Source organism: Borreliella americana (assembly GCF_032595795.2).
GTDB classification, from domain to species: Bacteria; Spirochaetota; Spirochaetia; order Borreliales; family Borreliaceae; genus Borreliella; species Borreliella americana.
In genome coordinates, this window is record NZ_CP132449.1 from 288,358 (window position 1) to 346,028 (window position 57,671).

Below are 57,671 nucleotides of genomic sequence, written 5' to 3' on the forward strand. Positions count from 1 at the left end.
AAAATAATAATGTTTTCAATAGAAATTCTAATTAAATAAAGAATGTGTCCTGCAGTCATATATATAACCTTACATAAAACTTTTAATAAGTCCACTAGTAATTAAAGTCCAGCCATCTACCATTACAAAAAGAATAAGCTTAAACGGCAAAGATATCATTACGGGGGGCAACATTATCATACCCATAGCCATTAAAACAGAGGCAACAATAATATCTAAAACTATAAAAGGCAAAAATATTAAAATTCCCATCTTGAAAGCCACTTTAAGTTCATGTAAAATAAAAGCTGCAATTAACACATGCGTTGGTACTTCACTAAAATTTTTTGGTCGATCATAATTACTCATACTCATAAATAACCTAATCTCTTCATGACGCCCATCAGACATCTGCTTATACATAAAAATTCTAAGAGGAGCAATTCCTTTATTGTAAAATTCATCAAAATTTATTTTTGAATCTTTAAGGGGTAAATAAGCTTGTTTATATATAGAATTAAAAGTTGGCCACATAGTAAAAATGGTTAAAAATAAAGCCAATCCCATTACTATCTGAGTAGGAGGAGATTGTTGAAGAGATAAAGCACGCCTAATAAAATCTAAAACTATGGATATTCGCAAAAACGAAGTCATTAACACTAAAAACGCTGGAGAAAGAGTAATAATGGTTAATAGAATCAAAAGCTGCAAAGAAAAAGCTATCTCTGAACCGCCAATATTGTCAAAATTTAAAAATGGAAAATTAAGACCATTAGTGGTCTGAAAAGACTTTGTTTGAGCAAAAGATAAACTTGTTACACTAAAAAATAAAAAAAAAATAAAACACTTTCTCAAAATAAACCCTCTAAAATTTTTTTAATCTATCTTGTTTATCCTTAAGCGAAGTCTCAATTTTCTTCTCAAGTTTAACATAATCATTTCCAGCAAAAGGAATCTCTTCTTTTTTGAGCAATATTTTCTTAAAGATTGATTGAAAAGAATCTTTTTTAGCAGAATCATTAATTTTGCTAAGCCTGAGTTTTAAATCTTCCAGTTCTTCTTCAGATTTAATCTCTTTGAGTAAAGTAGAAGAATTGCTAGAAACCAAAAATATGTAAACATTGTCTAATATGTTTATGATTCTTATTGAGCTTTTAAAATCTATCTCGTAAAAAACAAGCTCCTTAATTACATTAGAATTTTGTTCATATTTGCTTTTTTTTGAATAAAAAATCAACTTCTTTAATAAGAAAAAGATAAAAAAAGCAATAAGTAAAAATAAAACTATTTTGGCCAAATCTGAAATATTAAAAAGAGAAACTGGCTGAGCACTATCATTGTTAGCAGGATTTGCCTTATCCTCTTCAAAGATTGGCAAGCTAGATTCATTCTCTAAATCGACAGATATTGAATTTACCTGCTCTTGTGAATCAGCATATGTAAAAAAATTAGAAAACGCTAAAAAAACCAAAAATAAAAATTTATTATTCATTTTTAGTTTTAATTATCTCAGTAATTCTAACTCCAAAATTTTCATCAATTACAACTACTTCTCCCCTGGCAACTATTTTACCATTTACTAAAATATCTACAGGCTCACCAGCAAGTTTATCAAGAGTAATAATCGTTCCCTCAGACATGCCAAGTATGTCTTTTATTTTGCGCTCTGTTCTTCCAAGCTCTACAGTGAGCTGCATAGAAACATCCATTAAAAGCCCAAAATTACTAGGATCAACTCCTTCTGGTAAAGTGTCAATTAAATCAGGAAGCTTAACCCCTTTTATTTCTGGCTTTTCTCCATTATCACTTTTTTCATCTACGCTCATAATTTAACCTCTTAATAATTTAAGTTTTAATAAATAAAATAACTATCACTCAACCTCTTCTGTAAGCTCTTTTAATAAATCAAAACCCTTTATGTCTCCAATTTTTTCTGTAATTTGTACTGAAACTTTATTCCCCATTAAACCCATTCTACATTTAAACTTTTCTTTAGTACCAACTTTCAAAGTTAAATCCTTATTTATTAGAGAAGATTCAAGATTTAAAACATCACCTTTGTCAAGCGATAAAATTTCTCTTACCTTAAGTTTAACTTCTCCTATTTCTGCTACCAAAGGCATCGCTGTATTTTCCAACTTTTCACGCAAAGCATCAAGATTCTCACTGGTAGTTCCAACTCCAATCAAAGAATGCCAATATCTTGTTGATAATTTTGAAACAATAGGTTCTATAGTAATATAAGGCAAACAAAAATTCATAAGCCCTTCTACTTTTCCTATTTTAACCTCAAGAGTAACTAAAATAATCATTTCTGTAGGAGGCACTATTTGAGCAAACTGTGGATTAACCTCAATATGCCCAAATCTTGGTCTTAAATCAACCACTTGAGACCAAGCCTCTCTCATATTAGCAAGTATACGAATAATAACACTTTCCATGACAGACTGCTCAATTTCTGTTAAATCTCTACTTTTATCTTTAATCGTATCTCCATCACCACCAAAAAGCCTGTCTACTATGGCAAATGCTATTGTCGGGTCAACTTCAAAAATAGCAGATCCTTTAAGAGGATCCATATTTATTATTGCCAAAGTTGTAGGGTTGGGTATTGACCTAATAAACTCTTCATAGGTTAATTGGTCAACTGAGGCTACATGAACATGAACCATTTTTCTTAAAAGAGCAGAAAGTGAAGTTGTAGTATACCTAGCGAATGCCTCATGAAAACTCGAAACTGTTCTAACTTGCTCTTTTGAAAATTTATCTGGTCTTTTAAAGTCATAAACCTTAACTTTTTGCTTTTTACCTGTGGGGCCAGATATAACATTAGAAAGGGATTCGTCTAAGGATAAACTTTCAGACGAATTAATAGACTCTAAAAGACTATCTATATCATCTTGAGATAAAGCTCCTGGATTGTTTGCCATTCAAAATTCCTTTAAATTTAAAATTCTTTTAAATTTATTACATATCAAAAATATCAATTTGAGTTAATGCTATTTCTTTTATTTCTCCATTTCTAAGAATACTATTAATTCTTGCCTTAATTTCTGCTTTTATTTGACTTTCATTCTTTATTTCTTGACCAGTTCTTTGGCTAAAATATTCTCTAATAATGTCTTTTAAGCGTACTTTTTGTCTTCCAAGTTCATTAAGAATATTAACATTATTTTCTGCATATCCTAAAGCAAGCTTTACAACAAAAGTTTTTGGAGGAACATCTAAAGTGTTACCTCTAATCTCATCTATACTTTCATACCATATAAGCATAGGCGGCTTTCCTAAGTATTCATTAGAAAAAACTGGAAAATCGCTAGGAGCTCCACTTTGGCTTACCACCATTTTAGACACAAAATAAGAAACAATTATCATTATTGCAACTGTAAATATTCCTATTGCAAGTATCTGTAAAATTTTTATTATAATATCAGGCAATAAACCGCCTTTTCTATTAACATTGGAATCCCCCATATCTAAATTGTCATCGTCTTTATTAGGCATAATAAAATCCCTCCTATTAATTTTCTTCTTTTAAAATTAAAAAGAATTACTTACTGCTTAATTTCCTTAGGGAAACTTAAAGATGCATCCGTAGTAATTAATATATCAATTCTTCTATTATAAGCTCTGCCCTCAGGGGTATCATCTGTTGCAATAGGCCTACTTCCACCAAAACCAGATACTTCAAAATTATTTTCAATGCTTTTAACATCAGATTGATCTAAATAGTTCAAAATATGTTCTAGCATATTAACAGATCTGGCGACTGAAAGCTCCCAATTACTTTTCCAAGGTCCATTTACATCAGTATCAATATTATCAGTATGCCCTTCTATTTTAAAATTATAGCCTCTAGAATTTAAAACACCAATAAAAGATGCTATTTTTTGAATAGAATCCCTATTCTCTTCAAGTTTAACATCTGCACTAGCAGAATCAAAAAATGCATCTGCTGCAAGAGATATCACAATACCTCTTTCTTCTTGTCTAACTAAAATATTTTTAGACTGAATCTTCTCAATAAATTCAATCATAGATTTATTTTTAGCGGTCTGAGATGCTTGTTTATTGCGCACAGAAGAGGGCAAAGACATAAAACTATTACTCAAATAAGATAATTTACTAAAATCTAAAGTTTTACCACCCTTAAAAAATCCCGCACCTGTGAAAGAAGCAGACATTATTCTTATCACATTTTCTTGAAAAATAATATCATTTAATGAAAACATTGTAACAAAAAACACAAGCAGCAAAGTAACCATGTCTCCATAAGTTACCATATAATCTGGAGATCCTTCATCACATTTTGAAGGTTTCTTAATTCGCAAAGCCATTATTCACCACCAATGCTACTATTAAGCTGACTTCGATCTTTGGGGGTTAAAAACGTCATTAATTTTTGCTCTAAAATTCTAGGATTATCTCCAGACTGAATTGATAAAACGCCCTCAATTATCATTGTCTTTACTGCAGCCTCCTCAGTATCAATTTTTTCCAACTTAAGTTGAACAGGAATAAACATTAAATTTGCCATTATAGTTCCATAAAGAGTTGTAATAAGGGCAACAGCCATAGAAGAACCAAGCGCAGATTTATCCTCTAGATTGCCAAGAAGAGCTACAAGCCCAATAAGAGTACCTGTCATACCAAAAGCTGGAGCAAGCTTTGCCCAAGTTTTAAAAAGATCTGAACCAACCTTATGTCTTTCTTGCATTTGATCAAGCTCTAAATAAAGCATAGTTCTAATTACCTCAGGATCTGCACCATCAACAACAAGCCTCATTCCTGACTTAAAAAATGGGTCATTAATTTGTTCAAGCTCATCATCAAGAGATAAAAGGCCTTCTTTTCTAGCCTTTTCTGAAAGCTCTACTAATATTTTTATAATAGAAACCTTAGCATATGAATTTCTTCTAAAGAAAAATCCTAAATACGTTGGAATTTTTTTTACAGCAACAACTTCTGAAGAAGCCATCAGAGCAGAAAAAGATCCAACAACAGTAATAAAAACAGAGCTTAAATCCCAAAAAACACCAAGTCCAGTGGGAGTAAATGCCATAGAAATTAAAATAGCTCCAAATCCAACTCCCCACCCAATTATACTAGCTAAATTCATAATTCAACGCCCCCATTTCCTTATCCTAAAATTTTTTCAAAAGAAGCAACTTCTTTCCTATATAACTTAATCCTATTGACCACCTCTTCAACTTTTTCTTTCACAACTAACTTCTTACCACTCATAAGAAGAATTGTAGTATCAGGATTAGCCTCAATACTTTCAATATGATAAGGATTTAAATAATATCCATCACCATTAAGCTTAGTTACAAAAATCATATGCTAAAAAACAATCTTAGATTAATTTTTCAATCTTACAAGTTCTTGCAATAATTGATCAGAAGTGGTAATAGTTTTGGCGTTCGCTTGAAATCCTCTTTGAGTCACTATCATATCTGTAAACTGCTCTGCAAGATCAACATTGGCCATTTCTAGAACACCAGATCTAATATCACCAAGTCCAGCAAGTCCAGTTTCGCCTATTCTAACTTGACCTGAATTGCTTGTTTCTACAAAATTAGTATCACCTGATTTTGCAAGTCCTCCGGGATTCATAAAAGAAGCAAGAGCAATCTTGCCAAGATCTCGTCTTATGCCATTTGAATAAATGCCAACTATAACACCATTTTGATCAATTTCATAATTTTCCATATATCCCATGCCATATCCATCTTGAATAATAGCCTTTGTGCTACTAGAATCAGCAAACTGAGTAATTGAATCAGTGTAACTTCCAACTGTTCCTAATTTCAAATTTACAGTTTGCTGCTCACCAGCTTCACCTACATTTGCGCCCAAAACATTAAATGTTATAGGAATTTGAAGAACATCTCCTTTTTGACCTGGTTGACCATTTAAAGACGCCAATGCTCCTTCATTGTCAAATCCAAGTGTAAAATTTGAATTTTGCTCACCATTTATTAATACTGTTGCATTCCATAAATTGGGTGTATTTAGATCTTTTACAACCCTAAGCTCAAGAACACTAACATTTCCAAAACTGTCATACAATGACTTATTGACAACCCAAGTTCCACGTGCAATATCTGCAGGACTTGCACCCTCTTGAATTAAAGGCAATCTTTTATCAAGATTACAAGCAAAAGTAACATTTTTGGTAGATTTTGCCCCCTCTTTATCTCCAATAGGAATAATCAGATCCTCAATATCAGAAGCTGTGTTGATAACCTTTTCACCTTCTAAATCTCTTGCCATCCAACCTTGAATTCGCATTCCATTTGCAGGATTTACAAGATGTCTATCAGAATCTACATCAAAAGCACCGGCTCTTGTATAAAATAAATTTTTACCTTCTTTTAAAATAAAAAATCCATTGCCACTAACCCCAAGATCAGATGCTTTTTGAGTGCTTTGAAAAGCTCCTTGAGTGTGAATAGTGTCAATTGAGGCAACATTCATGCCTAATCCAACTTGCTTGGGATTAGTCCCACCACGAGCATCAGTAGGACGAGAAGCTCCAGAAATAGACTGCGATATCATATCCTGAAAATTTACTCTTCCCTTTTTAAAGCCAATTGTATTTACATTAGCGATATTGTTACCAACAACATCCATTCTTGTTTGATGATTCTGAAGCCCAGAAACACCAGAATATAAAGACCTCATCATATAATTACTCCTCCAAACCTACCGATAAGATGTTCTTATATACATAATAATTACCATTAACCATAACTTGAGGTATTGCGCCTGTCTTAATGTTTGTAACACGACCTTCAACAATCTCCCCATCACCATGTTGAAATTTAATTACTTTGCCTAATAAATCCAAATCTTTTCTTATTCCTAAAGAAGATGAAAGTTTTTCAAATGACTTACTCATATTAGTCATTTGTTCAAGAGCAGAAAATTGCGCCATTTGAGCAATAAATTCTTTATCCTTCATTGGATTTGTAGGATCTTGATACCTAAGTTGAGTAATAAGTAACTTTAAAAAATCATCCTTGCCAAGATTAACCTTATTAGATATATTCTCAACATTAAAATCTGTTTTTTTTTTAACTTTACTACTAATATTTATAATATTTAAATTAGAAACATTTTCAATGCCATTCATTTTATTCATTTAACTACACCCTCTAAATAATTAAATTAACATTTTTATCTACATCGTAAGAAAATTCAACTTCTTCTTCAATTTGAAAAAATTTATTATAACCAAAATGAAAATTTTGATCCTTAGGGTCGTCTTTAAAATCTCCAGTAAAAGAATTTAAATTCTCACCTGCAAGAAAAAGATTTAAGCTAGCATTAAAACCACTCTCACCAAGCATTTTATTTAATGAATGCATATTTTGGTCAAAAAGCATTTTAACATTTTGATTATCCACTACGATCTTTCCCAATAAATTATTATTCGAATCAAGATTTAAATTAATTCGTATACTACCAAGCTCTTTGGGCTTTAAAACCAACTTAATCTCTCCTGTATTATTCGATTTTAACACAACTTTAGCTTTATCCACAATATTTTTATTAATCTTAAGATTCCACTCGGGCTTTAAACTGCTGACAAAATCAAAACCTTCAACCTCTTTAGAGTTTTTGATATTGTAATTAGCAAATTCTTCAACAAAGCCTTTTAAAGAATCGTTTGATATTTCTTTAACTTTATACTTATCAACAAAATTTTGACCATCAATTGCATTTAAGCTAAATTTTGAAAAAACAAAATCGTTGTGATCGCCATTATTCTTTTTGAAATTTTTCACATCAATGCTAATAACATTTTTTTCTTCCTTTTTATCATTCAAGCTTATCTGATTATAATAATCATCAATAAAAGCAGTTAAAAAATCAAAACCCAAAAAAGAACTCAAATTATCAAAAGTTAAACAAAGTCTTTCGATTTTTTCAAAAAATTTTTCTTTACCTAGAAAATCAAAATTGGATGATAAGCTTTCTTTAATGCTATTTAAACCTAAACCTTCAAAATCTAAAAAAACACTCATTCTAGCAATCAAAGATTTCAAATCAGAAACAAAAGCCTCATTATCAAGTTTTTTAAAAAAAAGGGATTTATTTAAAGGTGATTTTTTAAAATTTTTAGCAATAAGCCCATTGTCTTTAAAAAAATTTAAAAAATCAAATATCATAAATCTTGCTTTGGCTAATTTTTTAGATTCAGAAGACATAACATTTAAAAAAGGGCTTGCATTTTCTCTAGATTCCATTTTAGAAACATTTAAATTTAGCCCTTTAATTGTATTCAAAAGATTTAATTTGTTACCATAAGCTTTACTTAAATTTAATAAATTATTCATATACACACTACTCCAATGAACTAACAGACATTTTTCTAATCAATATAGCAGCTTTTTTAGAATCCATAAGAGATAACCAATAAGGAACAATCGATAAACGACCTTCTTTTTTTGAAAGCTCTTCAATTTTCCGCATATAAGATATTGCAAGCTCAGGATTTAAATCTTCAAGCCGCTTAACAGCATCTTCTGGTGGCATATTCATTAAATATACAGCTGTTTGCAAAATATTTGCTTCCTCATCATTATATTTATTTATAATGTCATCTATTATTTTTTGTTTTAAATCTAAATCTTTCTGCTTTTGCTTAAGCTCAAATTCAAGTTTATTTAAGCTATCTTCTTTTAACTTTAAATCTTCTTTAAGCTTTTCAATCTGTTGATTCTTAATATCAATAGCTTCTCTTTCCTTTACAAGTCTAGCTTCATCAAGAATTATATTAGAATTATGATCAAAGACCAGAGAAGTTTCTCCTAAAAGCTTAGTTCTTACAAATTCAGGGAAATATCTTTTAGTATTATACATTCCAATAAAATCAATAAAGAATAATACAAAGAAAAATAAAATAACAATTAAAAATAACAAAAAAAATGCCCTAAAAAAGAACGATAAAAAATTATACACTTTCATTCCTTATATTTTGACAAACTTTATAATTTACATGCTCATCTAGCAATAAGCTTTCTTTTTTTTCTCTATTTTTAATTATAGAATCATTTAAAGTTTTTATTAATATTTTAATCTTTTTTTCTTGTCTATATTTATCCACATAAATATCATAATACTCGTTATACTGCTTTCTAAGCTCTTCAAGAATTTTAAAATTTTGAGCTTTTTTATAATTTAAACAGTCTATATAACCTCTTATGTAAAGATCATCAAAGCCATTCAAGTTTTTTAAAAGATTAGAAATTCCATTTGAAAACTGATTTATTTTTGAAATTTTCTTATTTATATTCATTAAGTCTCTCTCGCTTAGCTTTCGAAAATAGGTTCTAATCGTTAATACTCTATTAAGCTTTTGTTTTCTAAAGTTTAAATCATTCAAGATAATATTTCCTTTATTTCATCTTCTAAATTTTCAAAATCAAATGTTTCATTTATTCCTTGAGAAATAAAATCAATAATCTTAGGATACTTGGAAATTGCAAAATCAACATCCTTATTAGATCCTTTAAGATAAATTCCTGTTCTAATAAGATCTTCATAATCTTTATAAATAGACAATAAATTTCTAGCTTTCATTATTAATTTTTGTTTTTCTAGGCTCATTATTCTATGAATAGACCTTGAAGTTGAACTTAAAACATTTATTGAAGGATAAATTCCCCTGTCAAACAAATCTCTGTCTAAAATAATATGACCATCCAAAACAGCCTTAATATTATCGGCTACAGGCTCTGTAAAATCATCTCCCTCAACAAGAACAGTATAAAACCCAGTAACACTTCCCCCATTACCATTAAAACCTGATCTCTCAAGTAAAATTGGAATTTCAACAAAAACAGAAGGCGGATAACCTTTAGCTACCGGAGGCTCTCCTAAAGAAAGAGACATTTCTCTTTTAGCATTTGCAAACCTAGTAATAGAATCAAAAAGCAAAACCACATCTTTACCTTGCTCTCTAAAGTATTCTGCTATCATGGTAGCAACATAAGCACCCTTATACCTTGAAATGGGCGATTCATCAGAAGTTGAAACAACTAAAACACTTTTTTTTAAACGCTCTTCACCAAGTTCATGTTCAATAAACTCATTAAGCTCTCGACCCCTTTCTCCAATAAAAGCAATAACGTTTACATCTGCACTTGAATTTTTTGCAATCATACCAAGCAAAGTAGATTTACCAACGCCAGAGCCAGAAAAAATACCAACTCTTTGCCCTTTTGCAACTGGCAAAAACCCATCAAGAACTTTAACTCCTGTTAATATTTGATCTTCAAAAATACTTCTACTAATTGGATTAATTTTTTCAAAAATTAACTCTTTATAACTATTGTTCAAAAATGGCCCTTTATTATCAATGGGTCTACCAAGAGAATCAATAACTCTACCCAAAAGCTCATCACTAAGATTTATCTCTAACCCTTTGTTTAAAGAATAAACTTTATTTCCAACTTCAATACCACTAAATCCTTCATAAGCCATGAGGCTAACATAAGGACCATTAAATCCTAAAACCTCTGCACATACCTTTTTACCATTTCTTTGGGCAATTAAACACAAATCTCCAATGGCGCACTGAGGCCCTAAACTTTCAACCAAAAGACCTTTTATTTTCTGTACCCTGCCAACAAAAGAAACAGTTTCAACATCATCTACTTGTCTTAAATAATTTTCAAAAAAATTGCTCACTAAAATTCCTTTAGATACTTAACTTAATAGAGAAAAATTTTTAAACTTTTCCTCTATTTTATCAAGTTGAGAAGAAATGCGCGCATCAATCTCTCCAAAATTAGTTTCAATTATACAACCACCTTTGCCTATGTTGGGATCCTCTATGATCTCTAAATTTTCTATAATATCAAATCTAGAAATAAAATCACTTTTTTTATGCCTAATAATATCTAAATCATCAAGATTTACGCGAATGGTAATATGTGTTTTATCTTTTACTCTTTTTAAAGCCTCATTAACATTTTCCAAGACAATATCTTTTTGAGAATCTGTAATTCTCTTAATAACCTTAATTGCAATTTGCATAACAAGACTTACTATTTGGTCGCTCGAAGATTCAAGAATGCTTTTCCTTTCGGCAATCAAAGATGCTATTATGGCATGTAATTTTCTCATAACTTTGTCAAAATCTTCAAAACCACTTTCATAACCTTTGCTATATCCCTCTTCCCTGCCTTTAGCTATTGCCATATCAAGATCTGTTTTTAATTTTTCTTCATACTCTCTTACTAATCTTTCAATCTCAGCATTAGATTCAGTCTCAATAGATTCTTTCTTATAAATAGCTTCTCTTTGCAAAATATCTGCTTCTTGTTTGGCCGCCTCTAATACTTCATTGGCCCTTACCTTAGCCTCTTCAATAAGCCGCTTAGATTCAATTTGAACTTCCTCTTTGGCAAGCTCTTGCCTTTTAGCAAGCTCTTCTTCAAGTCGTAATTTTTCATCTCTTAAAAGTTGCAACTCTTCTTTAAGATTGGAGATTTGACTATCTATGTCGTAAACTCTGCTTTCCTTCTCCTTGATCTCTAAAGATTGAAAAACAGGCTTTGCTATTTCAACAAACTCAAACTTTACTAAATTATCAACTTCTGATGATTTATATAAAACCTTAGGCAAACAAAACTCCTTTATCAGACAAGCACATCTTCTTCACCACCTCTTGAAATAACTATTTCTCCCTGTTCTTCTAATTTTCTAATAAGAGAAACAATTTTTTGCTGCGATTCTTCAACATCTTTTCGCCTAGTAGGTCCCAAAAATTCCATATCCTCCTTAAGCATTGAAGCCGCTCTTTTTGACATGTTTTTGAAAATTTTTTCTTGGACAGGAATATCTACAGATTTTAAAGCTTTTGCTAACTCTTGACCATCTATTTCTCTTAAAACTCTTTGTATAGATCTATCATCAAGCAAAACTATATCCTCAAATACAAACATTTTTTTCTTAATCTCTTCTGCAAGCTCCGGATCTTCTTCTTCAAGAGATTCAATAATAAACTTCTCTGTCTTTCTATCAGCCATATTAATTATCTCAACAACATTGTCAACTCCTCCTGCTGATGTATAATCTTCTGAAGAAAGAGAAGCTAGTTTTTTCTCAAGAACTCTCTCAACCTCTCTTACAACCTCAGGAGAAGTTCTATCCATTAATGCAATTCTTCTTGCAACATTGGTTTGTACCTCTGTAGGTAAACTAGAGAGAATAAAAGAAGCCTTTTGAGGATCAAGATATGAAAGAATTAAAGCAATTGTTTGGGGATGTTCTTGCTGAATAAAGTTTAAAATATTTGCAGGATCTGCTCTTCTTACAAATTCAAAGGGTCTAGACTGTAAAGCAGAACCCAAATTATTAATAATATCAACTGCTTTTTGAGTCCCAAGAGATTTTTCAAGAAGCTCTCTTGCATAATCAATTCCGCCCTTTTGAATAAATTCTTGAGCCATCATCAATTCTTTAAACTCTAAAAGAACATTGTCTTTAAGCTCAGAAGTAATTGTCTCAAGCTTTGCTATCTCAAATGTCAAAGACTCTATCTCTTCTTGAGAAAGATACTTAAACACTTTAGAAGAGATTTCAGAACCTATTGAAACCAACAAAATGGCAGCCTTTTGCTTGCCTGTTAAAGCAGAAACATCCAAAATCTCCTTTTCTTTTTTTTCTTCCATATCAATTACTACCTTTTACGCATTTTTCAAAAGCCATGTTCTTATAAGCTTAGCAACATCTTCTGGCTTTTCTCTGGCTAAAAGCTCAGCATTGCTTTGAAGCTCATCGCCTTCTCTAATCCCACCAACAACATCATCAACGCCAATATCATCACCACCATCCATCAAAGCTTGTTGACGTCTTAAATGCGCTTGTTTTGCCAATTCCTCTTCTCTAAGACGTCTTCGTCTTTCAAGTTCCCTAGAAATAGCAAAAAATATCGTAAATACCAAAATTAATAATGAAAATACTATACTTGCAATAAATAAAAAATATTTAAACCTTTCACTTGCAAAATAATTTTCATCTATTTCTCTAAATTCATTCATACGATCAAAAGATATATTTCTAACTGTTATTGAATCACCTCTTTCTGGCTTATACTCAAAAGAACTTTGCAAAACATCTTCAATACTTTTGATTTCTTCTAATGCCATAGGCTTATATTCTCTTTTTCTCATTCCATTTTCTATTACGAAATTTCCCTTCTCATCGTACACAAAATTCCAAATACCATCCACGAAAATACCAAGAGAAACACCTACAATCCTAGCAGGCTCTTTTTCACTTGTAGATTTTTTTTCATTTAAAGCAACATTTTTGATCTCTTGAGACTCATTATATTTGCCAGTAATATCACTTAAATCCTGATATTCGGGCGGAGTATTTCCTTCCTGCCCAGGGGGTCCCCAAGGACTATATCCTTGCCCCTGATATTCTTTTTTTTGAGTCTGAGAAGATATAATAGTTGAATCACTTACTTTCCTGGTATTATAAGAAGCTTTTGGATCTTGGGATTGAAGCTCAATAGGAGCATACTCTTTGAACTCTGTGGTTTCTTTTGAAGTATCAAGTTTTACATTTACTCTTGCTATCATAAATCTATCAACAGACAAAACCTTACTTAATGCAGAATTGATTTCACCCCTAAGCATAGCTTCATACTTAAGCTTTAACTTACGTTCTTTTTCTGCTAAGTCTATTCTATCTATTCCATCTAAATTAGAAAAATCATTTAAGATAGTTCCGCTATTATCAACAATAGCAATATTATCAGATTCAAGACCTTCAATGGCATACTGAATAAGTTTAATAAGTCCTTCAACTTTTTTTCTGTTGGTAATAATATCAGAACCGGGTCTTGGAGTAATTCTAACAGATGCCTTAACAGGCTCTTGAGACTCTTTAAAAAGAGCTTTCTCGGGCATAACAAGATTTACACTAACAGCATCAACATCATCTAAAGCCAAAATATGTTGTTCAACCGCTCTTGTAATAGATCTTCTTAGATTAATGCTTCTTTCAAAATCAGTAATGGTCCATCTATCAATATCAAACAAAGCCCATGGATCCATATGAACGGGTACAAGCTCTTCTCTGACAAGAATTGCTCTCATTTTTTTTGCAAGCTTTTCGTCATCTAAATAAATTTTTCCATCGGAACTCAAAAAATACTTAACATTTTCTCTATCAAGTCTTTGCGATATCCTATCTAGGAGATATTGATCTTTAATTTCAACTCCAAAAAGAGCAATACTTTGACTTTTAGTAGAAAACCCTATTAAAAAAACAAGCGCAAGAATCACAAAAAAAATAATCAATCCCAGGGCTATTTTCTGAACCGTACTAGCTTTTTTGAAGATTCCTTTAGCTGAAACAAAAAAATTAGTAAAAAAATTGCTCAAAATCTTATGGCTCCTTAACGAACATTGATTATATCTTGATAAGCCTTAACACCTCTTTCAACAACGGCCTTTAAAATGCTTAAATTCATATTTGCCTTAGACATCGCTATTACAACATCATGAACATCAATGCTACTAGGCCTAAGAATAGCTTGTTCTGTAACTTTAGAAACATCTAATTGGCTTTTGTTGACATCAGTAATCGAATTTATTAAAACATCCTTAAAAGTTTTAATATCATTGTCTTTGGCATTACTTTTAGAACTAAAAATATTTACATCAAAATGCAAAGGATTTTTTTTAACCAAATTAATATTATTTTCTGTAAAAAAAGCATCTATTCTCACCAATGATCTCTCCTTTAGCCTTGAAGTATAGCTAACGCGCTTCTAAACATAGACTTACTACTATTGATGACAGTAGAATTTGCCTCGTAAGCACGAGAAGCTGAAATCATATCTACCATTTCTTCAACTAAATTAACATTGGGAAGCTCCACATAACCTTTTTTATCCCCAGAACTTATTGAATCGGGATGAGTTGGATCATATTTTAACTTTAATGGAGATTTATCTTTTTCAATGCTAGCAACCCTAACACCTTGACCAATGCCATTATCAAGATAATCTGGAATAAAAGGCCCTTTCCAATAAGGATTATTAATCCTTGGTGCAAAAATAATCCTTTGCCTTCTGTAGGGTCCACCATCAGGAGTTCTAGAAGTAGAAACATTTGCAATATTATTAGAAATAACATCAATCCTTAACCTTTGCGCTGTTAATCCCGTTGAAGCTACATTAATGCTTGAAAACAATCCCATTTTATATTCCTTAAGATATTAATTTATTTTAATACAATATTTATACTTTTAAAATAATGCGCCTGAACATTAGTCATAAGATGATACATCATTTGGTTTTGTACAAGTGCCTTAACCTCAGAATCAATATCAACATTATTGCCATTATTATTCATAGTTGAAAAATGATCAAGAACTCTGTGAGGCTTGATATCTGAATACTTTAGATTTTTAAACCCAGACAAGTGCTTATCACTAGACTTAATTAAGTTTAGATCATTTTTATCTTTATTTAAAAAAGCCTTTTCAAGCTCTGCTTCAAAAGAAATTTTACTTCTTTTGAAATTTGGAGTATCTACATTTGCTATATTGTCAGAAATAACACTTTGTCTTAAGCTTAGAACATCTAAATATCTATGTGAAAAATCTACAGATCTTTCAAAATCATTCAAATTAAAACCCCCCTCTGTTTAAAATTGCTTTTAACTAAATTATATAATAATTTAAATCTTTTTGTTCGTTAATTTGTATTTTTTTATTAACATAGTCCAAGTTTATTTCAAATTTTTTCAACTTACTACCAGGCACTTCAAAAAAAAGATCTGCAAGCACTCTTTCCATAACGCCATGAAGCCTTCTGGCGCCAAGATTTTCACTCTCAAGATTCATATTAAAAGTAAGCTCTGCAATTCTATCTATGGCCTCTTCGCTAAACTTTAAATCTAAATTATAAACCTTAAACATCGCAACATATTGTTTTATTAAAGAATTTTTTGTTTGTTTTAAAATTTTTTTCAAATCGTCTATGCTTAGACTTTTAAGTTCAACCTTAATAGGAAATCTTCCTTGAAGCTCGGGTATTAAATCAGAAGGTTTGGCCAAATTAAATGCTCCTGCTGCAATAAATAAAATATGAGAAGTATCAACTATTCCATATTTCGTATTAACCTTAGAGCCTTCAATAATTGGCAAAATATCTCTTTGAACTCCTTCTCTGGATACATCATTGCCACTCCTATTCTTAGCAGCTATCTTATCGATCTCATCAATAAAAATAATTCCCATATTTTCAACTTTAGATTTTGCAATATCTGAAATGTTTTCGTGATCTACCAATTTTTCAAGCTCTTCTGCTAATATTATTTCCTTTGCCTTTTTAATCTTCAATTCTCTTTTCTTTTTTCTATCAAATATATTGCCCAGCAACCCGCCAATTCCCATATCAATTTCTTCAAAATTACCACCCGTAAATATTTCTATTGTAGAAAATGGCATTTTACTAGAAATTTGTATTTCAATAGTAGTATTATCAAGCTCACCTGCTCTAAGCTTTTTCCTAAGTTTATCTTTTACCTTTTCTTCTGCCTTTATTTCATTTGGATCCATATTTTCAGAATTACCAGATCCTTTAAAAAGACTATCAACTATTCTCTCCTCTGTTCTTACTAAAGCATCATCTCTTACGGTGCTATACATCTCTTCTTTTACCATATTAACTGCAATGCCCATTAAATCTCTAACCATAGATTCAACATCACGACCAACATAACCAACCTCAGTATATTTTGTAGCCTCAACTTTAATAAAAGGAGCTTTAATTAATTTAGAAAGTCTTCTCGCAATCTCGGTCTTCCCAATGCCAGTTGATCCAATCATAATAATGTTTTTGGGCATTACTTCATCTTTTATTTCTTTTGGAAGCCTAGATCTTATATATCTATTAACAAGAGCAATTGATACTAATTTTTTAGCTTCGTCTTGACCTATTATATATTTATCAAGTTCTGCAACTACATCTTTGGGAACTATATAGTGCTCTTCTAATTTATTCATTTTTAATCTCCTCAAGCACAATGTTAGAATTAGTATATATACACACTCTTGCTGCTATTTTTAAAGATCTAAGTGCAACCTCAAAAGCACTTAATTTTTTGTTCTCCATATAAGCAAGAGCTGCTGAATATGCATAATTGCCACCACTACCAATTGAAATAACATCCTCTTCAGGCTCAACAACATCACCAGTACCAGAAATCAAAAGAATATTGTTAGAATCAGCAACAAGCATCATAGCCTCAAGCTTATGAAGTATTTTGTCAGAACGCCAATCTTTTGCAAGGTCAACAGCCGCCCTTTTAATGTCAATCAAGCCATCACCTTTTGCTTTGATTTTTTCTTCAAATTTTTCAAAAAGAGTAATTGCATCAGATGTTGAACCTGCAAATCCTGCCAAAATTTTCCCATTAAGCAATTTTCGTATTTTAATAGCATTACTCTTTAAAACAGTATGTCCAAAAGTTACTTGTCCATCTGCTGCCACCACAGTCTTACCATTTTTTTTTATTGCAATAACTGTGGTTCCTTTAAAACCCATATTACCCCCTATTTATATACTTCTTTTAAAAGTTCTCCAATAAGAACATCAGATACATTTTTGCAATCACAACACTCTTTAGAATCATCTTCAATATTATTGGAATCTACATATTTAATATTTAATAAAGCATAAAGATCCTTAACGGTTTTTATCTCTTGAGCACCAAAATCATGCAATTTTACAGCACCATCGCCACAAAAATCTAAATCATAAACATAAACATCAAGTCCTAAGTCAAGACCAAGTTCAGCTGTAATTAAAGCTCCTGATTTTAAAGGCGCATAAGTTATAAAAATAGCATCTGAAAGACCTGAAATCAATCTATTTCTTTTAGCAAAAAAATAATTTTGAATTTTATCAAATGGCAAAGTCTCGGTAATTATTCCTCCGCCTTGTTCTAAAAGCTTGAAAACATATTTTCTATTTTGCTTAGGATAAATATTATCAATATCTGTTGGAATAACAGCAAATGTTCTCTTATTCTCATTTATTGCTGCTATATGAGCTTCAATATCTGCTCCAATTGCAAATCCAGAAACAATCTCTACACCATTTTTCGCAAGATGTGAAGAAAATTCTCTTGTTCTATCAGCAAGAGTCTTGCTAATTTTTCTAGAACCAACAACAGCCCAGGACAATGAAGAACAATCTGGCAAATTGCCTTTGTAGTAAATAGCAAAAGGAGGGTCATAAATTCTTTTAAGCTTATTGGGATAAAACTTAGATCCCAGAATAGCAACTTTGGCCTTTGTCCTTTGAATAACTTTTTCTTGCAATTCTACTAATTTTAGATCAGGCAACCTAAACAATCTTCTAAATGATTTTAGAAGATAAGACTCAATGTCCTTCTGAGTCAATTTAATAACATCATTAAAATCAAAATTATTAAAAAGTTTTAATTTTTCTTTACCTTTTAAAAATTTTAAATTATCAATATAAAGCAATTTCATCATAAATAATTACTTCAAATTACTCATGATCCTAGAAACACCCTCTTTTTGCTCTTCAGTTGAAGCCTTTTTACTAGCTTTATCATAAAACAATATAGCATTACCAAGATCACCTAGCGAATAATAATTTGCACCTCTTAACATTAAAAACTCAAAATAGTCCTCACCCATATCATCAAGTTTATTTAAATAATTTTTAGCTTCAAGTTGTTTGTCAAGATCATATACATACATATTAGAAATGGCAAAAAGAGAATCTTTAAAATCATCTCTAATTGAAAGTGATTTTAAAAAAGAATTTTCAGCAAGAATTATGTATTTTTCAACTTCATCTTTTACTCTTAAATTTTTAGCTAAATTATAAGAAGCAACACCTATATAAAAATGAGATAAATAATTATCGGGATTGATTTCTAAATTTTTAACAAAATATTCAATAGCAGGTCCGTACTGACCAAGCTTAAAAAATTCAAGACCAATCAAATTAAAAAATCTAGCTTTCTTATCAATAGAATTCACTATCTTTAAAATATTTTTATCTTCTTTTTCAATAAATTCTTTATAAACCTCAATCTTAGATTTAGATCCACCACCCGCAATTTCCAATTCTCTTAATCTAAGCCCAAGATTTGATTTCTCTTTAGATCCGCTACCACAAGATAAAAATAAATTAAAAAGAATTATTAACGACAAAATTTTCATCTAATCATCGCTACTTTTTTTGTTTAAATTTCTAAGAAATGTTGGAACATCAATGTCATCATCAAAATAATTAACATTTTTTGACTTTGCCGCAAAAGAAGAGTCTTGTTGCTCATAAGATCCAGAAGGAACATTTTGATTGCCTGACATTAAAGTATCAAACTCTTTAGAGCTTAAAGTATTATTTTCTGGTGCACTAGATATTTCTTTTTGCTTTTTAGATGCAAAACCTGTAGCAACAACTGTAACGTAAATCTCATCTTCAAGATTTGAATTAATAGCATGACCATATATTACAGTAGCCTCATCATCAACACTAACTGTGATTATCCCCATAATCTCTTCAAGTTCAAGCAATGAAAAATCATCTCCACCAGTAACATTAACAAGAAGCCCTTTAGACCCCTCAATACGAACTTCCTCAAGTAGTGGATTACTAATAGCAGAAGTTGCAGCATCAACAGCTCTGTTTTCGCCCTTGCCATATCCTATTCCCATTAAAGCATCACCTTGACCTTGCATAATGCTTTTAACATCAGCAAAATCAATATTAACCTCTCCGTGCTCAATAATAAGCCCTGCAATTCCTTGAACACCCATTCTAAGAACATCATCTGCGCGCTTAAAAGCATCTTTAATGGTGGTCCTTTTGTCAACAACAGTTAAAAGCTTTTGATTTGGAATAATAATCAATGTATCTACAGACTTTCTTAAGTTATTTATTCCTTGCTCAGCAAGTCTCAACTTCTTAGGACCTTCAAACTTAAAAGGCTTTGTTACAACTCCAACTGTTAAAATACCAAGCTCTTTTGCAACTTGCGCAATAACTGGAGCTGCTCCGGTTCCTGTTCCACCTCCCATGCCAGCAGTAATAAAAACCATATCGGCACCAGAAAGATGGTTGCGTATAACATCTATGTCTTCCTCTGCTGCAGCTTGTCCAATCTCAGGCTTTCCCCCAGCACCAAGACCTGCTGTAACTTTTGCTCCAAGGGCAATTTTTATAGGAGCAATAGAAGTTTGAAGAGCCTGCAGATCAGTATTGGCCACAATAAATTCAACATCTCTTACTCCATATTCAATCATACGATTAACAGCATTACTACCTCCCCCACCTGCACCAATCACCTTAAGAATTGTAGGATTTGTAGTAGAATCAAATCTTCTTGTATGGCTATCAATCATATTATAATCTTTCATTAACGCTTCCTCCATGATTGGTCAAAACCATTCTTTCAAAAACCAACCTTTCAACTTTGAAGATATTTTATTTTTTCTTTTAACTTTACTGCTTACCTTCTTTAATTTATTGAATTTTTGCTGCTCGTGCTTATAAAGAACAAGACCAAGAGCTGAAGAAAACTTAGGATCTATATGCTCCTCCCCAATTCCATTAATACTCATTGGCAAACCTATTCTTGCAGGATAATTAAATACTTCTTCTATTAAATTAGAAATACCTGGGAATAAAGCTCCTCCACCTGTTAAAACTATTCCACCATTAATTTTATTATAAAGTCCGCGCTTAAGTATTTCCGCTCTCATCATTTCAAAAATTTCTCTCAGTCTTGAATTAATTATTACAGACAACTCTTTTCTGCTTTTCTCTTGAGGAGGTCGAGTTCCAAGATTTGGAATAATTACGGTTTCCATTTGACTCTCAAGAATAGACGGATGAGCAATGCCCGCTGTTATTTTAATATTTTCAGCAACATCCTCAGGAACCTTCCAAACTTGCGCAATATCAAGAGTCACTCTATTAACACCAATAGGAATTACACCTGTATAATAAGGAGAACCATCAATATAAAGAATAATATCTGTTGTCCCTTTACCCATATCAATAAACAAAACCCCCATCTCACGCTCTTCTTTAGAAAGAGTTGCATAAGATGAAGCCAGACTCCCAAGAACAACCTCATCAACAGCAAAGCCAGCTCTATTTACGCATCTGACTAAATTCTGACTAGAAGAACTAGATCCTGTAATAATATGAACCTCTCCTTCAAGACGAATACCCATCATGTCTATTGGATTTTTTATATGAGGTATTCCATCTACAATAAATTCTTGGGGAATAACATGAAGAATTTCTCTATCCATTGGAATAACAATTGCCTTTGCTGCTTCGATTACCCTTTCAACATCTTCTTCGTTAATCTCTCTTGTTCTTGAATTTATTGCAACAACACCTCGCGAATTAGTCCCTTCAACACTACTTCCAGACATAGAAACTGAAAGTGACGTAATATCACATCCTGAGATAAGCTCTGCAGCCTCAATAGAATTAGATATTGAATCAAGAGCCGCCTCAATGTTTATTAAAACTCCCTTCCTAACTCCTCTTGATACACTAGTACCTATTCCAACTATTTCTAATTGATCATTTAAATTTACCTCGGCAACAACAGTGCAAATTTTCGAAGTTCCAACATCTAAACCTACTATCAAATTCCTAGACACTAACTTTCTCCTAACAAAATGATATCACCACTTCTTAAATCTATAACGCCTGGTTTTCCTTTAAGTAAATTAACTGCAAGAAACACTTTATGCATCACATCCATTAAATTCATATCAACTGTTATCAATATTTTATTATATATACTTTTAATATACAAAATTACATTATAATCATAAAAATTCAATTTTAAAAAATTGACCTCTGATATTAAATTATACAAATATTTTTGATTTATTTTAAGATAATCAAGGCCTCTTACAATATTAAGCATTCTATCCTCTAGAAAATCTCCTACATTATTATCATTTAAAACTAATCCACTAATTATGGGCAAATCATAAATTAAATGTTTGCTTTTTTCCAAAATTACACCATCTGATGCAATACAATAATAAGTAATATTACCATTTACATTTTCTAAAGCAATAGCAATGGGTATTCTTTTCTCTATTTTAATATTAATTTTATTAGGAAACTTAAGATCAACTTTAACACTCTTCACCCTTAAATCTTTTTTAAGATTCTCCTCATATATTCTAACATCAGCATTATGATAATATGTATTAGGCTTAATTCCTGAAATCTTGATTATATCCTCTTTAGAAAGAGAAATATCATTATTGATACTAATATACCTAATCAAAAAATAAGGAGACGCAAAAATAATAACCATTATTTCAAAAAAAATTAAAGACGTCAAGAAATATATATACTTAATTAAAAATTTTCTCTCAAAAATCATAACCTAATTCAATTTACACTACTAAAAAAATCCATCAATTGTTGCTTAAATTTTTTGAAACATTTGAAATAAGGCCAGACAGTGCCATGGTAACAATAATAGAAGATCCCCCAGATGAAAAAAACGGTAAATTTATCCCTGTGGGAGGCAAAAGACCAATTGCAATTAAAATATTCATTATACTTTGAAGAAAAATTGCAAGACTTGAAATAAATGCAATAAAAAATTTAAACCTACTATTAGAATGAATAGCTATAAAATAACCAAAGTAAAAAAACAAACAAAACAAACTTATGGCAAACAAAACACCTAAAAATCCCAATTCTTCTCCAAGAACTGAAAAAATAAAATCCGAATTAGCCTCTGGCAGTTTTCCAAGCTTTACCTCTCCCATTCCCAGTCCTTTACCTAAAATTCCTCCACTTTTTAAAGCATTAAGAGATGCTATTATCTGGTAACCTTTACCAGAAGGATCGTCGTAAGGATTGAGAAAGGCAAAAATTCTAGAAACTCTATAAGGCTCAAGCATCAAGAATATAGCAGAAACTGGCAAAAAAGTAATCACAATAGCAAAAACATAGCTAAATGCCATATTAGAAACAAACAAAACAATAAAAAAAAGAATAGCAAAATAAATAGCTGTTGAATAATCGTTTTGCAAAATTATTAACACCCAAAAAATTGCAAAAATCAACATTGGCTTTACCCAGTATGAAATACTATTGTTTTTTCTTGGGTCAAATTTGCTCAAATAAGCTGAAAGATAAATAGTAAAAGATATTTTAAAAATCTCAGAAGGCTGAATACTAACACCCTGAAAGAATATCCATCTCTTTGCTCCAGAAATACTTGGAGATAAAAAAGTTGCCATAATTAAAAAAAGAGTTATAATCAATACAGGAAATATTGATTTTTTTAAAAAATTCAAAGAAATTCTCTCAAAAACAAGAAAAACTATAAAACTTAAAAAAAGATAATTAAGTCTTGTGAAAAACAAAAAATTTGGATTACCTGTCAATTCTAAGCTTAAGAAAAAGGAAGAAGTATAAAAAACTACAAGGCCATAGGCTACTAATAGCAGCAAAACAAGCAAATAACATGTCCTAAGTGAATTTGTCTCTATAACCATAATAAATTATCTGATTTTTATCGTGCTTAAAGCAATTATAGCAAATATTAACCCTATTATCCAAAATCTAATAACAACTTGCATTTCAGACCACCCAAGTTCTTCAAAATGATGGTGAAGTGGTGCCATTTTAAATACTCTTTTTTTGGTCTTTTTGTAAACCAAAACTTGAATAATTACAGACATAGTTTCAATAATAAAAACACCTGCAAGAATAGAAAAAAGTATTTCGCTTTTTAAAATCAAAGATGCCATTCCAAGAATGGCTCCCAAAGCCAGACTGCCCGTATCTCCCATCATAATTTTTGCAGGATAGGCATTAAACCATAAAAATCCAAAACTACCCCCAAGCAGGGCCCCAAGAAATATTACAAGCTCTTCAGAACCTTTAATATTTGGAATATGCAAATAAGCTGCAAAATCAGTCCTGCTTGTAAGATAAGCAATTATTATTAAAGCCCCTGTTATAACTATGCTCAATCCAATTGCAAGTCCATCAAGCCCATCTGTCAAATTAAAAGAATTAGAAGCAGAAATTAAAATAAACATGCCAAAAGGAATGTAAAATAACCCCAAATCTATTTGAAAAGATTTAATAAAAGGAAAATATATTATACTAACATGCTTACTACCAAAATAATATAAAATACCAACAGAAAAAAAAGAAAATATTATTTGTCCATAAATCTTAAATCGAGCTTTAAGTCCATCTGAGGTTTTCTTTTTAATTTTCAAAAAATCATCTATAAAGCCCAAAAAAGCAAATCCAAACATAACAAAAACCATGATCAAAAAATAAACATTTAAAATATTACTCCAAAATACTAAAGAGATAAAAACACAAAAAAAAATAAGAATGCCTCCCATGGTAGGAATTCCTGTTTTTTCACTCAAATGTCTTTTAGGCCCATCTTCTCTTAAAATCTGATCGGCTCTTAATTTTTTTAGCCTTAAAATAATATAAGGGCCCATAATCAAAGAAAGCAAAAATGCAAAAATTGTAGCATAAGCCATTCTAAAAGTAATGTATTTGAGTAAACGCAAACCCAAAAGGTAAAACATAAAAACCTCATTATCATCTAAATATAATTTAAAATTCTCTCAAGCCTGTTAAACCTTGAGCCTTTAATGACAATAAAAACTGAAGGCTCCAAGCTTTTTAAAAAAAAATCAATAAATTTATCAAATTCGATAAAGTAATATAAATACTTTTCAACTAAATTCTCAGAATCCCTAACATCTAAAAATTCTTCGCCAATTAAAAAAATTTTATCAAAATTCATTGAAACAGCTTCTTGAATTAAATCTTTGTGAGTTTTGTATGAAAATTCTCCAAGCTCTTTAAAAGACCCAAGAACTATAAATTTTTTGTTTTGGATATCAAGATCTAAAATCATATTTTTTAAAGCCATAAAAGAACCCATATTGCCATTATAAGAATCATTTAAAATTAAATATCCATTTTTTGTTAAAATTTCTGCCCTACCCTTTTGAAAGGCAGTTTCAATAAGGCCTTCTCTTATTTCTTTTTCTCTCATTCCTAAAAATAAGGCTAAATTAATACACCCTATTGCATTAAAAATGTTGTGTCGACCCAGCAATAAAATAGAATATTCAAACCCTTTGTAAATAAAATCAAAAGAAAATTTTCCTTCCAAAAAAGAAAATGATTTAATACTAAGATTTTCAAAATCAAAATAAACGATTTTAACATTTGGATTTGCGATTTTTGCTCTTTTTTCAAGATAAACACAATAATCGTTCATTTCATTTGCAACAAAGATTTCAATATTTTTGCCAATTATTTTGCTCTTTTCAAAAGCAATAGCTTGTAACTCCTTGAAAGCTTGCATATGTGCATAGCTTATATTCGTAATAATAACAATCTCTGGTTTTAAAATTTGAGATAAAAGATCCATTTCTCCAACATAACTAACTCCAACTTCAAAAACAGCATACTCTTCATTGCCCTCTACCCTTAAAATACTAAGAGGAAGCCCAATGTCAGAATTTAAATTGCCCCAAGTTTTGTAAGTTTTATATTTCTTTGAAAGTATACTATAAAGCATCTCTTTGGTTGTAGTTTTACCATTGCTACCTGTAATAGCAATTTTTTTAAAGCTTGTTTTTTCAATTAAACACGCTGCTAAAGTTTGAAGAAGTTTTATTACATTGCTTGTAAGCAAAAAAACTAGCCCTTCATTGTCATTTAAATATTTAATACACTCAGATTCATGATCTCTTGAGCATACAAAACATTTAACACCCAAATCAATTAAATACTTAACAAAAGAAAATCCATCTACTTTATTCCCCTTATATGCAAAATAAAGACTACCATTAATATTATCATCCTTTATTTCGCGACTATCTAACGAATAAAAAGATACTGCTCTTTCAATATTTTTTATATTCCCTACAAATTTCACATCTTTAGAAGAGATTAAAATATCCTTAATCTTTATACGCACTAAAACCTCATTCTAAAATCTTTTAATCAACGAAAATATTTATATCTTGATTGGCTTTTTTTTCCAAATTTAATTCTCCAAAACAAAAACTCTCTATTCTATCAATATTTTCAAGTTCATATATTACCGTCAGCAATCTTAAATTATCATCAATAATATTTTCCTGTTCATTGTCTAAGTAATTAAATTCCCTAAGCTTTACAACATATCTGAAATTTAGGTAAATATTAAAACACAATATAACTGTTAGTATCAAAATTAAAATACAATAAACTTTAAATTCAATCTTACTTATGCTATTCATAATTTTTTTACAACTCTAAGTTTTGCACTCCTTGAAGGTTTGTTTTTTTTAATTTCATCAAAACTTGGTAAAATAGGCTTTTTTGAGATTCTAGCATACAAATCACTACGCAAGCTTCTAAAAAAATCCTTTACAATACGATCCTCTATTGAATGAAACGTAATAATAGCTAAAATTCCACCTTTGGATAAATTTTCCACCCAAAAAGGCAAGCTCCTTTTAAGCCTAGCAAGCTCATCATTTACATAAATTCTTAATGCTTGAAAAGTTTTTGTAGCTGGATTTATTTTAACTTTTGAAAAAGGATAAACTTTGCTTATTATAGACTGCAACTCTTTTGTAGTTTGTATTTTTTTAATTTTTCTATATTCTACAATGGCTTTAGAGATTCTTCTAGAATAATGTTCATTGCTTAAATTATAAATTAAAGCTTCAAGGTCATATTTACTAAAAGTGTTTACAATCTCAGATGCACTAATTTTACAAGAAGAAGAACAAAGTCTCATATCTAAAGGTTCATCTTCAAGAAAAGAAAATCCTTTTTTGCTGCCCTTGTAATGAAACATAGAAATACCAAGATCAACTAAAATAAAATTGGCTTTGACATTTAAAGGATAATTGACGAAAAAATTATCAAACCAATCATTAAAATATGTAATCCTCTCTCTTTCTTCAAAAATGAAAAGAAATTGCTTTGCTCTTTCTAAAATTTGAAGATCTCTTTCAATTCCAATCAAACTTAAAAAGTCATATTTCTCAAGAATCGCTTTTGCATGAACACCTTCTCCAAGAGTAGAATCAATGTATATTGAATCACTTTTTACGGGCAAATCTTCTATAAGCTTACAAATTTCATCAAGAAGTACCGGAAAATGAAAAGCGCTATTATTCATTTAATTTAAACCTATAAATTATTTTTTTTTCATTTCCATAAACATCGCCATACTTTATTTTAAGTTCATTCTTGCCCTTAACAAAATTAAGATCATTTATCTTAAGACATCCTCCATCTCTTTTAATATTCAAAATATCTAATCCATAATTTTTCTCTTGAGCTAAAGTGTGTGTATTATTAATCAAAAAAATATTTTGAAAATCTGAGCGAAGAATGCTTCTATTATTCAAAATAGCTTCAAAATAATAAATTCCTTTAAGAGAATTTTTAAAAGATTCTACTTTTTGAGTATGAAAATATAACAAAAGACTATATTGACCAGAATCGACATTTAAATTCATGTTTTTTGACAATTCTAATCTTTCATCATCACCCTTTCCTTTTAAAAAAACCCTGCCCAATGTATAAACCGTCTCAGCAACTAAATTGTTCCTATTTTTGATAACAAACAAAGGATTTATAATCTTTTTAGCACTAGGATCATTAACTACTAAATCAATAATACTATTTTCATCTTTTAAAAAAATCTTTCCAAGCTTATAAAAAAACTTCCCAAAAACCTCTAAATTTAAATTTAGATCATTATCAAAAATGATTAAAATACTACCATCCCTATTTAAACTATTTTTTGAATATAAAATTTTATAATTACTGGAAAAAACAGATACGGTCTTTTTCAAAGGCCTTAACCTTACTCCAATATTCAATTTATTATTATCCAATACACCAAAATCTTTAACTAAAGCAAACTTTTCATCATTTTTAAATTCCAAAAATGGATATAAATCCAAAATATTAAAGAAAAATATAAAAACAATTAAAATCACTGAGCCAATCCCAAGTATTTTAAATCATTATTACCATTAAAATACAAAAGTCCCTTTTCAAATTCAACAAAAGAGCTTATTTCGTCTTTAATAAAAATATTATCAAATAATTTAAAAGAGTTTTTAGAATAAGTTTTTATATTAATGATTTTTTCACTCTTAGAATAAAAATATACTCTATAAATATTTTGGAAATAATCATATGACGCGCTTAAAATAGAATTTTTATTTTCAACTTTAAATATTTTACCACTTTTAATATTTATAACCACAAGTGAATTTTTTCCTTCAATAAACAAATTATGATAATCATCTATTTTTATAAAAGTCTCAAAACTATTATTAATAGTTAAATTGTTTAATTCTAAAATTTTTTTATAATTATTCTCTAAATCAATTATTTCTAAAAAATACTCAGAATTACCCTTTAGTGATACCAAATATTTATTATCAGAACTTAATTTAACAAAACATGTTAGAAATTTTCTCTCTAAAAAATTTTCCATATAAATTATCTTACCCTGTTTATATACATAAATCTCACCATTAGAAAGCCCCAAGGCCAAAACTTCATTATTGTAGTCTACACTTAAAATTGAAGACAAAAAATTAAGCATTAGTATATTATTTCCACTAGAATCATAAACCTCTAAAGTTTTATATAAATTGTTTAAAGTAAAAATTAAATTGTTTATTGCAAAAACAAAATCCTTTAGCTTAAGTGTAAATAAAAATTTATTGTTTTTAACAGAAAAAACAGAATAATTCTCACTGGAATTAAAAAGCACATAATAATAATCTGAATAACTTATTAAGTTATCACTTAAAAAAGCATAACAAGATTCCCCGAAATTAATACTTAAAACCTTATTTGATACAAAAGCATTCTTGCTTAAATTTATATTTTTACAATCAGATTTATTCTCAAAATTCTTAAAATCATAAAAATTAGATACATTCATAGTAGATCTTACAAAAAAATCAATCAAAATTATAAATAATAAAAACAAACTTAAAATCAAAAAAAATTTTAATTTTTTGAATTTAATATTGCCCTCTTCTACATTAAAACTCAATATAACTATTTTCTCCCCACCTTAATTTATCTATTTCACTTTAATTAAATCTGAACTAAACTTTGAAGACCAAACTCCATGAAACCTTGAAAATTTTTCAGCAGCTTCTTTTTGAGAGGCTATGGTAGCCAAAGCTCTTCCAGCTTCAAGATAACCAAGAGAATGTAGTCCAAATTCACGAGATCCACTAATTTCATATTTACCCCTTAAAATAAAAGCTCCTTCTTCTAAAAGCTCTAACGCTTTAATAAGGTGTTCAAATTGAAATTTATAATAAGGACTCTCAAGTTTTAAATTTTTAGAAAAATCTCTAAAATCAATAATATTTTTAGAAAAAATAATGAATTTGAGATACATATCCTCAAGAAAAACAAGCGTTTTAGAATCTTTTTTGCTAAAAATTTTAGCCAAATCAATCAAATAGCCTAATTTTTTAACAATTAAAAACCTCTCTTCGGGATTTAAATTAAGAGCCTGAGGCATTTCAATCAACTCTCTTGGAGTAATGCTAAGAACAGGACTAATAACTAAACTAAAATCAGAAATCAATCCAGACAAAATTTTTTTTATAGAATAATTTACTTTCAATCTAGGTCTAGTATAAAAATAATTTAAAGAAGAAATATAGCTTAAAACATTTAAATTGAAATCAATAAGATCAAATGAAAGTTTAGCATTTGATGTAAATTCGCCAGTCTCTTTTATAGCCGCTATATCATTTAAAGTCCTTAAAACAAGGTTATTAATGTATACTATTTTTTTATAATTTTCATTATCAATTAAATCCATAAACACCTGCCTAAAACTCATAAAAGGATGATTTATCAGCTATCTAATATATTGATTTTAGCAAAAAACATATTAAATATTTTAGCAAGTTATAAATTTATAAAAAACACCCTTTAAACATTAACTCTGTGAATAAACAAAACTTTAAAATACTTATAATAAATTATGTAAAATTTTAACTAATTTTTAAAATTACCAAGTCTTAAAACAGGGAAAATCCTCTAGCCTTATTAAAGATTAGATCAAATTAAACATTCAAATAAAACCCAAGAAAAATTTTTATCAAAAAGAACACCGCTTAAAAAACATTAAACTTATAATAATTTATTTTTTAATCTCTTAACAAAAGTATCCGTACAAAATGAAACAAAATTCAAGTTTCGAGAAGAAATTTCAAATTCAAAAACAACATCAACCCCGAAAGAACCAAAATTAATTCCATCCAAAAAAATTGATGCTGGTGCTATAAAATATTCCTTTGAAAAAGAAATAGAAAGTTTACTTAATTTAGAGAACACAAAAGAACGATTGTAAACAGAATGCGGAGAAATAGGTGTAAGTAAAAATCCCTCAAGATCTGCTTCTAAAATGGGACCCCCCGCTGAGAAAGAATACCCTGTTGAACCTGTTGGAGTAGACACAATTATACCATCACTTTTATATGATAAAAAATTTTCAGAATTAACCATAAGATCTACATAAATCATTTTATTAAGAACGCTTGAGCGAATAATAATATCGTTTAAAGCATATTTAGAAATTAAATCCTTGCCGCGCTGAAAAATTGTTACATGAAGTAAAAATTTTTTATTAATAACTAAAGAATTGTTAAAAAATCTATCTATGACTTTTTTAAAATCTTCAATCTTAATATCTGCTAAAAACCCAACCTTGCCCATATTAATTGAAATGATTGGAATATCAATATTTTCATTTTTAAGAAGTAAATTAACAGCCAAAAGAACTGTACCATCTCCTCCTAAAGTTATCAAAAAAAGAAAATTTTCTTTTGGAAAAGAAAATAAAGGCCTGCCAACATCTATTAAAACTACTTCAACAAAATACTTAGTTTCTAAATAAAATTTAACATCATTGCCTAAAATACTAGCTCCCGACTTTAAAGTATTAATACAAAGAAGAACTTTATTCTTCATGTTGATCTTTATAGGGAATATTGTCAAATTCGCATTTATCAAAAATTTTTGCAATATCAATTAATACTAAATATTCACTCTCAAGATTATCGGCCTCGTCAAGCTTTACAACTCCAGATATATATTTTCTATCTAAAGTTTGTAAAGTAGCAGGGGGTTCTTGAACCCTAGAATCATCAAAGCTAATAACTTTAAGAACTCTATCAACAAAAATACCTAAGAGTTTATTTTTAATCTTAACTATTAAGTATCCTGTTAACAGCATATCTTCTTCTGTTATCGAAATAGAAGGAACTCCAAATTTAATATTCAAATTAATTAAAGGAATAATACTGCCTCTAAGATTATAAATACCTATAATATATTCAGGAACATTTGGTATAGCATAAACTCCTTCTGATGGAACTTTAATAATTTCTCTAATGTGCTCTATTGAGACTCCATAGCTTTCTTTTCCTATTTTAAAACCTGCAACTTGAAGCTGTGATTTGATGTCTTTAGAACTTTCTTTTCTAAACATATTTTATACCTTTAAATTTGCTTATAACAATTTGATTAATTTTCTACTTACCAAAACTTTTACCTAAAAAATAAATTTCAAAAGAATTTTTCCTTACAGCCTTGGGTTTAATTTTTTTTACAAATTTAAAATATTTTTCAAACTTTTTAAAAATTTGCATCTCATCTCCTCCCTGAAAAACTTTAACAAGTAAATTCCCTTTTTTAAGTAAAACTTCAAGCGATAAATCTATTATTCTCATACTTAAATTAAAAGAATTACTGGTATCTACAAGTCTATTTCCAGTAGTCTTGGGAGCAACATCACTAATTACAAGACTATAAGGCTTAAAAGTATTAATCTTAAAAACTGTATCATCTGAAAAGATATCTCCCTTTATAAAATAAAAATTATCAACATATCTAAGACCAATATCATTAATATCAACAGACACTAAAACTCCTTTTTCAAGCTTTTTATAAGCATATTGAGAAAAGCTTCCAGGCGATGCACCAATATCTAAAACATTGCCATAAGAAAATAAAGAAAATTTTTCATTAATTTCTATTAATTTGTATACAGACCTTGCCAAATATCCTTCTTTTTTGGCTTTTCTAGAATACTCATCATCCAAACGATACACATCAATCCCTTTAATACACTTTATTATACTTTTTCATTATAATTCTTATTATGCAAAATAAACTATTTTTAAAAAATATTGAAAAAAATATTAATAAAATCTTTTTAACAACTAATTTTCTAAATTTATTCAAAGACAACGATTTAAAATTTACTTTTAAAATAAAAAAGGAAACTCTTGAATATATTAAAGCACCAGCAATTGAAATTGTTAATAGAGGCGGAAAACGAATAAGACCAATGATAATGATTCTTTTAGCATATGCATTGGGTTTAAAAGAAAAAAATACCAAATTAATATATAAATTAAGCTTACTGCTTGAACTTCCTCATTCTGGTAGCTTAATTATTGATGACATTGAAGACAATTCACTAAAAAGACGGGGCGCATCAGCAATACATTTGATCTATGGAATAGATAACAGTATAAATGCTGGCAATTTAATTTATTTTTTACCTGCAAAATTAATAGAAAGATCGAATTTAAAAGAAAATCAAAAATTACTAATTTATGAAAATTTCTTTACAACTCTTTCAAATCTCCATCTAGGACAAGGAATTGATATTAAATTTCACAATGAGTCATACATCCCAAGCATTAAAGAATACATCTCTTTGGTAGAATTAAAAACAGCTTCACTTTTTGGAATGGCTAGCTTTCTAGCCGCAATACTAACAAATAATGAAGACAAAGCTAAAAAAATTTACAGTACTTTTTTAAAACTTGGTGTTTATTTCCAAATAATAGACGATATTAAAAACATTAAAAATAAAATTAATGGTAAAGAATTCGGAGATGATTTACTTGAGGGGAAAAAAAGCTTGCCAATAATTTATTTTTTACAAGAAAAAAAATTTGAACCAGAAATTATTTCAAAATTTAATCAAATAAAAAATACCAAAACTACTAAAGCAAGAAAAGAAATATTTAAACTAACAGAAATGATAAATTCATCAAAATCAATAAAAAAATCAACTATTATTGCATTAAAATACTTAAACGAGTTTAAAAACGAACTCAATTTATACCCACTAACAAATAGATATAAAAATCTACTAATAGATACTATTGAGCAAATAAAAGAAGGAATATAATGAAAAAAATAACAATAATGGCACTTTTTTATGGCTTTATAATAAATATTTACCCTGATACAACAATATCAACATTAAAATTCGATGAACAAGAAAGCAAATACACAATAGAAAAACTTTACCAAAAATCAATGTTGCTAAAAAATTCAAAAAAATATAACAAAGCAATAGAAAGTCTAACAAAAATAATTAACATGGATCAAAATCAAGCTGATGCTCATCTTTTGCTCTCAGAATTAGAATATTTAAATAAAAACTGGAAAAAAGCAATTATTAAATCTCAAGATTACTTAAAAATAATAGACTTTAAAGATAAAAAGAACTTTTTAGATATCTCTTGGGCATACTTTTTAATAGGAGAAGTTGAGAATTCAATGGACTATATAATTAAATTTTTCCAAAGCGGCAAAGAATTGTTCGAAGAAAACATATTTATAGCAATTGATGCCCTTTTTAAAAAAAGCATTTATCATTTTATAAACAATGAAAATGCAGCATTTAATACAATATTATCATCAACGTTTCAATTAGCACTCAATGACGACACATTGTTTATAATTTTTTTAAATAATCTAGAAATAATAAAACAAATACCCTTCTATCATTTTAATAGAAAAAAACTAGAAGAACTATATCTACAAATCAACACTCTAAAAACAATTCAAAACACAGCTTGTAGAACTTAAACTAAGATCTATCTTTTCTCTTAATCAACGAAACCAATATATTTATTATTATTGCTACATAAAATTGAAAAGAAAGAGAAAAATAAGAATTTATATACTCTTGAGTGCGAAAAAATTGATATTCAAAAAACACTATCAAAAAAGAAATTGGGAAAATTAATAAAGGATTTGAAAATGCAATATAAAGAATGCAAATAGCAAGCCAACCATTGTTTAATCCTAAATTATAAGAGTAAGCATTAAGACTTATTGCAATAAATGAGCCAGCAAGACTTGCTGTGAAAATTGATACAAAAATTGCAAAAGATTTAAAATAATTGCTTATTTTCTCACCCAAAATGTCTTCATAATTTCCCGAAGAGATAAATTCAAACACTGCCCTAATTCTTGAATAACTTATAATATAAACAGTTATAAATAAAAAAATGAAAAAAATAGCAATAAAAACAAAAATCTCAAAATTTCCAGATAAATTTAAAGTAAAACCGGGAATAAAATTAAAATTACTCTTCATTAAATAATCAACAAAAAAATAACAAAAAATATTAATACCTATTCCTGCTATAAAAATATCATAATTTTTCTTTACTACAAAAGATAAGAAAAACCCAAACAAAAAGCTAATAAAAAGAGTGAAAATAGTTGAGATAAAAATTCCATATCCCAAATAGATGAAAAAAGATGTTAAAAATATTGAAAGATACGAAATACCCTCAATAGACACATTTAAAAATCCTATTTTCTCTGTATAAAGAACTCCAAGTGCTAAATACGAAAATACAATAGCCTGCTCAAAAATACCAAACATCTACTTTTTCCTAGCTTTAATCAAAAATAAAGAGATAAAAATAGCAATAGATTGACAAAGTCCAATAAATTCATACTTAAAGTCATAATTTATATTAAGAAAATTATTAAATTCAATTAATATTGCAAACAATAGACTAAAAAATAATACATAAACATAATTAAATCCTGAAATTACAGCAACAATTAGACTACTCCAACCAAGCCCTGAAGTTAGCCCTAAAACCAAATAGGGTTTAAAAAACACTACAAACATAGAACCCGCAAGACCATTTAAAAAAGCACTGCCAAATACAGCAAAAAACTTATATTTAAATTCATCTATATTAAAAAAAATATCTATCTTTTTTTTATTGCTTAATATTTCAAGCTGAAGCCCATAAATAGTTTTTTTGTGCATAAAAACATAAAAAATCCAAACTGATACACCAAATAAAAACAAGTAAATAAGTGATGAATTTAAAGTAAATAAACTATTGATCCTTTTTGTCTGATTAGAAAAACTACCTGTTTTTAACATATTTAAAATAAATCCATCTACCAATCTTTGATTTCCATAAGATATTAAAAGACCTGTTAGGGCTTTATTTAATCCAAAGAAAAAAGTAATAAAAAAGGGAATAAGCCCCAAAAGTCCTACAAAAAAAGAACTTAAAAATATCAAAAATATAAAATTAAAATAGGTCAATCCAAAAAAACTTGAAAATATATAAACGAAAAATGCCCCAAAATAAACCTGCCCTTCGTTTCCAAGATTTAATGAATTACTCTTAGCACAAGTGGCAATACCCGTAGCCATGATCAAAAATAAAATGAAACGCCAAGATATCATCTTAATATAAGAAAATTGAAAAAAATCGCCGAAAAAATAGCTAATACTTAATATTGAAAAAGAAAAAATTAATGCCATAAAGCTATTTCTAAAAAAGGTCATAAAAATAGTAATTCCTTTAATTTTTCTTTACTAATTTCTTCTCTAGATACGTTCAATAAAACTTCTCCCATTTTCATTGCTAAAATGTTATCGGAGAGCAAAAACAATTCATCTAAATTGGAAGTGATCAAAAGAACTGGCTTTTCTTTTGAATAATTACGAATAGCAACAGACATTTCATTATAAGCTTTGTGATCTAAATTGCTCAAAGGAGAAAAACAAATTAAAAAACTTTTTGCAATATACATTTCTCTGTAAAGAGCAAACTTTTTCAAAGTTCCTCCAGAAAATGCCAAAGATTTGGAATAAAGAATTCTATATATTTTCTCTTCGCTATATAATTCCATTTTTTTTTTAAAAAAATCTTTAATTCTATTAATGTAAGATTGTCTAATAAAAATTTTATTTTCAAAATTCATAAATTTAGCCAAAAAATTATCTAATATACTACTATTATCTGGGAATAAATTGCCAATACCTAAAGGCAAAAATCCAGCTTTACACTCAAAAATATTTATCCGCTCATATCTAATGCCATCAATTTTTATGCACCCAACAAAAATAAGTTCTCCTAAAAATAATTTTTCCCAAGTTTTAATTACAGCTTCTTCACCAATTATTCCTAAAACACCCCTTTTATTTAAAGAAAAACTAACATCATATTTCCAAAAATCTTCGAAAAATAGATTAAATTTAATCGGATCTTTTTCAAATTTATTAAAATTAATATTTACCAAAAACATTTTATCACTAGAAGATTCAAGCCTGCTCAAAATCGACTCTTTGTTTATCGTTCTAAAACACTTTCCATCTTTTAAAACAATAAACTCATCACTAAATTTTACAGCATCTGTGATCTCGCTATGGGTAATAAAAAGAGACGCGATTCCTGATTTCTTAAGCAATACAAGCAATTTTATAAAAGCTTGCGCTTCTTTTTGAGAAAAATAAGCAGCACTCTCGTCAAAAATAATTATTTTTGCATTCTCTTTAAGAGAAGCAATAATAAGCAAAAAATAAATCTCTTTAATATTTAAATCTTTAATTTTCTTATCTAAATCAAAAGAAATATTATAAAATTGCATAAGCCATTTATAATATTTATAGGTCTTAGACTTATTCATTGGCATGAAAAATGCATAACCAAACCAATATATACTCAAATATTCCCATACTCTTAAATTCATTTTCAAATTAGGCACTTGAGAAACAAGATAAATACCATTATTTTTAGCCTTATCTACATTCCAAGTTTTTTGCTTAATGCCATTTACCAATATTTCACCATCATCAAAATCAATAAGTCCAGCAATAATCTTGGCTAGGGTGCTTTTTCCTTCTCCATTTTTACCAAATACTGTAAAAATTTTAACTTCTCCAATTTTTAAATTAATACTGTCCAAAATAGGCTTATCAATATCTGGAAAATACTTAACTATATTTTTAAACTCTACCATTAATTTTGTTCCAAATTAATTTTTATACCATTTTCACTAACCTCTTCTATTTTCTTTAAAAGATCTTCTTTTAACTTTTGACTGGTTCGCTCCAAATAAAAAACATTTGTAATATTAAACAAAACTCCTTTATGTTTTATGCCAAAAATATCAGAATTTCCATAGTTAATCTCTGACTTAAGAGCCTTATCTAAAATATATGAAACATAATATTTTTGATTTGTAATTCCTGAACCAATAATATTTTCTTTATTATCCAAATAATCTTCGCTATCAAATAGAACCGCAGAGACATTATTCTCTCTAACAGAGGAAAGCACTCCTTCAACAGCAGATCCCACAATAGGAAGTATTACCAAAGCCCCAGAATCTTTAATCAAAGAGTCTGATAACAATTTAGCCAAATTGCTATCATGCCAATTGCCCAAAACTCGATAATAAACTTCAGATCTCATGCCAGTATCAAGAATTCCTTTTTTGAAATAACGATAAATATAATCACTCATAACAGGATAATTTTGACCCGCAATCAAAGCAGCATTCCCAAAGCCAGATTTAATAAATTCCTTTAAAAAAAGACCTACATAATACCCTAAAATATAAGCCTCTTCTGCAACATTATAAGAAACTGAATAAACTTGCTTGTTAGTGTTTTTAACCAAAGAATCAAAAATGAGAAACCTGGTATGAGGATAATTACTTGAAACATTATCGACAATGTCTTGCATAGCATTATTTGTAGTTATTAAAAAATCATATTTTTTTGAGGTTAATAGTTTTTCAAGCATTTCTATCCACTCGCTTTGATTAAATCCAGCCTCTAAAACTTTAATTTCAAGATTTTCATGCTTTTTTTTAAATTCAAACAAAGAATCATACATTTCTTTATAAGATGGAGATCCTGAAATAATCCCTGGAATAAATAAAGCAATATTAGTTTTATTAGAAATATCAACCTTTCGCTTCTTGAAAAAAATTAAATAAACAAATAAATATAAATGAAATATCGTCAATAAAATCCAAAACCCTTTAAAAAACACATTTCTATTCATAAAAATAAAACATCCTTTTATTAATTATTATTAAATTCCATTTAATGCCATAAAAGTCAAATAAAAAAAGATCAATAACAAGCTATAAAAAATAAAACCACCAAAACTAATTAAAAAATTAATTATCCTAACAACTGAAGAATACATTTTTTCCCCTTATGATACAATTTTGGCAAAAAATTCTGAACCTAAATTTAATAAAATATTAAGCAAATTATGAATGTGAATTTTAAATTCCGTTGAATAAAATAATAAAATTTTAAAATTTTTTATTATTTTAATAATGCTCGATATTAATAGTTTGAAATAGCTGATAAAAACAAATATGTTAATTTTTTCTATTTGAATTTTCAAAAAATATATCATGTCATCTAACAAATAACTTTAACATAAAGCTAAATATATAAAAATCAAAACTCTCTAGGACGCAATAAATACAATTCATTAACATTTAAATTGCTAGTAATATCATCATTTGAGCGTCTTAAATACATCTTTATAGAATGGATTGTTTTAAAAAATTTATTTTTTAAAAAATTTTTATTAGCTTTGTAATCTTTTAAAAATTTTGAAATAGGCCCGTTAACAGGTGTTGAATTATCGAAAAAATTAGAAAAATATTTCAAAACATCATCCACAAAATAAAACCTATTAGCCAAATCAACAAAATTATTAAAAAGCACTCCGATTCTACCCTTTAAATAATTAACATTTTTAATCATATCAACCCTGTTACCAATCTTATAATTTTTATCTTCCAGACTCCACTTTGAATATATAGAATTAAATTTAAAATCTTTCATTAAATAATTATACATAAAGTTGAATCTAAAACTATCTTCAATATATTTTAAAATAAAAAAATATAAAAACCTTTTATTTAAAGACATAAAATTATCTTTAGCCATCCTTATAAAATTTTGATTAACACCCTTTAAAGTGCCCTCATTAACTTTGTATAAAAAAGAATTTCCATTAAAAAGCAAAAGACTGGTATTTGGAGAAATTAAATATTCAGCTTTATTAATGTGCCTGACGCTACCCTTGTAAACATTAATAAAACAATTATTAAAATAATCGCTATTGACATAAAATTTTGAAGTATTTTCGGCTTTAAACAGATTTTCATCTATTATAACAGAAAATGAAGATCCTTTAACAATGTTATGAATTATAGCATCAACACTCCCTCTAAATAAATATACTTTTGCATCTTGCAAATCTTTAAGAGAAGAATAAAACACAAAACTATTTGTATTGGAATAAAAAATTAAATCTGCAGAAATACCATTTATTTCATATAAATTTATTTTAAGCTTTGAATTTTCTCCAACCTCAATAAAATCATATTCAAAAATTTCGTCATCTAAACCCAACTTAACAGGAAATGTATTTCTAACAACACTAACTTTACCTTCTATTTCTTTTACAACTGCCACTTGAGAAAATAAAGCTCTACTTGAAAGCAATATCAAAAGGATAAAATGATATATTCTAAAAATATAGTTCTCCTGATCTTTGAAAAACTCATAAATTTAATTATACCTTGTTTTATATAAATTTATTATACTTTGAACAATGATGAAAAAGAAGTATAATTTAATTTAAGAATTAAAAATATTAAGTTTTTATTGACATACTATAATTGCTATAATAATAAAAATAGTTAAAGTAAGAACTTTAATATTTAAAGATTCTTACTTTAAAGATAATAGAAGCCAAGTTATTAGAAGGGTGTATTTATGAATATAAAGAATAAATTAATACCGCTGCTGCGAATTGTAGTAGCAATCTCTTTTATCGCATGCAAAACGCCTCCAGAATCAAGAGAGAGTAAAAATGCTAAAATTGCACAACCAGATAATAAAAATTTTCAATTAAGAGATATAAAAAACATTAAAAATGAACTAATAAGAGAGCGGGGACATCTTTTTTATTCCAAAGAGTTTAACGAAGCTGAAAGATTAGAAGAAGCAATGAAACAAAGTTTTTCTAAAAAAAAAGCAATAGAGGGAAATGAAATTGCGCTAAAAGTACTTGAAAGATACAAAACAATAATAAAAGAAACAAGGGAAAAAAAAGAAAAAACAAACTACCTTAAAGAAAATATTGAAAAGTATCTAAACGATGCAGAAGCAAATGAAGCATATATATGGATTCCTTTGGAAATCGACGAAGTAAATAGCTTGTATTTTGAAGCAACAAGAAAATATAAAAATTACGATCTTGACAATGCCCTTGACATGTATAGTAAGGCCTTTAACAGAGCACAACAAGCAGCAAAAAATGCCAAAGAAGCTAAAGCTTTAAAAGAAACTGACGAGAGAATGTACAAACAATTAAAAGCGCTTGAAGCGGCTTCTAACTTACCAATTTATAGCAATAATAAGCTTATAAAGCCATCTCCATGGAATGGTAGAGCATTCATTAAAGAAAGAAACGATCACTTAAACCTTTTAAATACCAATAAAGGCACTTATCTTCTTGGAAAAGCAGAAACTTTAATCCCAATAGTACTTGCATACGAAGAAAAGGTAGAAATAGCAAAAAACTCCAAACCTCAAGAACAATTCAAAACACTAGAACTTATTGAACGATCTAGAACATTGTGGGAAAAAGGGGTTGAGGCTAAAAATGTAAAAAACTTTAGACTTGCCAATGAATTATTTTTAGAATCTGCAAGATACCTTAAAGCTTATCAAAGCAATGCAAGCAGTGAGCTTTATGTAATAAAAATAGGCAATACCTTATGGGGAATTTCAAAAAAATTATACAACGATCCTTACTTATGGCCAAAAATTTGGTTTGCCAACAGACAAAAAATACAAAATCCAGATCTAATTCATTCTAAATGGAAGATAATAATTCCTGCCAAATAAGCAAAAACAATCATAAAGCAAGGCTTCTAAACCTTGCTTTCTTATTTTATATCTAATAAAATTAAATAATAAAAACAATCTAAAAGAGACAAAAAATGAAAAAGCTAATACTACTAAACTTAATATTTATTTCCTGCTACACGATTAACTTAGAAAAATTAACAAAAGAAACCCCTTATGGGGTTTATCTTAGAGAAGCTCAAAAAGCTGTCAATGTCAATGACTATAACTCTGCTTTAAAAGCATACGAAAAAATGATTCAAAATTTCGCTAACAATCCAAATATAGTTGCTACTGGTAAATATGAAATTGCATTCATATACTATACAATAAACAAAACAGAAAAAGCAAAAAAAATCTTTGAAGAGTTAATAGAAAATAATCTTGAAATGCCTAAATGGATTAAACCTTTAGCTAAAAAAATATTAAATAAAATAGAAAATAATAAAAAATAATAATTTAAGAAATAAAAATTTTTACTGGAATATTATTCCATAAATTGTAATATCTTTTTCCTTTGCAGAATTAATAACATCTTTATAAACAATAGACCCTCTTGGATACTCATGAGGAGGAGCATCTCCTATAACAATAATAAATCTTCTTTCTGCTCGCCAATCAAACTGGGTCACAGCAGCATCAATCCCCTCAAACACAGCTTCTGGATAATCCCCACCGCCACCAACATTAACATACTTAAGAATATTATTTAAATAAGGAATAGTATTAAAATCAAAAGCTTTGGTTAAAAAATCTTCAAGATAGTCTTTATAAAAAACAAGACCTATTCTATAGGATTTAAATTTTTGAAGTTGAGGCTCTATTATTGAAAATAAATGTTCTTTTAGAATCTCAATATTGCTTTTCATACTATCAGTAACATCAACAACAAGCACTAAATCTAAATCATAAACCGGATCTTCTGAGTTTTTTAAAATTTTGTTTATTTTATCAACAATATCAATGCCATTATTAGCAATAACAACCTCATCTGAAAATTTTGTAAAAGTATCCTTTAATTCATTAAATTCAATTTTTCTCTGATTTTGATCATCTTTGAAAAGCAGTTCATAAGCATTGTCTTGATATCTGCCCATATAATCATTATATTTTTTCTCAAAAGATCTTATAGAAAACCAAAAGGGTTCTTTTTTGTTTTTTAATATTTCTAAGTCAATCTCACCACTTCTTGTTGAAAAATTCGGAAATCCATATTTTAATTTTTTTGGAATCAATATATGAAAAGCTTCTCCAAACTTTTTATTAGGAACAGGGGTAGAAGATGTCAATGATAAAAGTTCTTTATTCTTAATAACTCTTCCATTTAAAATCCGAATTTCATCTCCATTAATCTTATTATAGCTTAATGTGCGAAATGAATAAGTGGCTACATCTTTTTTCTTATCAGGAATTTCAAAAGACTCTGTCAATATTACTGACTTGATCGCAGGTTTTTTTCTAATAAAAAGATGAAATCCCTCTTCATGAGCCTCAACATAAACATCATCAATCCCTATTTTTAAAGAATTATCTTCAAACCCAAACAAATAAAAACCAATAAAAAAAAACAAAAAAATTTTCTTCATAAGGAAACCGCCCTCATAAATAACTCAAAAACAATCAATAAGATCTATAATTAAAGTTTTTCAGATAAATTTTCATAAAATAAAACATTTGATTTAGAAAAACTATTCTTAAAAATATTTCTGAGATTTAAACTGGCAAGATCTTTTTTAACGCTTTTTACCATATCTTCATCCCTATTTAATATATCAAAAATCTTGGCTGATTCGCTTAAATTGCTAACTCCAGAATTAAAAAGCTTAGTATCCCTTATTGATGAAAAAGAAGCCATTACTTCTACAACCCCAAGATTATTATAAGTCTCAATTTCTTTTAATAAAAGAGTTTTATGATAATCATTTTCTTTGGGATTAAAATTCAAAACATTGGCCTTCTCTAGTTCTAAATTTTGCATAACTCTTAAATAATAGCTCCTAGAGGCTAAAAAATCGCCCATTTTATAAAGAGTTAGGGCAATAGAATTTAAAACTTCGTTACTACTTGAAAACCCCGCCATGCTCTCTACTTTAAATAAATATTTCAATGCATCATTATAATTATTTTCCTTGTAACTAAGCAGTCCAACTTTATAGTAAACATCTGGATAATCAACGCCTTCATTTATTGCTAATTTGTAAGAAGATATCGCAGACTTAAAATCATTCAAAGATCTAAGAATATCACCTTGCTTTTCATAAATTGAAGAAATTTCCTTAGATCCTTTTATAAGATTGTGTTTTTTATAAAAAGAATAATCACTCAAGGCTAAGCCAATAATATTGCTAGCCCTAAGAGAATCTCGAGATTTTTCATAAATATCTGCTAAAATTTTATAAGCCAATATCTTGTCTCCAGCATCTTCAATTGAATTTTTATGCCTAAAACTATTTAACGCTTTAAGCAGATAAACTTCGGCCTTTTTAAAATCTCCTACGTAATACGAATATCTTCCACTTTCAAAAAGTGCCTTGTCGTAATTGGGATTTTTATTTAATATTTTTCTGAGAATGTATTCAATCTCTGAATTCATATTAACATTATTGTCAAGCTTAAAAATAGTTCTGCCATCATTTCTTTTAAAATTAGAAAATTCCTTATTTAATAAATTTGTTTGCCCATTAAGATAATTTAAATTTATAGCAAGATTATTTGCTCTTTGATTATAAGTCACAAAAGAAATATACTTGTCTACAAGCTTTTTAGCATATTTTGTGTAAACAATTTCATCAATATCTAAAATTTCATTTGACTTAATAAAATTATTAACATTGTCAGACTCGGTATCTAAATTAGCTTCAATATAAGCATTAAAAAGTTTAAATAAAATTTCCTTTTTTTGCCCATATTTAGAAAGCACAACTGTATAGCTATTAATACTATCTTTATAGTAATTAGAATTTGTCTTAGCCCATTTAAAATAATTATCTCCCTTTAATACTAAAGCATCATAATCATAAAGATCATAAGATATAACCTCATCAAGTATTGAATTAGCCTCAGAGTGCTCTCCAAGATTAATTTTCATAGAAGCGTACGAAATATATCCTTCTTTATTAAACTTTTTTCGCCTTCTACTTGTAGAATTTTTAGAAAAAGGCTCAATCGTAAACAATTCCTCATACTTCTCTTCAGCACTATCAAAATCTCTAACGTCTTCAAACGCCTTAGCATAATTAACAAACCATTTATCATTAGGCCTAATATAATAAGCATCCCTAAAGATAGCTTTTGCAAGATCTCTTTTATTTGCGTATATAGATTCTATACCCTCTTTATACTTGCTCTCAGAGGCAACATAAAAAAATATTACATCTACTATAAGATACAAAGAAACTAAAACTAAAACAACAAAAAGAGAAGCTATTTTTATTAAAGGTAGTAAAGCCCTTGAAACTCTATAGCTCAATTTTTGCTGAAGCTTACTATATTCTTCCGCCTTAAAATAAATTACAGGCAATTTAATAGATCGACCAACAATATCTCCTACAAATTTAGCAATAAATTTCAACCTTTTTTTATTTTTTTCAACAAGATCAATTAACGCTTCAAGTTTAAACCTTGAAACATTCTCCTTAGTTAAAGCCTCAGCAATTGCAATTCTTAAATTTCTAGGATAGGAATTTAAATGTTTTAAAAATAATGGATAATTAACCTTAAGTTCGAAACGTTTAAAATTTGCATTTTGATCATATTCTAAAAATTTAAAATCATCTGCAACATTTTCAAAATCATCCTCATCGGCACTTAAATTTAAGCCATCTCCAGCAAACATCTCTGATTGTTCGTCTGTTTGGTTTTCACCATTTGCCGCATTACCAATACTAAATTCATTCAATTTATTAAATTCACTAGATTGCAAAAAATTATCATCCCCCGAAACAGAAGAATCATTGTTGGCTTTAAAAAAATTATTATTGCTTTGATTGTTAATCAATTCCTCAGAATTAAGTTCTGAGGAATTGATTAAATTATCAAAATCAAGCTTAGAAGCAAATTCTAAATCAATAGAATTATCATCAAGAACTTTGTCAATATTATTCTCAAAAGAATCACTAGAAGAAACGTCAAAATCATTATTTAAAGTTGAAAGATCTGAGTCCATATCAACCCTCAAGTCAGAACCACTTAAAGGTAAATTATCACTAAAAATGTCAGAATAAGGCAATTTATCCTCACTCTCAAGAGCATCAAGCATAAAATTTAAATCAAGTTCATCATCATTTTCCTCTAAAGCAAGATCTTCACCTATCCAAGGAACAATACTCTCTCCAGGCTCAGGAAGCTTAACATCCATACTCACCCCAAAAGATTCTTTAGATAATCTTTCATTAGAAAGATTATCTAATATTTCTCTTTTAAACTGTATTATCTTATCTAAATCAGGCATATTGTAATCAAATTCCTAGCTCATAAAAAGCTTTTTTTATAAAATTTATGACCTTCTGCATGAAGAACATTAAAGCGATTTCCTAAATCTTCAGCTATTTTTAAACCCAAAGCTTCCTTTGTAATCTCTGTCTGAGAATCTTTCAAGGTGTTTAAAATTTTATCCCTATACTCAGGAATACTTATAACCTTGTCAGCATTATATATAAGAGAATCTCTTTTAAAAACATCGTGAGACATGTCTCCATCCTCAGAAACTTCTAAAACATTTCCATTGACTCCAATCATTAAATAATAATCAAAAATTTTAAAATAATTACCAATTTCTAAAATTATTTTTTTTGTTTCAGGTCTTCCTTTTCTATACCTAGTAGCAGTAGGAAAAATAAGTATGATATACCCACTATTTTTCTTTTCATAAATATACTTCATAGAATTAGAATTAAAAACACGCCTTTGCCTAGCATGTTCTAAACCAACCCCAACAAATGCGTGCGGTGGATACACCAATATTGCATTGTACCCCAAAGAAAGGGTCTTAACAAATAAATTATCTCTAAAAAGCTTAACTCCAGCTATTGGGATAATATGATCTGCAATATCATGATAACCCATTTTGTAAAGTAGAAATTGAAAACAAGGAAAATCAAAATTACTATAATGCTCCATTAATATAATTGAAGATTTACCGGATTTAGTCTTTTGGTAAAGTTCTAAAATATTTTGCATACCAATAATGGTAGATCCACTCTTAAGAAGTCTCTCTATCATTCTATCTGCCAATCTTCTACTATTAGAATCTGCATTTCGATAAGACTTATCCAAATAATTAACATTTTCAACAGACTTAAATTGACTTACAAAGTCGCTTTCCATGTCTTTAAAATATTTTTCAAAACTTTCATTTTGTACAAACATAAAACCAGCACCCTTTAAAGCATTCTATGTTGCCACTTAACCGTTAGTTACATTATTTTATTTACTCAAGACAAAAAACTCCATAAAACTAGAAATATATAACTAATATTAAACAAGCATACATTTTTGAAAACATTTCACACAATTATACCTTATTTGCTATACAAATTAAAGTAAAATTTTAGCTTACAGCAATAGACAAATAATACTAAAAAGTATTTAAGTTATTAGACTTTTTTTATTATAAAAATTAAAGTAAAATTTAAATACAAAATAAATTAAAGTACTAGGAGGCATACATATTTAAAATTAAAACAAAACAAATAATCATTTATTAAAACTTATTAAAAAATCAATAAAGAATGAGAACAAAAAATATATAAATATATTGAAAAAGGAAAATCCCATGAAATATACAAAAATAGCCTTAATGCTAATAATTTTTTCTTTAATAGCCTGTATTAATAATGCTAAAAAAGAAAAAATCGTTTTTAGAGTATCAAACTTAACCGAGCCATCGTCACTTGATCCTCAACTCTCAACAGACCTTTACGGTAGCAATATTATTGCAAACCTATTCTTAGGCCTAGCGGTAAAAGATTCTCAAACTGGAAAATATAAACCAGGACTTGCAAAAAGTTGGAATATTTCTGAGGATGGAATTATTTATACATTTAACCTAAGAGAAGATATAGTTTGGAGCGATGGGGTTGCCATTACTGCTGAGGAGATAAAAAAATCATATCTAAGAATTTTAAATAAAAAAACAGCTGCAATGTATGCTAATTTGGTAAAATCTACAATAAAAAACGCACAAGAATATTTTGATGAGACAGTACCTGAATCTGAGCTTGGCATAAAAGCTATCGATAGCAAAACCCTAGAGATAACATTAACATCTCCAAAGCCTTATTTTCCTGATATGCTAACACACGCAGCATACATACCAATTCCAATGCATATTGTTGAAAAATATGGAGAAAATTGGACAAACCCTGAAAATATGGTTGTTAGTGGCGCATACAAGCTTAAGGAAAGATTAATTAACGATAAAATAGTAATAGAAAAAAATGAAAAATACTATAATGCAAAAAATGTAGAAATTGATGAAGTAATATTTTACCCAACAGAAGGTAGCGTTGCTTACAATATGTACATAAACGGTGAAATTGATTTTCTACAAGGAGCAGAAAAGAATAATTTAGAAGAAATTAAAATAAGAGATGATTATTATTCTGGGTTAAAAAACGGAATGGCATACATAGCATTCAATACAACAATAAAACCACTAGACAATTTAAAAGTTAGACAAGCCATCTCTCTTGCTATTGATAGAGAAACTTTAACTAAAGTAGTTTTAAAGGGAAGTTCAGATCCAACGAGAAATCTAACTCCAAAATTTGATGATTATTCTTATGGAAAAAATTTAATACTATTTGATCCTGAGAATGCAAAAAAACTTCTAGCTGAAGCTGGATATCCGGATGGGAAAGGATTCCCCACATTAAAATATAAAATATCGGGGGGAAGACCAACAACAGCAGAATTCTTACAAGAACAATTTAAAAAAATACTAAACATTAACTTAGAAATAGAGAATGAAGAGTGGACAACATTCCTAGGAAGTAGAAGAACTGGAAATTACCAAATGTCAAGCGTGGGATGGATAGGAGACTATTTTGATCCTTTAACATTCTTAGAAAGCTTATTTACAACAGAAAATCATTTTTTTGGAGCATACAAATATTCAAACAAAGATTATGATGCTTTAATAAAAAAATCTAATTTTGAACTTGATCCAATAAAAAGACAAGACATTTTAAGACAAGCTGAAGAGATAATAGCAGAAAAAGACTTTCCTATGACACCCTTATATATACCCAAATCCCATTACCTTTTCAGAAATGATAAATGGACAGGGTGGGTACCAAATATTGCAGAAAGCTATTTGTATGAAAATATTAAAACTAAAAAATAATAAAATTAGGTAAAATAAGTAATTTTAAAATTAAGATTTAAAATTAATATCTACAGAAGGGCAATTATGAAATTAAAGTTGAATTTTAAAGCAAACTTTAAAATGGAGGTATAAAAAATTATGAAATTACAAAAATCATTATTTTTAATAATATTTTTTCTAACTTTTCTTTGCTGTAATAATGAGAAAAAAAAAGAAGGAGTATCATTTAAAATAAGCTTGGGGGCAGAGCCAAGCAGTCTTGATCCTCAATTAGCAGACGATAATGTCGCATCAAAAATGATAAGCACAATGTTTAGAGGGCTTGTTACAGGAGATCCTAATACAGGAGGAAATAAACCGGGACTTGCAAAAGATTGGGATATTTCTCCTGACGGAACAGTTTACACATTTAACCTAAAAGAAAAAATCAATTGGAGTGACGGAGTTGCGATTACTGCAGAAGGAATTAGAAAATCTTATCTTAGAATTTTAAATAAAGAAACTGGCTCAAAATACGTTGAAATGGTTAAATCAGTAATTAAAAATGGTCAAAAATATTTTGATGGAGAAGTGCCTGACTCTGAACTTGGAATTAGAGCGATTAACGAAAAAACATTAGAAATAACACTAGAATCACCAAAACCTTATTTTATTGACATGTTAGTACACCAATCATTTATTCCTGTGCCAATTCATATTACTGAAAAATATGGACAAAGCTGGACAAGCCCTGAGAACATGGTTACAAGCGGTCCTTTTAAATTAAAAGAAAGAATTCCTAACGAAAAATATGTCTTTGAAAAAAATAATAAATACTACAACTCAAATGAAGTAGAATTAGAAGAGATTACATTTTATACAACAAATGACGACTCAACAGCATATAAAATGTATGAAAATGAAGAACTAGATGCAATCTTTGGAGCCATACCACCAGATCTAATCAAAGATTTAAAATTAAGAAACGATTATTACTCATCAGCTGTTAATGCCATATACTTTTATGCATTCAATACACACATTAAACCACTTGACAACGTTAAAGTTAGAAAAGCCCTAACTCTTGCTATTGACAGAGAAACGCTTACATATAAAGTTCTTGACAACGGGACTACCCCCACAAGAAGAACAACTCCCAACTTTAGTTCATATTCTTATGCAAAAAGTTTAGAATTATTTAATCCTGAAATTGCAAAAACCCTTCTAGCTGAAGCTGGGTATCCTAATGGTGATGGATTTCCAATTTTAAAATTAAAATACAATACAAACGAAGCAAATAAAAAAATTAGTGAATTTATTCAAAACCAATGGAAAAAAAATTTAAATATTGATGTAGAACTTGAAAACGAAGAATGGACAACATACTTAAACACTAAGGCAAACGGAAATTATGAAATAGCAAGAGCAGGATGGATAGGAGATTATGCTGATCCTTTGACATTTTTAAAAATATTCACACAAGGATACACACAATTCTCATCTCACAATTACTCAAACCCAGAATACAACGAACTTATAAAGAAATCAGATCTTGAGCTTGATCCAATAAAAAGACAAGACATATTAAGACAAGCAGAAGAGATAATTATTGAAAAAGATTTTCCAATAGCCCCAATATACATATATGGGAATAGTTATCTTTTTAGAAATGACAAATGGACAGGCTGGAACACCAATATTTTAGAAAGATTTGATTTATCTCAGCTAAAATTAAAAAATAAATAATTAATAATTTATAACATTAAATTTAATTAAATAAAAATCGTCTATAATTTATTTCTTATGGACGGTTTTTATTGACTTTATTATAAAAAAAAGATAGTTTAAAACTTATAAATAATTTTAATTTGGGGAAAAGGTTAATATGAGCTTTAATGAAACTAAAAAAATCGGTAAAAAAATTAAAATAGTAACACTACTTATGCTTGCTGTGTCTTTAATTGCATGCAATAATAATTCAGAAAAAGAAAAACTAGCATTTAAAGTATACATAGGTGGAGCACCTTCGTCACTTGACCCACATTTGGTAGATGAAACAATAGGAGCAAGAATTTTAGAACAAATATTCTCAGGGCTTTTGACATTAAATACCAAAACAGGAAAACTAAAGCCCGGACTTGCTAAAAATTGGGAAGTCTCAAAAGATAAAAAAACATATCAATTTTATCTAAGAGATAATCTTGTTTGGAGCGATGGCGTTGAAATTACTGCTGAAGGAATAAGAAAATCTTTTTTAAGAATTTTAAATAAAGCAACAGGATCTACACATGTTGACATTCTTAAATCAATAATAAAAAATGGACAAGAGTACTTTGATGGCAAAGTATCTGATTCTGAACTTGGAATCAAGGCAATTGATAGCAAAATACTGGAAATAAAACTTACATCTCCAAAGCCCTATTTTCTTGAATTACTTTTACATCACGCATTCATGCCAGTACCTATTCATGCTATTGAAAAATATAAGAGAAATTGGACAAATCCTGAAAACATGGTTACTAGTGGACCTTTTAAATTAAAAAAAAGATTGCCTAATGAAAAAATTATCTTTGAAAAAAACGAACGTTATTATAATGCAAAAGAAGTAGAACTTGATGAGCTTGTCTACATTACGTCTGACAATGATCTGACTGTTTACAATATGTACCAAAACAACGAAATTGATGCTATTTTTAACAGCATCCCACCGGACATTGTAAATGAAATAAAACTACAAAATGACTATTATCAACACAAAAGTAATGCAATTTATTTATACTCATTTAATACAAAAATAAAACCTCTTAATGATGTTAGAGTTAGAGAAGCTTTAACCTTGGCTATTGACAGAGAAACTTTAACTTACAAAGTACTAAATGATGGTACAGTTCCTACAAGAGAAATAACCCCCGATCTTGAAAATTACAATTACGGTAAAAAATTAGCTTTATTTGACCCTGAAAAATCCAAAAAGCTTTTAGCAATAGCTGGATATCCTAATGGAAAAGGATTTCCAATGCTAACGTTAAAATATAATACAAACGAAACTCATAAAAAAATTGCTGCATTTATTCAAAACCAATGGAAAAAAATTCTAATATAAACCTTATGCTTACTAACGAAAATTGGCCTGTTCTTACCAATAGCAGAAATACGGGCAATTTTGAAATAATAAGAATTGGGCGCATTGGGGAATATTTAGATCCACACACATACTTCACTATATTCACAAGCGAAAATTCACAACTTGCATCATACGGATATTCAAACCCAGAATTTGATAAACTAGTCAGAGAATCAGATTTTGAAAAAGATCCTATAAAAAGAAAACAACTGCTAAGAAAAGCAGAATCAATAATAATTGAAAAAGATTTTCCCGCCGCTCCAATATACATATATTCTGGGCACTATCTTTTTAGAAACGATAAATGGACCGGATGGAATCCTAACGTATCAGAGGTTTATTATCTTTCTGAATTAAAACCAATTAAAAATGCAAAACATAATTAATTTTAAAAAGGGTTTAATATATAATATTAAAAACAATATGTAAGTCTAAAAGCAAAGTTGACTAAATGTAGCTTAAGGCAAAATGACTTTGTTTAAAGCAAAAATACATAAATAATGTGTAAGATTCTATGATAATTTTACTTAGAATCTTACACAAAAAAATCTTTTCAAATCAAAATAACAAAATTTTAAATAAAAAATTAAAACCAAAAAACACACTTTATTTAAAATTAAATTATTCGTTATAATACAAGCAACTTCCTATTGTATCAAAAATTATCAACTATAGCTTGAAAAACAATAAAGACTATATGATATAATTGACTAATACATAAGTTATCAATATCTATTTACAAAGGAACAAAAATGTTAAAGTTTACTTTAAGGAAAATAATAGGAATAATACCAACTTTACTGGTAATAATTTTTTTATGCTTTTTTGTAATGAGAATGGCTCCTGGAAGTCCATTTGATTCTGAAAAACCTATTGATCCTCAAGTAAAAGCGAGATTGATGGAAAAATATCACCTTGACAAACCTTTTTATATTCAAGCTTTTTATTACATTTCAAACGCTCTAAGGGGAGATCTAGGACCTTCTTTGAAAAAGAAAGATCTTACAGTTAGTCAATACATAAAATTGGGATTTCCAAAATCACTTACACTGGGAGTAATATCCCTTATTATATCACTATCAATAGGAATACCAATAGGTATATTAGCTGCTATTTATAAAAATACTTATGTGGATTATATAATAACATCAATAGCAATATTGGGAATTTCTATACCATTATTCGTAATAGGACCAATTTTACAATACTTTTTTGCAATTAAATGGGGTTTGCTTTACACCTCTGGATGGATTACAGAAAGAGGAGAATTTTCAAATTTAATTTTACCTATAATAACTCTTAGCATGCCCAATGTAGCTATTTTCGCAAGAATAATCAGAGGATCAATGCTAGAAATAATACAAAGCGATTTTATAAGAACTGCGCGCGCAAAAGGGCTAAGCTTCAAAAAGATAGTTATAAAGCATATGTTAAGAGGAGCAATGTTACCTGTAGTAAGCTATATAGGCCCAGCATTTGCTGCTATAATATCTGGAAGCGTGGTTATTGAAAAAATATTTAGAATTGCTGGAATGGGAATGTTTATAACAGAATCCGCGCTAAACAGAGATTACCCAGTATTAATGGGAGGATTGTTAGTATATTCAATAATACTGCTTATTTCCATATTAATATCAGATATTATATATAAAATATTAGATCCAAGAGTATAAGGGGAAATCAAAATGAATAGCCTTGAAAAACAAAATGAAGAAAACAATTCTAAACTCGAAAGAAGAGCTTGGTCAAGATTTAAAGAAAATAAACTCGCATTTGGCAGTCTTTTTGTAATTGGATTTTATATCTTAATTGCCATTCTGCAACCAATATTGCCAATATATAAATACCATACTCAAATAGTAGAGCATTCTGATTTGCCACCGTCTTTCCAGGCTGCTGGAGAACTCTGGTATAATAAAGAAAAAAAATTTATTGAAAAATTAGCAAAAAAAGAAAAAAGAGAAATAAATGAAGAAGAACTAAAAAAACTCGAAGATATAAAAAGAAAAATAGAAAATGAAGTTCAAATAATAGATAAAAAGGAAGTAAAAATACATAAAAGAGTATATTTGCTTGGCACAGACAATCTTGGAAGAGATTTGCTTGCAAGATTAATACAAGGTAGTCAAATTTCTCTTTCTGTAGGATTTATTGGAGCTTTTTTGTCTATGATAATAGGAACTATCCTTGGATCCATAGCAGGATTTTTTGGAGGATTGCCCGACAAAATAATAACTAAAACAATCGAAATTCTTTATGTATTGCCCTATTTACTTATTGTAATAATATTAATGGCAATAATGGAAAGAAGTATAATCGGCTTATTCATAGCACTTGCATTTGTATCGTGGTTAACAGTAGCTCGAGTTGTACGAGGCCAAGTACAATCACTATCAAGTTCGGAATTTATACAAGCAGCCAAAACCCTTGGCGCAACAAATCAAAGAATAATCTTAAAACACTTGATCCCTAATAGCATTGGAATGATAGTTATATTCACAACAATAAGGGTTCCAAGCTTTATTATGGCTGAAGCATTTTTATCCTTTTTGGGACTTGGAATTTCAGCTCCAATGACAAGCTGGGGAGAATTAGTGCAAAATGGAATTGCTACATTTGTTGAATATCCATGGAAAGTTTTTATTCCAGCTATAGTTATGACAATATTTCTATTATTTATGAACTTTTTGGGGGATGGGTTAAGGGATGCTTTTGATCCAAAAGATAGTATCTAAGGAGAAATTGAATGGAAAAAGAAAATATATTGGAAATAAAAAATTTAACAGTTGAGTTTAGATTAAAACATACAACAATTCATCCTGTAAGCAATGTTAACCTATCTGTAAAAAGAGGAGAAATTAGAGCTATTGTTGGAGAATCTGGAAGTGGAAAATCCGTAACAAGTATGGCTATTTTAAAATTATTACCAGAACTTACAACAGTATATAAAAGTGGAGAAATACTATTTGAAAATCAAGATCTGCTAAAACTTAGCGAAAAAGAACTTTTGAAAATTAGAGGGAATAAAATATCAATGATATTTCAAGACCCAATGACTTCATTAAACCCATTTTTAAGAATATCAACTCAACTTGAAGAAACAATAATCTTACACCAAGGATTAGGGAAAAAAGAAGCCAAAGAAAAAGCAATAGAAATGCTAAAAACGGTTGGCGTTGTAAACGCAGAAGAGAGAATCAAACATTTCCCACATCAATTTTCAGGAGGAATGAGACAAAGAGTTATGATTGCTATGGCTCTTAGCTGTCATCCATCCTTACTAATAGCAGATGAACCGACAACAGCCCTTGATGTTACAATCCAAGAACAAATATTATTATTAATCAAAAACCTATCTAAAAAATTCAATACTTCTACCATATTTATAACTCATGATCTTGCGGTTGTTGCTGAAATTTGTGATACAGTATCTGTAATGTATCAAGGAAAAATTGTAGAAGAAGGAACAGTAGAGGAAATATTTAACAAACCTAAACATCCTTACACCATTGGACTTTTAAAATCAATTCTTACACTAGAACATGATCCAAATAAAAAGCTTTATTCAATAAAAGAAAACCCTATAAAGATCGCAAAAAACAGTGCTGAGGAGTTTTAAATGAGCAATCAAAAAGAAATAATTCTTAAAGTAGAAAACTTAATGCAAACATTCACGATAGGAGAAGATTTTTTGTTTTGGAAAAACAAACAAAAAGTAAATGCAGTAAACAATGTTAGCTTTGAGGTAGAAAAAAATAAAACTTTAGGACTCGTAGGAGAATCTGGTTGTGGCAAATCCACTACCCTTCGCTCAATAATGCAACTTTACACACCAACTTCTGGAAATATTTACTTTAACGGAAAAAACATAACTAAACTTTCAAAAAAAGAACTCTTAAAAACAAAAAAAGATATGCAAATGGTATTCCAAGATCCGCATACTTCGCTTGATCCAAGAATGACAATAAAGGAAATAATAGCAGAACCACTAGAAATATATAATGAAAACAAAATTCTTCCAAAAACAAAACAAGAAATAGAACAAAGGGTAAACGAACTAACAGATATTGTCGGATTACATAAAAGTATGTTAACCAGATACCCTCATGAATTTTCAGGAGGACAAAGACAAAGAATAGGAATTGCTAGAGCCCTAGCTTTAAATCCCAAGCTTCTGCTTTTAGACGAAGCCGTTTCTGCACTTGATGTTTCAATCAGAGCTCAAATTTTAAATCTCTTAAAAACTCTACAAAAAGAATTTAATTTGTCTTATTTATTTATTTCTCACGACCTTGCTGTAGTAAAATATATGAGTGATAAAATTGCTGTAATGTACCTTGGAGTTATCCTAGAACTTGCGCCTAGAGAAACGTTATTTTCAAATCCAATTCATCCGTATACCAAAATGCTAATAGCATCAATTCCTGAAATCAACCCCGAAAAAAGAAAAAATAAAAATATAAAACTGGACGAACAAACTCTAGCAAACATTAGGAAAATTCATTTATCAACCCAAGTACATCCAAAACTAGAAGAAGTAGAAAAAGATCACTTTGTATCTAAATACCTTTTTGATGAGATGAATAAATAGATGAATAAATAATTTAAAAACTTATTTATGGTCAAAATAAGAGACTTCAAAATCTATTTTATTATCAATCCCTTCAACAAAGTATAAATTAATTCTATTAACATTATTTTTATCTATTACTTTGTTACCAGAATCGATAAAATAATAATAAATTCTATCCTTGGGTAAATTTTTAAGCTTAATAGTATAAATTCCCTTATTATCTTCTTTTTCAACAAGCCTATTTAAAAAAGGATTGAAATTATTAAAACTACCAGCTATTGTGACTATTTGTCCAGGACGACCTATATAAAAAATTTCAATTTCATTGTTATCATATGATTGTATTGGATTTCTCAAAGAAATATAACTGGATTTCTCTTTAGCAACTTCAATTTTAGAAAATGGGATTAAATCCTCATTATAAACTACATTTTTATTATACTCATCATTAGTCCAAACACCATCTACAATAAGCCTATATTTTATATTGCTTGTGCCATGAGGAATATTAACTTTAACAAAAAAAACTCCATGCTCATTTTTTTTGAATAAATATTTCTTAGAATATTGATCAAAGTCAAAGGCAGCAAAAATTTTTCTAATTTCCTTATTGGGAGGATAAAACAACAATATACGATTGGAATCAACCATAGGTTTAAGATTGTCTTTTCTTGTTGAAACTTCTAGAAATTCGTTTAAACTTAAATCGAAATCATAAATTAAATAATCATCTGAAAAAAGATTGTTAACACATAAAGCTACAAAAACCAATAAATACAAACACCTTTCTTTCATAGATTATACATAAAGCTCACAATAATAATTCTTTTGGCAAAATACTACACATTTAAACTTTTTAACATTATACTAAAAACATACATTAAAGTAAATAATACAAGGAGTACAAAAAATGGGTTTTCATATTTATGAAATCAAAGCCAGACAAATTATTGATTCTAGAGGGAATCCAACAGTTGAAGCTGATGTCATTTTAGAAGATGGAACTTGCGGAAGAGCTGCCGTACCATCAGGCGCATCAACAGGAATTAATGAGGCTGTTGAGCTTAGAGATGGTGATAAGTCTGTGTATATGGGAAAAGGAGTTTTAAAGGCAATTGAAAATATAAAAAACATAATTGCCCCAGAACTTGAAGGTATGAGCGCCTTAAATCAAGTTGCAATCGACAGAAAAATGATTGAACTTGATGGCACCTCCACAAAAGAAAAGCTTGGTGCTAATGCAATCCTGGCAGTTTCAATGGCTACAGCTAAAGCTGCTGCAAAGTATCTTGGACTTAAGCCTTATCAATATCTTGGAGCGTACAAGGCCAACATTTTACCTACACCTATGTGTAATATTATTAATGGTGGTGCACACTCTGACAACTCTGTTGACTTTCAGGAGTTCATGATAATGCCAGTAGGAGCAAAAACATTCAGCGAAGCAATAAGAATGGCAGCAGAGGTTTTTCATACGCTAAAGGGCATTCTAAGTGGCAAAGGATATGCAACTTCTGTTGGGGATGAAGGAGGATTTGCTCCAAA

General features: G+C 28.9%; 59 protein-coding genes and 1 pseudogene (2 of these 60 only partly in view). 12 read left to right on the forward strand and 48 right to left on the reverse strand.

Annotated elements, in window-relative coordinates; all coding sequences use genetic code 11:
* The 39 genes from fliQ to QIA00_RS01550 form a co-directional block, all read right to left on the reverse strand.
* Positions 1-59, reverse strand: the start of a protein-coding gene (gene fliQ / locus QIA00_RS01360) for a flagellar biosynthesis protein FliQ (protein ID WP_002556873.1). 205 nt of this gene lie to the left of the window's left edge; only the first 59 of its 264 coding nucleotides appear in the window; it begins with the start codon at positions 57-59; the stop codon falls past the left edge of the window.
* A 10-nt stretch (positions 60-69) separates the two neighbouring features.
* Positions 70-834, reverse strand: a complete 765-nt coding sequence (gene fliP / locus QIA00_RS01365; RefSeq protein WP_316257027.1) for a flagellar type III secretion system pore protein FliP — start codon at positions 832-834, stop codon at positions 70-72.
* Positions 835-844: 10 nt separating this feature from the next.
* On the reverse strand, positions 845-1,471 hold the full coding sequence (locus QIA00_RS01370; protein ID WP_316257028.1) for a flagella biosynthesis regulatory protein FliZ: 627 nt from the start codon (positions 1,469-1,471) through the stop codon (positions 845-847).
* Positions 1,464-1,805 (reverse strand): flagellar motor switch protein FliN, encoded by a 342-nt coding sequence (gene fliN / locus QIA00_RS01375; RefSeq protein WP_014023523.1) that lies wholly within the window; start codon positions 1,803-1,805, stop codon positions 1,464-1,466. Before fliN ends, QIA00_RS01370 begins: the two co-directional genes overlap by 8 nt.
* Positions 1,806-1,850: 45 nt before the next feature.
* Entirely contained in the window at positions 1,851-2,909 is a 1,059-nt protein-coding gene (gene fliM / locus QIA00_RS01380) for a flagellar motor switch protein FliM (protein ID WP_316257029.1), read from the reverse strand.
* A 37-nt stretch (positions 2,910-2,946) separates the two neighbouring features.
* On the reverse strand, positions 2,947-3,483 hold the full coding sequence (gene fliL, locus QIA00_RS01385) for a flagellar basal body-associated protein FliL (protein WP_231014249.1): 537 nt from the start codon (positions 3,481-3,483) through the stop codon (positions 2,947-2,949).
* A gap of 50 nt (positions 3,484-3,533) precedes the next feature.
* The gene (gene motB / locus QIA00_RS01390; protein WP_316257031.1) at positions 3,534-4,316 is read right to left on the reverse strand and encodes a flagellar motor protein MotB; all 783 of its coding nucleotides are present in this window, start codon (positions 4,314-4,316) and stop codon (positions 3,534-3,536) included.
* Positions 4,316-5,098: a motility protein A gene (locus QIA00_RS01395; RefSeq protein ID WP_316257033.1), complete on the reverse strand. Its 783-nt coding sequence runs from the start codon at positions 5,096-5,098 to the stop codon at positions 4,316-4,318. Before QIA00_RS01395 ends, motB begins: the two co-directional genes overlap by 1 nt.
* A gap of 20 nt (positions 5,099-5,118) precedes the next feature.
* Positions 5,119-5,319 (reverse strand): flagellar FlbD family protein, encoded by a 201-nt coding sequence (locus tag QIA00_RS01400; RefSeq protein WP_316257035.1) that lies wholly within the window; start codon positions 5,317-5,319, stop codon positions 5,119-5,121.
* Positions 5,320-5,340: 21 nt separating this feature from the next.
* Positions 5,341-6,669, reverse strand: coding sequence for a flagellar hook protein FlgE (gene flgE, locus QIA00_RS01405; RefSeq protein WP_316257037.1), 1,329 nt, complete (start codon positions 6,667-6,669; stop codon positions 5,341-5,343).
* A gap of 4 nt (positions 6,670-6,673) precedes the next feature.
* On the reverse strand, positions 6,674-7,126 hold the full coding sequence (flgD, locus tag QIA00_RS01410; RefSeq protein ID WP_316257038.1) for a flagellar hook assembly protein FlgD: 453 nt from the start codon (positions 7,124-7,126) through the stop codon (positions 6,674-6,676).
* Positions 7,127-7,139: 13 nt separating this feature from the next.
* Entirely contained in the window at positions 7,140-8,324 is a 1,185-nt protein-coding gene (locus QIA00_RS01415; protein WP_316257039.1) for a flagellar hook-length control protein FliK, read from the reverse strand.
* A gap of 7 nt (positions 8,325-8,331) precedes the next feature.
* Positions 8,332-8,949 carry a periplasmic-type flagellar collar protein FlbB gene (locus QIA00_RS01420; protein WP_316257041.1) on the reverse strand — a complete coding sequence of 206 codons (618 nt, stop codon included), beginning with the start codon at positions 8,947-8,949 and terminating at the stop codon, positions 8,332-8,334.
* On the reverse strand, positions 8,942-9,373 hold the full coding sequence (locus QIA00_RS01425; protein ID WP_316257043.1) for a flagellar protein FlbA: 432 nt from the start codon (positions 9,371-9,373) through the stop codon (positions 8,942-8,944). The genes QIA00_RS01420 and QIA00_RS01425 overlap by 8 nt, the downstream gene beginning before the upstream one ends.
* The gene (gene fliI, locus QIA00_RS01430) at positions 9,370-10,680 is read right to left on the reverse strand and encodes a flagellar protein export ATPase FliI (protein ID WP_316257045.1); all 1,311 of its coding nucleotides are present in this window, start codon (positions 10,678-10,680) and stop codon (positions 9,370-9,372) included. Before fliI ends, QIA00_RS01425 begins: the two co-directional genes overlap by 4 nt.
* 18 nt (positions 10,681-10,698) lie before the next feature.
* Entirely contained in the window at positions 10,699-11,619 is a 921-nt protein-coding gene (fliH, locus tag QIA00_RS01435; RefSeq protein WP_316257046.1) for a flagellar assembly protein FliH, read from the reverse strand.
* A 14-nt stretch (positions 11,620-11,633) separates the two neighbouring features.
* Complete coding sequence (fliG, locus tag QIA00_RS01440; RefSeq protein ID WP_002556889.1) at positions 11,634-12,668, reverse strand: flagellar motor switch protein FliG; 1,035 nt, start codon at positions 12,666-12,668, stop codon at positions 11,634-11,636.
* 15 nt (positions 12,669-12,683) lie between these two features.
* On the reverse strand, positions 12,684-14,393 hold the full coding sequence (gene fliF, locus QIA00_RS01445; protein WP_316257047.1) for a flagellar basal-body MS-ring/collar protein FliF: 1,710 nt from the start codon (positions 14,391-14,393) through the stop codon (positions 12,684-12,686).
* A gap of 14 nt (positions 14,394-14,407) precedes the next feature.
* Positions 14,408-14,743, reverse strand: a complete 336-nt coding sequence (gene fliE, locus QIA00_RS01450) for a flagellar hook-basal body complex protein FliE (protein ID WP_316257049.1) — start codon at positions 14,741-14,743, stop codon at positions 14,408-14,410.
* An 11-nt stretch (positions 14,744-14,754) separates the two neighbouring features.
* A complete protein-coding gene (gene flgC / locus QIA00_RS01455) occupies positions 14,755-15,213 on the reverse strand; it encodes a flagellar basal body rod protein FlgC (protein ID WP_316257051.1) in 459 nt (152 codons plus the stop codon).
* Positions 15,214-15,236: 23 nt separating this feature from the next.
* Positions 15,237-15,644, reverse strand: a complete 408-nt coding sequence (flgB, locus tag QIA00_RS01460) for a flagellar basal body rod protein FlgB (protein ID WP_316257052.1) — start codon at positions 15,642-15,644, stop codon at positions 15,237-15,239.
* A 34-nt stretch (positions 15,645-15,678) separates the two neighbouring features.
* Entirely contained in the window at positions 15,679-17,025 is a 1,347-nt protein-coding gene (hslU, locus tag QIA00_RS01465) for an HslU--HslV peptidase ATPase subunit (protein ID WP_301427114.1), read from the reverse strand.
* The gene (hslV, locus tag QIA00_RS01470) at positions 17,018-17,566 is read right to left on the reverse strand and encodes an ATP-dependent protease subunit HslV (RefSeq protein WP_231014126.1); all 549 of its coding nucleotides are present in this window, start codon (positions 17,564-17,566) and stop codon (positions 17,018-17,020) included. Before hslV ends, hslU begins: the two co-directional genes overlap by 8 nt.
* 8 nt (positions 17,567-17,574) lie before the next feature.
* The gene (gene dprA / locus QIA00_RS01475; RefSeq protein WP_316257652.1) at positions 17,575-18,519 is read right to left on the reverse strand and encodes a DNA-processing protein DprA; all 945 of its coding nucleotides are present in this window, start codon (positions 18,517-18,519) and stop codon (positions 17,575-17,577) included.
* 9 nt (positions 18,520-18,528) lie between these two features.
* Positions 18,529-19,221, reverse strand: coding sequence for a tetratricopeptide repeat protein (locus QIA00_RS01480; RefSeq protein ID WP_316257055.1), 693 nt, complete (start codon positions 19,219-19,221; stop codon positions 18,529-18,531).
* Entirely contained in the window at positions 19,222-20,421 is a 1,200-nt protein-coding gene (ftsZ, locus tag QIA00_RS01485; RefSeq protein ID WP_316257056.1) for a cell division protein FtsZ, read from the reverse strand.
* Between the two features lie 21 nt (positions 20,422-20,442).
* Complete coding sequence (gene ftsA / locus QIA00_RS01490) at positions 20,443-21,684, reverse strand: cell division protein FtsA (protein WP_316257058.1); 1,242 nt, start codon at positions 21,682-21,684, stop codon at positions 20,443-20,445.
* On the reverse strand, positions 21,684-22,427 hold the full coding sequence (locus tag QIA00_RS01495; RefSeq protein WP_316257060.1) for a cell division protein FtsQ/DivIB: 744 nt from the start codon (positions 22,425-22,427) through the stop codon (positions 21,684-21,686). Before QIA00_RS01495 ends, ftsA begins: the two co-directional genes overlap by 1 nt.
* Before the next feature lie 34 nt (positions 22,428-22,461).
* Positions 22,462-23,520, reverse strand: coding sequence for a putative lipid II flippase FtsW (gene ftsW / locus QIA00_RS01500; protein WP_316257653.1), 1,059 nt, complete (start codon positions 23,518-23,520; stop codon positions 22,462-22,464).
* A gap of 42 nt (positions 23,521-23,562) precedes the next feature.
* Entirely contained in the window at positions 23,563-24,618 is a 1,056-nt protein-coding gene (mraY, locus tag QIA00_RS01505) for a phospho-N-acetylmuramoyl-pentapeptide-transferase (RefSeq protein ID WP_316257061.1), read from the reverse strand.
* A gap of 17 nt (positions 24,619-24,635) precedes the next feature.
* Positions 24,636-26,027 carry a UDP-N-acetylmuramoyl-tripeptide--D-alanyl-D-alanine ligase gene (locus tag QIA00_RS01510; protein ID WP_316257062.1) on the reverse strand — a complete coding sequence of 464 codons (1,392 nt, stop codon included), beginning with the start codon at positions 26,025-26,027 and terminating at the stop codon, positions 24,636-24,638.
* 22 nt (positions 26,028-26,049) lie between these two features.
* Entirely contained in the window at positions 26,050-26,331 is a 282-nt protein-coding gene (locus QIA00_RS01515) for a hypothetical protein (protein WP_316257063.1), read from the reverse strand.
* Entirely contained in the window at positions 26,328-27,224 is an 897-nt protein-coding gene (rsmH, locus tag QIA00_RS01520; RefSeq protein WP_316257064.1) for a 16S rRNA (cytosine(1402)-N(4))-methyltransferase RsmH, read from the reverse strand. Before rsmH ends, QIA00_RS01515 begins: the two co-directional genes overlap by 4 nt.
* A complete protein-coding gene (locus tag QIA00_RS01525; RefSeq protein WP_316257066.1) occupies positions 27,217-28,053 on the reverse strand; it encodes a hypothetical protein in 837 nt (278 codons plus the stop codon). Before QIA00_RS01525 ends, rsmH begins: the two co-directional genes overlap by 8 nt.
* Complete coding sequence (locus QIA00_RS01530) at positions 28,050-29,129, reverse strand: hypothetical protein (RefSeq protein ID WP_316257067.1); 1,080 nt, start codon at positions 29,127-29,129, stop codon at positions 28,050-28,052. Before QIA00_RS01530 ends, QIA00_RS01525 begins: the two co-directional genes overlap by 4 nt.
* A 30-nt stretch (positions 29,130-29,159) precedes the next feature.
* Positions 29,160-29,918: a hypothetical protein gene (locus QIA00_RS01535; protein ID WP_316257069.1), complete on the reverse strand. Its 759-nt coding sequence runs from the start codon at positions 29,916-29,918 to the stop codon at positions 29,160-29,162.
* Between the two features lie 314 nt (positions 29,919-30,232).
* A complete protein-coding gene (locus tag QIA00_RS01540) occupies positions 30,233-31,072 on the reverse strand; it encodes an NAD(+)/NADH kinase (protein WP_316257071.1) in 840 nt (279 codons plus the stop codon).
* Positions 31,062-31,592 (reverse strand): chemotaxis protein CheW, encoded by a 531-nt coding sequence (locus QIA00_RS01545; protein WP_316257073.1) that lies wholly within the window; start codon positions 31,590-31,592, stop codon positions 31,062-31,064. Before QIA00_RS01545 ends, QIA00_RS01540 begins: the two co-directional genes overlap by 11 nt.
* A gap of 43 nt (positions 31,593-31,635) precedes the next feature.
* Positions 31,636-32,214, reverse strand: coding sequence for an SAM-dependent methyltransferase (locus QIA00_RS01550; protein WP_316257075.1), 579 nt, complete (start codon positions 32,212-32,214; stop codon positions 31,636-31,638).
* Between the two features lie 50 nt (positions 32,215-32,264).
* Between QIA00_RS01550 and QIA00_RS01555 the strand changes: the two genes are divergently transcribed.
* Together QIA00_RS01555 and QIA00_RS01560 are read left to right on the forward strand one after the other, a co-directional pair.
* Entirely contained in the window at positions 32,265-33,308 is a 1,044-nt protein-coding gene (locus QIA00_RS01555; protein WP_316257076.1) for a polyprenyl synthetase family protein, read from the forward strand.
* Positions 33,308-33,994, forward strand: coding sequence for a tetratricopeptide repeat protein (locus QIA00_RS01560; RefSeq protein WP_316257077.1), 687 nt, complete (start codon positions 33,308-33,310; stop codon positions 33,992-33,994). The genes QIA00_RS01555 and QIA00_RS01560 overlap by 1 nt, the downstream gene beginning before the upstream one ends.
* Before the next feature lies 1 nt (position 33,995).
* On the opposite strand, the gene QIA00_RS01565 is transcribed toward QIA00_RS01560, so the two are convergent.
* The 5 genes from QIA00_RS01565 to QIA00_RS01585 form a co-directional block, all read right to left on the reverse strand.
* Positions 33,996-34,802, reverse strand: coding sequence for an ABC transporter permease (locus QIA00_RS01565; RefSeq protein WP_316257079.1), 807 nt, complete (start codon positions 34,800-34,802; stop codon positions 33,996-33,998).
* A complete protein-coding gene (locus tag QIA00_RS01570; RefSeq protein WP_316257081.1) occupies positions 34,803-35,735 on the reverse strand; it encodes an ABC transporter permease in 933 nt (310 codons plus the stop codon).
* The gene (locus QIA00_RS01575; RefSeq protein WP_316257083.1) at positions 35,732-37,192 is read right to left on the reverse strand and encodes an ATP-binding cassette domain-containing protein; all 1,461 of its coding nucleotides are present in this window, start codon (positions 37,190-37,192) and stop codon (positions 35,732-35,734) included. The genes QIA00_RS01570 and QIA00_RS01575 overlap by 4 nt, the downstream gene beginning before the upstream one ends.
* Entirely contained in the window at positions 37,192-38,244 is a 1,053-nt protein-coding gene (locus QIA00_RS01580) for a BMP family ABC transporter substrate-binding protein (RefSeq protein WP_316257085.1), read from the reverse strand. The genes QIA00_RS01575 and QIA00_RS01580 overlap by 1 nt, the downstream gene beginning before the upstream one ends.
* Before the next feature lie 410 nt (positions 38,245-38,654).
* Entirely contained in the window at positions 38,655-39,713 is a 1,059-nt protein-coding gene (locus QIA00_RS01585) for a hypothetical protein (protein ID WP_316257086.1), read from the reverse strand.
* 273 nt (positions 39,714-39,986) lie between these two features.
* Here QIA00_RS01585 and QIA00_RS01590 point away from each other — a divergent pair, with 273 nt between their 5' ends.
* Entirely contained in the window at positions 39,987-41,123 is a 1,137-nt protein-coding gene (locus QIA00_RS01590) for a LysM peptidoglycan-binding domain-containing protein (protein ID WP_316257088.1), read from the forward strand.
* 95 nt (positions 41,124-41,218) lie between these two features.
* Positions 41,219-41,578, forward strand: coding sequence for an outer membrane protein assembly factor BamD (bamD, locus tag QIA00_RS01595; protein WP_316257089.1), 360 nt, complete (start codon positions 41,219-41,221; stop codon positions 41,576-41,578).
* A 21-nt stretch (positions 41,579-41,599) separates the two neighbouring features.
* On the opposite strand, the gene QIA00_RS01600 is transcribed toward bamD, so the two are convergent.
* Genes QIA00_RS01600 through QIA00_RS01610 form a run of 3 tightly spaced genes read right to left on the reverse strand, consistent with a single transcriptional unit; the run spans position 41,600 to position 46,490 of the window.
* Positions 41,600-42,709 (reverse strand): VWA domain-containing protein, encoded by a 1,110-nt coding sequence (locus QIA00_RS01600; RefSeq protein WP_316257090.1) that lies wholly within the window; start codon positions 42,707-42,709, stop codon positions 41,600-41,602.
* Positions 42,710-42,759: 50 nt separating this feature from the next.
* Positions 42,760-45,573, reverse strand: a complete 2,814-nt coding sequence (gene flcA, locus QIA00_RS01605; protein WP_316257091.1) for a periplasmic flagellar collar protein FlcA — start codon at positions 45,571-45,573, stop codon at positions 42,760-42,762.
* 20 nt (positions 45,574-45,593) lie between these two features.
* Positions 45,594-46,490, reverse strand: coding sequence for a 1-acyl-sn-glycerol-3-phosphate acyltransferase (locus tag QIA00_RS01610; protein ID WP_316257092.1), 897 nt, complete (start codon positions 46,488-46,490; stop codon positions 45,594-45,596).
* 406 nt (positions 46,491-46,896) lie between these two features.
* Here QIA00_RS01610 and QIA00_RS01615 point away from each other — a divergent pair, with 406 nt between their 5' ends.
* The 7 genes and pseudogenes from QIA00_RS01615 (at position 46,897) to QIA00_RS01645 (ending at position 56,144) form a co-directional block, all read left to right on the forward strand.
* Entirely contained in the window at positions 46,897-48,468 is a 1,572-nt protein-coding gene (locus tag QIA00_RS01615; RefSeq protein ID WP_316257093.1) for a peptide ABC transporter substrate-binding protein, read from the forward strand.
* 120 nt (positions 48,469-48,588) lie between these two features.
* Positions 48,589-50,175, forward strand: a complete 1,587-nt coding sequence (locus QIA00_RS01620; RefSeq protein ID WP_316257094.1) for a peptide ABC transporter substrate-binding protein — start codon at positions 48,589-48,591, stop codon at positions 50,173-50,175.
* Positions 50,176-50,314: 139 nt separating this feature from the next.
* Positions 50,315-51,939, forward strand: a pseudogene (locus QIA00_RS01625) (peptide ABC transporter substrate-binding protein).
* A gap of 366 nt (positions 51,940-52,305) precedes the next feature.
* Positions 52,306-53,226, forward strand: coding sequence for an ABC transporter permease (locus tag QIA00_RS01630; protein ID WP_316257095.1), 921 nt, complete (start codon positions 52,306-52,308; stop codon positions 53,224-53,226).
* Between the two features lie 12 nt (positions 53,227-53,238).
* Positions 53,239-54,288: an ABC transporter permease subunit gene (locus QIA00_RS01635; protein WP_316257096.1), complete on the forward strand. Its 1,050-nt coding sequence runs from the start codon at positions 53,239-53,241 to the stop codon at positions 54,286-54,288.
* A gap of 11 nt (positions 54,289-54,299) precedes the next feature.
* Positions 54,300-55,172 (forward strand): ABC transporter ATP-binding protein, encoded by an 873-nt coding sequence (locus QIA00_RS01640; protein WP_316257098.1) that lies wholly within the window; start codon positions 54,300-54,302, stop codon positions 55,170-55,172.
* Positions 55,173-56,144: an ATP-binding cassette domain-containing protein gene (locus QIA00_RS01645; RefSeq protein WP_316257099.1), complete on the forward strand. Its 972-nt coding sequence runs from the start codon at positions 55,173-55,175 to the stop codon at positions 56,142-56,144. It begins immediately after the preceding gene.
* A 21-nt stretch (positions 56,145-56,165) separates the two neighbouring features.
* Here QIA00_RS01645 and QIA00_RS01650 read toward each other — a convergent pair whose 3' ends face one another.
* The gene (locus QIA00_RS01650) at positions 56,166-56,897 is read right to left on the reverse strand and encodes an early set domain-containing protein (protein ID WP_301427583.1); all 732 of its coding nucleotides are present in this window, start codon (positions 56,895-56,897) and stop codon (positions 56,166-56,168) included.
* A gap of 139 nt (positions 56,898-57,036) precedes the next feature.
* Between QIA00_RS01650 and eno the strand changes: the two genes are divergently transcribed.
* Positions 57,037-57,671: the beginning of a phosphopyruvate hydratase gene (eno, locus tag QIA00_RS01655; RefSeq protein WP_316257100.1), read on the forward strand. It continues 667 nt past the right edge of the window; 635 of the gene's 1,302 nt are visible here — the first part of the coding sequence; its start codon is at positions 57,037-57,039; the stop codon falls past the right edge of the window.

Coding starts and splice junctions, on each gene's coding strand:
- dprA (WP_316257652.1), bottom strand. CDS start 18,519: ATGAAATTGCTTTATATTGATAATTTAAAATTTTTAAAAGGTAAAGAA.
- QIA00_RS01635 (WP_316257096.1), top strand. CDS start 53,239: ATGAATAGCCTTGAAAAACAAAATGAAGAAAACAATTCTAAACTCGAA.
- ftsZ (WP_316257056.1), bottom strand. CDS start 20,421: ATGAAAGATTATAATATGATTGATAGCCATACAAGAAGATTTGATTCT.
- fliG (WP_002556889.1), bottom strand. CDS start 12,668: ATGGAAGAAAAAAAAGAAAAGGAGATTTTGGATGTTTCTGCTTTAACA.
- motB (WP_316257031.1), bottom strand. CDS start 4,316: ATGGCTTTGCGAATTAAGAAACCTTCAAAATGTGATGAAGGATCTCCA.
- fliN (WP_014023523.1), bottom strand. CDS start 1,805: ATGAGCGTAGATGAAAAAAGTGATAATGGAGAAAAGCCAGAAATAAAA.
- bamD (WP_316257089.1), top strand. CDS start 41,219: ATGAAAAAGCTAATACTACTAAACTTAATATTTATTTCCTGCTACACG.
- rsmH (WP_316257064.1), bottom strand. CDS start 27,224: ATGAATAATAGCGCTTTTCATTTTCCGGTACTTCTTGATGAAATTTGT.
- QIA00_RS01615 (WP_316257093.1), top strand. CDS start 46,897: ATGAAATATACAAAAATAGCCTTAATGCTAATAATTTTTTCTTTAATA.
- QIA00_RS01645 (WP_316257099.1), top strand. CDS start 55,173: ATGAGCAATCAAAAAGAAATAATTCTTAAAGTAGAAAACTTAATGCAA.
- QIA00_RS01575 (WP_316257083.1), bottom strand. CDS start 37,192: ATGGTAGAGTTTAAAAATATAGTTAAGTATTTTCCAGATATTGATAAG.
- flgD (WP_316257038.1), bottom strand. CDS start 7,126: ATGAATAAAATGAATGGCATTGAAAATGTTTCTAATTTAAATATTATA.
- QIA00_RS01600 (WP_316257090.1), bottom strand. CDS start 42,709: ATGAAGAAAATTTTTTTGTTTTTTTTTATTGGTTTTTATTTGTTTGGG.
- QIA00_RS01535 (WP_316257069.1), bottom strand. CDS start 29,918: ATGGATTTAATTGATAATGAAAATTATAAAAAAATAGTATACATTAAT.
- QIA00_RS01415 (WP_316257039.1), bottom strand. CDS start 8,324: ATGAATAATTTATTAAATTTAAGTAAAGCTTATGGTAACAAATTAAAT.
- mraY (WP_316257061.1), bottom strand. CDS start 24,618: ATGTTTTACCTTTTGGGTTTGCGTTTACTCAAATACATTACTTTTAGA.
- QIA00_RS01495 (WP_316257060.1), bottom strand. CDS start 22,427: ATGATTTTTGAGAGAAAATTTTTAATTAAGTATATATATTTCTTGACG.
- QIA00_RS01370 (WP_316257028.1), bottom strand. CDS start 1,471: ATGAATAATAAATTTTTATTTTTGGTTTTTTTAGCGTTTTCTAATTTT.
- QIA00_RS01580 (WP_316257085.1), bottom strand. CDS start 38,244: ATGAATAGAAATGTGTTTTTTAAAGGGTTTTGGATTTTATTGACGATA.
- QIA00_RS01560 (WP_316257077.1), top strand. CDS start 33,308: ATGAAAAAAATAACAATAATGGCACTTTTTTATGGCTTTATAATAAAT.
- QIA00_RS01630 (WP_316257095.1), top strand. CDS start 52,306: ATGTTAAAGTTTACTTTAAGGAAAATAATAGGAATAATACCAACTTTA.
- fliM (WP_316257029.1), bottom strand. CDS start 2,909: ATGGCAAACAATCCAGGAGCTTTATCTCAAGATGATATAGATAGTCTT.
- QIA00_RS01640 (WP_316257098.1), top strand. CDS start 54,300: ATGGAAAAAGAAAATATATTGGAAATAAAAAATTTAACAGTTGAGTTT.
- hslU (WP_301427114.1), bottom strand. CDS start 17,025: ATGAATAAATTAGAAGAGCACTATATAGTTCCCAAAGATGTAGTTGCA.
- QIA00_RS01570 (WP_316257081.1), bottom strand. CDS start 35,735: ATGACCTTTTTTAGAAATAGCTTTATGGCATTAATTTTTTCTTTTTCA.
- QIA00_RS01590 (WP_316257088.1), top strand. CDS start 39,987: ATGAATATAAAGAATAAATTAATACCGCTGCTGCGAATTGTAGTAGCA.
- fliL (WP_231014249.1), bottom strand. CDS start 3,483: ATGCCTAATAAAGACGATGACAATTTAGATATGGGGGATTCCAATGTT.
- flcA (WP_316257091.1), bottom strand. CDS start 45,573: ATGCCTGATTTAGATAAGATAATACAGTTTAAAAGAGAAATATTAGAT.
- hslV (WP_231014126.1), bottom strand. CDS start 17,566: ATGGGTTTTAAAGGAACCACAGTTATTGCAATAAAAAAAAATGGTAAG.
- QIA00_RS01620 (WP_316257094.1), top strand. CDS start 48,589: ATGAAATTACAAAAATCATTATTTTTAATAATATTTTTTCTAACTTTT.
- QIA00_RS01400 (WP_316257035.1), bottom strand. CDS start 5,319: ATGATTTTTGTAACTAAGCTTAATGGTGATGGATATTATTTAAATCCT.
- QIA00_RS01555 (WP_316257076.1), top strand. CDS start 32,265: ATGCAAAATAAACTATTTTTAAAAAATATTGAAAAAAATATTAATAAA.
- QIA00_RS01565 (WP_316257079.1), bottom strand. CDS start 34,802: ATGTTTGGTATTTTTGAGCAGGCTATTGTATTTTCGTATTTAGCACTT.
- flgE (WP_316257037.1), bottom strand. CDS start 6,669: ATGATGAGGTCTTTATATTCTGGTGTTTCTGGGCTTCAGAATCATCAA.
- QIA00_RS01480 (WP_316257055.1), bottom strand. CDS start 19,221: ATGAAAATTTTGTCGTTAATAATTCTTTTTAATTTATTTTTATCTTGT.
- flgC (WP_316257051.1), bottom strand. CDS start 15,213: ATGGGATTGTTTTCAAGCATTAATGTAGCTTCAACGGGATTAACAGCG.
- QIA00_RS01395 (WP_316257033.1), bottom strand. CDS start 5,098: ATGAATTTAGCTAGTATAATTGGGTGGGGAGTTGGATTTGGAGCTATT.
- QIA00_RS01540 (WP_316257071.1), bottom strand. CDS start 31,072: ATGAAGAATAAAGTTCTTCTTTGTATTAATACTTTAAAGTCGGGAGCT.
- QIA00_RS01515 (WP_316257063.1), bottom strand. CDS start 26,331: ATGAATAGCATAAGTAAGATTGAATTTAAAGTTTATTGTATTTTAATT.
- QIA00_RS01610 (WP_316257092.1), bottom strand. CDS start 46,490: ATGTTTGTACAAAATGAAAGTTTTGAAAAATATTTTAAAGACATGGAA.
- QIA00_RS01545 (WP_316257073.1), bottom strand. CDS start 31,592: ATGTTTAGAAAAGAAAGTTCTAAAGACATCAAATCACAGCTTCAAGTT.